Below are 57,671 nucleotides of genomic sequence, written 5' to 3'. Positions count from 1 at the left end.
GTGGGTGAGGTTGATCCCATCCGTGTGGCGGAGGGGCGCTATCTCTCGGACGAACTGACCATTCACTATGGCATGATCCCGCGTACCAATCGTGGTATCTTCTGTATTAATGAGCTACCGGACCTGGCTGAGCGTATTCAGGTGGGCCTGCTCAACATCATGGAAGAGCGCGACGTGCAGATTCGCGGCTACAAAATTCGCCTGCCCCTGGACGTCTACGTGGTGGCCAGTGCCAACCCCGAGGACTATACCAATCGTGGGCGTATCATTACGCCGTTGAAGGACCGTATCGGTTCTGAGATCCGCACGCACTATCCCCGCGGACTTGAGCATGAGATCAATATCATGGAGGCCGAGAGCACGCACTTCCCGACCGAGGGGCTTGAGATCGTTGTCCCCAAGTTTATGAAGGAAGTGATCGCTGAGGTCACACAACTGGCGCGCATCAGTAACGACATTAGCCAGCGTTCAGGTGTCAGTGTGCGCGTGTCGGTCTCAAACTTTGAGAACGTGCTGAGCAACGCTGTGCGCCGCGCCCTGCGCCTCAACGAGCGCTCGGCTGTGCCGCGTGTGAGCGACCTCTCGGCGATTCTGGCCTCGACCTGTGGCAAGATCGAGCTGGACGCGGTAGGGGATGTCAAAGAGGAGCGTGTTGTACAGAAACTCGTTAACTCGGCTATCCTCAACATCTTCGGCGAATACTTCGAGCAGCGTGACTTTGACCAACTGGTGGCGGGTTTTGAGAAGGGCCTGAATGTCCAGGTTGGAGATGATATGTCGTCCATGGAGTACGTCAACCAGCTTTCCAAAGTGGGAGGCTTGAGTAAGGCTATTGATAAGCTGAATGGACGCGGCAACCCTGCGAGCATCGCCTCCTCCATTGAGTTTATTCTCGAAGGGCTGCACCTGAATCGGCGTCTCAACAAGGATGAGGTCAGAGGCAAGGTGCGCTATCGCCGGTAACTTTTATGCGGAAACCAACGTCGCTCACGCGACTAGCGCTTCCCCCATTCGGGGACAAGCGCGCTCAGGTTTCCGGAGAGGCACTAAAGGATACGCGCTATGTTTCAACGCTTTATAAAGAATCGCTACGGCTATACCCGCTGGGATGGCTCGCAGCGTATCGATGGCCTTGATGCCGACGATATCCTCAAAGCGCTCTCCGATGACTACATGGAGAACGGCAACCTGCAACAGGCGCTTCGGCGCTTGATGCAAGATGGCGTGCGCAACGAGGATGGGCGGCAGGCCATGGGGCTGCGTGAGATCATGGAGCGCTTGCGCCAGAATCGTAGCGAGCAGCTCAATCGCTACAATATGGCCTCCGGCGTGATGGATGACTTGCGCGAAAAACTGGAAGCGATCAAGCAACTGGAGCGTGAAGGCATTCAGCGTCGCCTGGATGCACAAAATGGCGAGCCGCAACCTGGACAACAGGGTCAGCCGCAGCCTGGAGGCGAGAACCAGCAACCCTCTGGGCAGCAGCCATCCGCTCGCTCCGGCTCTGAATCTCCTTCAGCGGAGAGTCAGCAGGGGCAGGAGGGTACTTCGGGCCAGGAGGGAGCCGGTGGCGACCAACTCTCGCCTGAGCAGATGCGCAAGATGCTGGAGATGATCGCCAAGCGTAAGCAAGAGTACCTGGAGGGCCTGCCCCAGGATATTCCTGGGCAGATCAAGCAGCTCTCCGAGTATGACTTCATGGATGACCAGGCTCGCGAACAGTTCCAGGAGTTACTGGCAAGCTTGCAGCAGCAGATGATGCAGCAATACTTCCAGGGTATGCAGCAGTCGTTGCAGAACATGACCCAGGAAGATGTGGCGAATCTGCGTGAGATGATTCGCGATCTCAACAAGATGCTGCAAGAGCGCCAGCAGGGACTTGAACCCGACTTCGATTCCTTCATGCAGAAGCACGGACACTACTTCCCTGGAGTCAACTCGCTGGATGATCTCATCGAGCAGATGCAAATGCAGCAGGCGGCGATGCAGGGTATTATGGATAACCTCTCGCCCGAGCAGCGCCAGGAACTGCAACAACTCATGGATCAACTCATGGGTGATGACCGTATCCGCGTCGATATGCTCGAACTGGCGCAAAACCTGGAGGCGGTCGCTCCTATGGAGCAGGTCAGGACGCGTTTCCCTTTTAGAGGCAATGAAACCCTGCCTCTGAACGAGGCCATGCGTATGATGGGCCGACTACAGCAGATGGAGGGCCTGCAGGACCAGTTACAGGAGGCGCGGCGCCTTGATGAACTGGGAGCCATTGACAGCGACAAGGTCAAAGAACTGCTTGGCGATGACGAGTACCAATCGATAGAGCAGCTCAAGGAACTGATGAAGACCCTTGAGGAGGCGGGCTATATCGAGAAGAAAGGCAACCGCTGGGAGCTGACCGCGCGCGGTATCCGCAAGATTGGTCAGAAGGCCTTGCAGGACATCTTTAATAAGCTCAAGCGTGATGGCTTTGGCCGTCATGTCAGCCCCTTCCGCGGGGTTGGTGGCGAGCGAACTGACGAGAGCAAGACCTACCAGTTTGGCGACCCCTTCCTGCTCGACCTGCAAAAGACGCTGATGAACTCCATCAATCGCAAGGGCGCGGGAACGCCGCTCGCGCTTCAGCAGGACGACTTTGAGGTCTATCGTACGGAGTTTATGACTCAGTCTTCAACGGTGTTGATGATCGATATGAGCCTGAGCATGGTCTATAACGGTTGTCAGCAGGCGGCGAAGAAGGTTTCGGTGGCGCTGGAGAGCCTTATTCGCTCGCAGTTTCCACGCGATAACCTCTATATTGTAGGCTTCTCGTTTGTCGCACGCGAATACAAGTCCAACGAATTGATGGAGTTGAGTCGCTACGACAATGATCGTGGCACGAATATGGCGCATGGACTGATGCTGGCTCGCCAGTTGCTTGCCAGGCATCGGGGCGTCAACAAGCAGATCATCATGATTACCGATGGCGGCCCGACCGTCTGGTATGAGGAACGCTATGGTGGCTGGCAGTTCGCCTTCCCTAGCCCCTACGCGGAGCAGCAGACCCTGCTGGAGGTCCAGCGCTGCACGCGCGACGGTATTACCATCAACACCTTCATGCTCTATGACGATGATTGGATGGTGGCCTTCGTCAACCAGATGGCTGAGATCAACCGCGGTCGTACCTTCTATGCCGACAAAGATAATCTCGGTGAGTATCTGCTGGTAGATTACCTCAACAGCAAGAAGAAATTCGTCTCGTAGCGCGAATCTTAGCAAGAGAAGATGGGTTGGGCTGAGGCCAGAAACCTCAGCCCAACCCATCTTCTGTTTCCTTGAGGTGCCTCACAGCAGGTCGTGGAGCGCTTGCTTTAGCTGAGGATACGCGAACTGGAATTGCGCCTCTGTCAGACGTTGGGGGAGAAGGTGTTGGCTGTCCAATACCACTGTTGATAGCTCCCCTAACAGGATTCGCAGGGCAAAAGCTGGCAGAGGAAGCACGGAGGGTCGCTTCAAAACATGCTGTACCTCGCGAAGCAACTCTCGATTTGTCACTGCTTCCGGCGCGCATAGATTGAAGGGGCCAGAGAGTGACTGTTGTTCAAGGAGGAACTGGATGGCTCTGGCAACGTCCACTTTGTGAATCCAGGGCAGCCATTGCCGTCCATCGCCCAACCGTCTCCCGAGCAGTTGCGCAAAGTGCAAAAGCGGAGGAAAGGCACCCGCGTGTGTATCAAGCACGAGGCCTGTGCGCGCAATACAGCGCCTGGTCTGAGCAAGGGCCGTGGAGGCTTCCCACTCCTGGCAGACCTGCGCGCGGAAACCTTGACCAGGAAGGCAAGCTTCTGTGAGCAGGTCCTGCCCGCGATCTCCGTAATATCCTGATGCTGAGGCTTGTACCAACACTTTCGGCGGTCCATAGCGTTCCATTGCCTGTATGATAGCCTCTCCAGCGCGCAAACGACTCTCCAGGATATGTGCGCGATACGACCGCGTCCAGTGCCAATGCGCCGGAGTCGCGCCCGCCAGGTTGACGATAGCGCTCTCGCTGGTGATCAAATTCCCCCATCCCTGAGCAGATCTCGCATCCCAGCCAATGATTTTGATGTTTGTTAATCCCTGTTGGGAGAACATCTGAGTCGTTTGTATGGGGCGGCGGCTCAGGACGATGATCTCATATCCCTGCGTGGCCAGGAGTTGCACAAGCGAGCGCCCAATAAGGCCGCTGCCGCCAGTAATGATTACGCGCATTCCTCACCTCTCTTGCTGTCCTGTCTCGCTCTAAGTCTCCAGCCAAGCAAGCCACAGAAGCCAAAGACCAGGGCGTTCTCCAGTCCATGGATCAGAATCATTTGGGAGATGGTGATGGTCCGGGCTCCGGTCGCAACTCCCAGTGCATAGGCGGCGGCAAACAACATGGTGAAGAACACCGCCGTATATGAAAATAGGAAGAGTACTTGTGCCAAAAGGGAGGTGGTCGTAGGTACAATGAAACGCAGCCCTAGCAGCGCGATCAGGATCAGGCTCAGGGCTAAAAGGTCGGCAGGAGCAGTATCCAGGAAGTGCAGTTTTGTAACCTGGGCAAGAGTCAGCCCTATAGCCACCAGGATTGGATTGATAAGGACACCAAGAGCCGCAACTCGATAGGTCATACGAGAAAGCGTATATGCTGTCGTTTGTATAATCTGACCTGTAAGGCCCGTGATGATCAGAGCCGCCATGGCAATAAAGTGAAAGTGAACAGCCGTGAGCAAGTCGGTATGCACGCCGAAACCCAGCGGCTGAAGTCCCAAACGCGCCAACACCATCCATGTGCTGCCAATTGGCAGATAGAGGAGTGCCGCTGCCAGGCAGATATCAGGGAGCGTTCTTCTTGCCTGGAAAAGCCGGACCAGACCCAGCAGCGTGAGAAGGCCAGTAAACAGTAGCCATATGGCGGCGAATGCGGCGGCGAGTGGACCGGTAGCTAGCAGAAAGGAAACCCCACCCATAAGCGCGGCAAAGGGCTGTAAGAACAGAATCAGGGAAGAGAGCTGATAAAATTGGCGGGATTGTCTAGGGAGCGACACGAGTGGAACCGTCAACGGCGTAATGACGAAGAGAGCCAGCAAAAGCAAAAGCTCCAGTTCGTTGAGGATAATCCAACGAAACCAGGCGCCCAGCACGAGCAGTACCCAGATGCTCCCTCCAAGCACAATACTGATGATGTTCCACCTGACCAGATCAAACGTCTTAAGCGACATAATCGAACCCTTCTACGCTGAATGATGGAAGAGAATGCCTCTCAGGCTACCCAGCTTTCTTTGCAAAAGCGTGTATTCTAAAAATGAACAATGTTCACTTGTGCTAAGTGTAGCAAATGCGATATGCTACTGTCAAGGGTGCTGCGGACATGGTTCGCCTGTATCCTTGTTTGCAGGAGGGAATCATGGAATCTTCTGAGACAGGTAAGTTGACCCAGAAAGCAGCTTTAACGCGGCAGCGTATTGTTGATGCCGCGTTACACCTGTTTGCTACCAAAGGTTACGATCAGACGACCATGCGAGATATCGCGGCGGCGGCAAACTGCTCACTAGGGCTGGCATACCGGTACTTTGCTAGCAAAGAGGAGCTGGTCCTGGAGCTGTATCAGTGGCTGGCGACCCAATTGGAAGAGCAGGTGCGTTTGCTGCCTGCCGCGTCTATCGCGGACCGTTTTCGCCACCTGATGCGCGAGTTACTGGTAGTAATGGCCCCACATCGCTTGACCCTGGTGGCGCTATCTGGGGCTGCATTGAATCCGCTCTCACGCGCAGGTGTCTTTGGCGTAGAGGGGACGGAGGTTCGCCGCCGGGCGAGAGCGAGCTATCTTATCCTGGTCTCTGAGGCGAGAGATGCCCCGCGCACTTCACAGGTGGATGACCTGGCCACTCTGCTCTACGGGTTGCAGCTGGCCCTGGTACTGTTCTGGTTACAGGATCTGAGCAAGGGAACCCAGCGAACACAAGAGCTCTTGAAGTTTGTCCATGAGTTGCTGGGGCGTCTCCGTCCGTTCTTACGGCTACCCTGGGCGGCTCAACTTGTTGCCCGGTTTGTTCAAATTGTGGGGCCATTACTTGGACGGGAAGAGGATCTTGCATTGTCGCAGGGGGACCAGTATACTTTCCCAGGTGAATATGGCGAATAATCAAACAGGAATAGAAGTCTGAATCATGACAAATGTTTTTCAAGAAGGCTTGCAGAGGTTGGGGTTGAGTGGAGAGCTGGAGGCGGCGTTTTTGCGCTACCGCCAGGAGTTACTGGAGTGGAATACACGCTTCAATCTAACGGCCATCAAGGATCCGGAAGAGGTAATGACCAAACACTTCCTGGACTCGCTCTCGCTGTTAGCGATCTACTCCCAGGATGAGACCACGCTGCTTGATATTGGCACCGGACCGGGCTTTCCCGGTTTGCCGCTGAAGATGGCGCGCCCACACTGGCGTGTGACCCTGGTCGAGGCCACCAATAAGAAGGTCACCTTTCTGCGCCATATGGTTGATGTGTTGGAGCTGGAGCATGTCGAGGTCATTCATGGACGTGCCGAGGAGCTTGGGCAGAAGCCCGCCTATCGCTCGGCGTTCGACCTGGTGACGGCGCGTGCAGTCGCGGCGCTTCCAGCCTTGCTAGAGTATTGCGCGCCCTATTGTCGGGTGGGGGGAGCCATTATTTTACCAAAGAAAGGTGAGCTACAGGATGAGATGGTGCAGGGGAAGCGCGCTGCGGCCCAGGTAGGAGCTGTCCTGGAGGCAGATACGGTGGTAGATCTCCCTGGCATCAATGATGGGCGTCGTTTGCTCACCTGGCGCCAGCAGAAGCGCTGTCCCGAACAATATCCACGCAGTGGTGCCGCTATGGCTAAGCGCCCACTGGGTTAGGTCGAGACACTGTGCTTTTCAGTTGTAATATTGCAGGGTGTGATGATGGCATCATTTTAATTACCTTGAGAGGGCGGGCGCATCTCCACTGGGTAGAATCTCGATCTCGCTCATGGTCGGAACTTTGCTCGGTGGGATAGTAATTGTGCTAGTAGCGAGCACCGCGTCGCTTGGTAAGGTAACACGCTTGAAGGTTTGCCACATTGTGAAGTCATAGCCAATCTCCAGGCAACTGGCCAGGAGGATGGGCAGGCCCAGCGCGAGGAGCGGACCAACCATGAGCGCGCTCGCGGCGAGAGGACTGAGCGCCACGGCTGTACTCCGGGCCACGGTCGCAAAGCTGGCGGTGGATGTGCGCTCCTCGGGCGTTACCAGGGCGGCGGTAAATGCCTGGCGGGCTGGCACATCGATTTTTGAGAGCGACTGGCGTAGGAGCAGGCAGAGCGCGGCCAGGAAGTAGGTCGGCATACAGGCGACCAGAAGCAGAAAGACATTCGAAATGAAATGGGGCACGAGCATGGTCTTCAGCAGGCCGTGGCGTTTCGTCAGGTAGGGAGCGAAGATAAGTGAGAGGGCCGCGAACATGTTGACGCCAAAGAAGAGCATTCCAAGTGAGCCAAGCGAGGCACCGAAATGCTGGCGAAACCACAGTGAGAGCATGGTCTGCACTGCAAGTCCACCGGCGAAAGAATCGAAGGCAAACAGGGTCAGGAGCAGGATTACGACTTTGCGTATACGTGGCTTATAGAGGAGCTGGGGATGTTCGCCTTGCTTATCCAATTTCTGCGTATATTTCTGCTCAAGCGCTAGCTCGGCTTTGGGCGAGAGACGCAGGAAGAGCAGGGCTGTACAGCCAGCCAACAGCCCATAGAGCGCGAACAGGCCATGTGTACTCATGTGTTCGCTAATGCCCAGAGGCGAGAGGACGCTGCTGATACCCACAAGCAGTCCTCCCAGCGCACCGGCTAGCTGGGCCGTCAGGTTATAGTAGGTATACAGGGAGGTATAGCGTTTTGTAGAGGCCGACTGGGCCAGAATCGCTTGTTCAACGCCACTGAAGGGCGTATTATCATTGGTTGAAGGCGAGATAGTGCCACAGAAGGCGGCAATTAGTAGGAGAGGGTAATACTGGGTTGTGGCAAATACCATACCGGTGAGCATCATCAGCAAGGCTGAGAGAATGAGCAGCCGCTTGCGACCAAGGCGATCGGCATAGAACCCCATCACGCAACTAAAGGTGATTGAGCCAAGGGCCGCGACAGTGAGCAAGATGCCAACATTCAGCGGTGAAAGACCAGCATCCGTCAGGGACACACCCAACAGGACACTGGTAAAGCCGTAGCCAAAGGTGCGCAACGCGCGTGCCCAGATGACCAGGCGCGTATCTGTAATGGGTAACAGGAGGAATAGGCGATTTCTCGTTTTTTGCATATAAAATACCTTCTCGTGATCTTATATGCATTTTAGTTGGATCAAGAAGTATTATATTTCTATCATTGTGGGGGAGCCATTATTTTGCCAAGTGATTGGGTGTTGGGCCTTGCTCCCTATGCGCCAGGAGTTGTGAGAGGGAGCAGGGCCAGATTGTTAGCGGGACGTGGATTCAAGCACATCTTGTAGCTGAATGGTTCGTCCGCGCTGTGGGCTAACCGAGACCATACTGACTGGCGTCTCCAGGAGTTCTTCCAGGCGCTTGAGATAGGCTTTGGCTTCGGCGGGCAGCTCTTCATAGGTATTGATATTGGTGGTGCTGGTCTGCCAGCCAGGGATCTCTTCGTAGATGGGTTCGCAGGCGGCCAGGTCGTTGAGTGTCGCAGGAGGGGTATGGATAATTTGCCCGCGTAAGTTATAGGCGGTGCAGATTTTGATGATGGGGAACGTATCCAGGACATCGAGCTTGGTAATAATGGCTGAGTCCAGGCTGTTGAGTTGCGCAACGTAGCGCCCGGCAACGGAGTCGAACCAGCCACAGCGCCGGGCGCGCCCTGAGCGTGTGCCATACTCATGGCCGCGTTCGCGCAGAATCTGGCCGATATCGTCAAAGAGACCGGTTGGCAGCGGCCCGCTACCAATACGCGTGGTATAGGCTTTGTAGATCCCGATGATGCGATCAATAGAGCGAGGTGGTAGCCCGGCGCCAACGGTGGCGTTTGCTGCCATGGTGGAGGAGAAGGAGACGAAGGGGTAGGTGCCAAAGTCGACATCAAGGAGTGCGCCTTGCGCGCCCTCCAGTAGAATAATCTTCTGCGCTTCCAGCGCTTCCCGGAGCATCTGTTGCGTGTCGGCTATGTGGGCATAGAGGCGCTGGCCATAGGCAAAATATTCTCCGTGAATTTCTTCCAGTGAGAGGGGAGGCTGACCGTAGATCTGAGTGATCATGCGGTTCTTCTGCTGAAGAATAGTCGCAAGCTTGGCGCGGAAGGCGTCGACATCCAGCAGATCGGCCATGCGGATACCATTGCGAGCATGTTTGTCGACGTAGGCGGGTCCCATGCCACGATAGGTGTTGTCAACAACCTCGCTGCCGCGAGCCTCTTCCTCCAGGCGATCAAGCACAAAATGATAGGGCATAACCAGGTGGGCGCGCTCGCTAATGTAGAGGCGAGAAATATCTATGCCCTGGCTTTGTAGGGTCTCCATTTCCTGGATTAAGGCCTTGGGATCGACGACCACGCCATTGCCAATGATACAGGTCGCGTTGGGGTAGAGAATGCCGGAAGGCACAATCTGGAAGGAAAACTCGCCTTTCTCATGAACCACGCGGTGACCTGCATTGGTTCCTCCCTGGTAACGCACGACAAAATCGGCCTTCATCGAAAGTTCATCAATGATCTTGCCTTTGCCTTCGTCTCCCCATTGTGCTCCAATAATTGCAACTGCCACCATAGTGATGTTTCCTCTTTGCTTTCTTTGAGTCTCTCGCAAACAAAAACTGGTATGCGCAACGCTTGCCCGTGTTACCTTACATTACGCCTCCAGTGACTGTCAATAGCCATCAGGGTTGTCCCTGAATATAGCTGAGCAAGAGTTGGTCAGTAAGCTCTTCAATCGGGGCGCGGTCGTCGGTGAAGACGACTCCATTGCCTGGCTGCCCTTTTTGGACGACGGGCAGGACTTCATTGGCGACCTGTCCTAGCGTGGTAGATGGATCGACTTGAGAGAGCTGTGCTCGAAACGTCTCCATTGAGGTGGGTTGCATCGTTGCCATGACGACCGTGTTGAATGTATTTGGTACATTGAACACATACACGCTTGGGTATACCGTGCTCATAGTTGCTACAATAGATTGTACCAGACGATAGTCGGTCTGTGTATGCCCTGTGTTTAATGTGACGACTCCCTGGGGAGAGAGATGGCTGCGCACCTGGCTGAAGAACTCTTTGGTGGTAAGCTGAAAGGGAATATAGGGCTGCTGGAAGGCGTCGATGACGACTTCATCATAGGTCTCGTGCGTGGTGGCAATATAGGGCCGCCCATCTTGCACATGCACATGCAGATTGGGTTCATTCATGTCGAAATATTTACGTCCCACGTCTACGATCGCGGGGTCAATCTCAACGCCATCAATGGGGACCGGGCCATACACCTGAGTAAACTGGTGCGCGATGGTCCCGCCAGCCAGGCCAACAATGCCTACGCGATGCAATTTATCAGGCGTAAAACCCTTATTGAAGTAGGGGGCAGCGAGAAAATAGTCCCAGTACCATCCGGTCAGAACGTGCGTCTTATCGGGATAATAGACCGAGTGAATGGCCTGTCCTTCGTTGAGAATGAGCTGGCGTGTGCCATCTGGCTGCTGAACAACCTGGATATAGTTGTACAGTGACTCCTGGTGGTAGATCAGGTTAGGAATTTGCTTCAAGGGTCCCAACTGCATCAGCAGCGTCCCGATCAGGGTGGCTTGTATGATTACCGCCAGGGGGCGCCAGAGGGGACGGGGCTGCATCTGCCAGAGGCCCCAGAGCGAGGCGGCAAAGAGCAGTGCGGCAAAGATCAGGAAGGTGCGGCGCACACCAAAGGTAGGAATAAGCCAGAGCACAGGCAAGAAGGAACCCAGGATGCTGCCGCAGGTCGAGATGGCATAGAGGGAGCCACTGATGCGCCCGCTACGTTTGACATCACTGGTGACCAGGCGGATAGCAAGCGGTGAGACGAGGCCCAGCAGGGTCACAGGAATGGCAAAGAGCAAGACGGTTCCCAGGAGCGAGCCGAGGAAGGCGCTGACGGAGATATGCTCAATAGCGTCAACCGACCATGAGAGCACGCTCTGGCTGATAAAGGGAATCAAGGCCGTGGCGACCGCGGCGCTGCCGGTAATCAGGCAGAGTACGCGCTCAGAGGGATAGCGGTCAGCCACGCGCCCACCCAGGAAATACCCGGTGGTGAGATAGATCAAGATCAGCCCGATCAGGACCGCCCAGATATAGAGCGAACTGCCAAAATATGCTCCCAGGAGACGCGATGCGCACATCTCCAGCCCCAGGCTGGTCATGCCGCTGATAAAGACCAGGATGATAAAAAAGGACCTTTTCAAACTGCTGCTACCTTTTCCTTCTATGCTGCTTACTTCTTCTCCGAAAACCCTGAGCGTTTATCCCCGAATGGGGTTGAGTTTCGGAATAAGATCTTACTATGCCGCAGGTGGATTGGCGAACTGAAATGTACTGAGCATAGGAGCGAAGGCCTGGCCATTAAGGGCATCAAACAGGTCGTCCTGTGCTTGCTGTTCAATAATATAATTTTTGCCATTGTGATTGGTAGAGTAGACAACCACGCGTTCGCGCGCGGCTGGATTCTGATCTGATTGATAATAGGCTATCGCCTGGACCCAGGTCTCGCCGCCAATGGTGGTCGCGCTAATGCTCGACGGTGGCGTATACCCCGCCTTGGCACCAAAATTGGTCTGGAGATCGGCGCCAGCCATGTCACTGGCCGAAGACGTTGTAGCCTGAGCCGACTTATAAGACGTGAACTGATCTGGCGCCCCTGGATTGGTGAACTGTATGCCTGCTGCATTGGCGGCGGGAGTGACAGACCAGCCCGCGGGGTACTGGGTCGCGAAGCTAAAGGCTTTACACTGCGCATCGCACCAGGCAAAGCCCGGGTTGGGCGGCGGTGTGACCGTTACCGCAGGCGTGGGACTGGGCATCGGGCTGGGTGTAGGGGACGGTTTGGGCGTCGGGGTGGGCGCCTTTGTCGCCGTCGCTGTTACCTGTGCGCTTGGACCTGTGTGCGTGCCCTGGTTGGCAAAAACGGCTATAAGCCCAACAATACAGACAAGTACCAGTCCCGCGCAGGCCAGGGCGATAAACAGTGGTGTATTGCTGTTACCCGTGCGTGGGGGCAGCGCTGGCGTTGGATTGAACTGCGTCTGATTCCCATAGGAACCGCCACTACGCTGCTCTGAATAGCCTCCGGGACTGCTCGCCCTCCCTAAATAGGTAGAGTTTTGCTGGCGAAACTGAGATGGGTGAGAGCCTGGATAGGGCTGAGTAGGGTTTGGGGCTGCTGGCTGCCCACTTAAGAACATTGGTGTGTGGGGAACGGGCTGTTGGTACTCCTGCCCCGGAAGCGCTGACATGGCTTCCGTGGCATCGCGATAGAAGCCCGTCTGCTGCTGTTGTCCTGGAGATGGTAGCGCTCCGGTTCCAGGGGGATATGGAATGCCGGATTCAGAGGCTGAATTCGGTGTTGATGGTAGTGGTGTGGGCCGTAGACCGGACTGCGAGAGTAATCCCGAACGCAACGGTTGGGAGGGGTTTGATTCAAATGGCAGTTGTGTGTGGTAGGTATCATAGTTTGCATTTGAGGGATTGGAATTTGTCAATCTTGTCGCGCTGGACCTCACTGCTGCCCCGCACTGTCCACAATAGACCTCCTCCTGGCTTACCTCATTGCCACACCTGGAACATCTCATGATGATATCCTCGCTCCTGGAATTCTCTGAATTTGGACCGGGTATTCTTGGCGCTCATTATAGCGTATTTGCTTTCATCTGTACAATGGCATTGCTGCTAGCAACAAAACTGTGCTGGATATGCTAGACTATAGAGCAGTTCCCCCGTTCTTTGTGTAAGACGCTTTTTGTGGTCTTATTTCTGTTTGCTATCTAAATACAGCTTACTTGCAAGGTTTATGATGAAGGACGCGAAGACTGTATGATGTTATTTATTTGTTGATGAGGGAAAGATGCAATGCACACCCCATGGGGAAAAGCCCAGACAAAACAGCAGCTTGATGAGGGCGTATACTGGGTTACAACGGCGATACATGGTGGTCTCCTGATAGAGAAGGAGCGTGCCCAAGCGTTGCTCAGTACCAGGGCATGTCGTATTGGGATGCCCTGGAATGACTTTCTCGCTTTCGAGCAAGAGCATGCCATGATGGTGGTGTTTTATGAGCAGCCCCAGCTCTATCCCTGGATTGAAGAAGAGCTCAGCGTAAAGCTGGCTGAAGACGCCTTACGCCTGCGTTATCCAGACTATTTTGTAGGCGAGAAGGCCATAAAGAAGCTCTATCTGAATGAAGACGCCTCCCACTGAATGGTATTTTTGAAGGCGGCGAACGAGGCCCGGGCATGCGTGTAGCATTCTTCCGAGGTGAGCATGGCGTTCCCAACCTGTATGCGAAGGTTGGGGACCGCCAACGGGCTTGTTTTGGCGCAGTCATGATCTGGCGCTTGCACAGCATAGCCGCTTTTAAGTGCCCAGTCGAGATAGAAAATGCAATTGGTCATGGCTTGCAACGCGCTTTGAAAGTTGGTTGGACAGAGACGGTACTGGCAACTATCATTGAGATTATAAATGATGAGATCTAGTTCCTGATACAAGGACATTCGAATGTCCTCAAGCATGCCTTTCTCGGTCTTGATATAGTCAAGCACATTCCAGCGGGTCTGGAATGCGAGCCAGTAGACCATCAATTGCATAGCGTGAAACTCGTTAGGCTGCTCTTTGGCTGCATATTTCTCGTCTCGCTCCTGCTTCTCAGCCAGACCCGCAAAGAGGCCAGGTAGTGGCTCGTCTTTTCGCTTACGCACCCCCAGTCCCTTCTTAAACTCAATGATGGCGGGTCTCTGGCTTACAGATCCGCCCTGTTCCAGGCGTTGCATGCGTACCTGGTCGAACTCGCCGACCAACCCTACATGGCCTCCCCAATCTGTATGGCCCTCGAAGGTATGCCTGGTTGAGAGCAGTTTTAGCTGGAAGCGTTCCGATGTTGCCAGAACGGTGGCGCCAGTGATCGCGAGTTCGCGTTGATAGAGTAAAAGGGGATGGATGATAAGTGTATAGAAGCGCCCTTCATGCGCGCAAAGCTCTGCATAAAACATGGCCAGGCGGAGCTTGCCCGCTGCCTGTAGCGCGCTGAGCGCCTCGGTATGGAGAAAATCAACGAGTTCGGAGGGGTGGGTGAGGAGGGAGGCCTGTTGCTCTTCGGAGAGTGTGCCTTTGGGTTCATGGAGCAGGTTGATGAGTGTATGGAGAAGGGTACCAACCAGGCGGGGATCAGGTTCGCCACCTGAAAAAAGGCCTTGCTGGCGGACCATGGTAAACTGCCTAGGCTCTTTAGGCCGCCGTTTACGCCGTTGTTCGAGGGAGCAGCAAGGACACTCCAGGTAAGAGGCCAGGGTTGAGTAGCTGACGGGATTGAGAACGAAGGGATTGCGGATATGTTGGATCTTAAACAAATCCGCATAATTGAGACTTACATATTGTGGAATAGGCTGCGTTGCAGCCTGAGAAGCCGTGAGAATGCTTAGTGTATTGGTAGTGTGCTTCATGCCTCGCCCAGTAGAATCTAGAGGGACGATACCTACACTACAATATATTTCTCATATATATTGTATACATTTATTTATTCAGTTTGTCAACCATCTCAAATAGATAGTGCAAGAAAAAAATATGAGATTCTAATACATGAAATCGCGAAATTCTAGAGAAATTGTGCTGTAAAGGCTTTTGAGCGTCCGAGCTCTCTGCTTTTGTTGTGGGCCCATCGTTTTTTTGAGGTAATGATGTCCTTGACAACGATATAGCCAGGATCGCCAGGAGCTTCTTTGCTAAGCAGTTCGTTACCATGACTGGCTACCTCAGTGATAGAAGGGACCTGTTCCAGGCCTACTAATCGAGTCTCCATAGGCAAGCGTCTCCCTTTTTGCTTTTCATCCTTTATTTATGGTACGGGAGACAGCTTAAGAACGAATACTTCAAAGGCAACGTCGCACTCCATAAGGCCTCCCAGGTATTGTATACTGGAAAAACGTTTGCCTGTCATCGATGCAGGCATCTGTGTCATGCCCACATAGTATTTTGTTAGAGGGAGATCTTTATATGATCGTTGATATGCCTCTCGCGGAACTTGAGCAGTACCGTCCCGCGCTCACCGCCTCAGCCGATTTTGATGCCTTCTGGCAGGCGGCGCGGGCCGAAAGCGATGCACGGCCCCTGGATGCCCAGTTTGAAGTCCAGCCCTATGTCGTCGACCGGGTAACGGTCTATGATGTGCGTTACAACGCGTATGATGAGCGGACGCGTGTCGCGGGATGGTACATTGTGCCGAACGAAGGCTATCGCCTGGAGAAAGATGGCAAAATCCCGACGATTGTGCAGTATCATGGGTATTCTGGCGGCCGGGGACATATCGCGTCATATCTGCACTGGGCCTTACAGGGCTACGCGGTATTGACGGTCGATACGCGTGGCCAGGACGGCCAGACGCCCGATAACTACCCCTATTCTGGCGGTGGCTTCGTTGGTTTTATGACCAAGGGTCTCAGCGATCCACGTGAGTACTACTACCGGCATGCATATATCGATTGTATGCGTGCTATTGATGTTGTGCGTTCGCTCCCCGAGACTGGTGACATTATCATCACGGGTGGAAGTCAGGGGGGAGGCCTGACCCTGGCGGTGGCGGCGCTGGCTCAGAACAAAGGGATTGTCGCGGCTATGCCCGATGTGCCTTTCCTCTGCCACTTCCATCGCTCCATCGAGGTGTTCGGCGCGGGCCCCTATCACGAACTTGTGGACCTCTGGAAGCGGCGCCCCCACACGGTCGAAGCGAGTTATCAAACATTGAGCTATTTCGATGGGATGAACTTTGCGCCGCGCATCACCTGCCCGGTCCTACTCTCCATTGCTTTGCTGGATACGATCTGCCCCCCCTCAAGCGGGTTCGCCGTCTATAACCATCTTGGTGGTGAGAAAGAGCTCAAAGTCTACCCGTTTAATGGCCATGAGGGTGGGAGCGTCATTCACGATGAAGAGAAATATCGCTTTGCGCGCAAGATGTTCCAGCTCGCATAAGCATGCTTTGTTATTGGAAAATGATCTCCAGGCGTTGCAGGCCCTCGCGCTCATAGTGAAAATAGCCTAGCAGCTTCTCGTTCGCCAACTCCTGGGCCTGGTTGAAGGGTCCGCAGACAATCAGCCAGGCCCAGGGAATGCCCTGTTCAGCGTTGACGCGGCGCATGTTGTCGCTATCCGTACTGCTGGCCTGAGCATAGCCTGTTGGGTGACTGTGGTAGACCCCAATGAGTCGTCCCGGATGGCTCATCTCTACTGTTAAGAGTTCCTGAGGGTCAAACTCGAAGTAGACAGGCGAGTTTGCGGTATTGGCCAGAGGATGCGCGTGTTCTATACACCAGTTGCCCTCCTCATCCATGATCCCCAGGAGGGCACCACAGGCTTCAATATGCGCGCGCTGATACACATCTTTATGTATCTCCTCCCGAGCCTCCTGGCTGAGGATGATATGGGTATGGGAAGAACGTTGCTGCTTTTTCATGATGGTGTTGATTCTACTACTTTTCTAATAGCAAATGCTGCATAGCGAGCGCATATCCGTTTGATGAAAGCTTTGTCCTTTTAAAGGCAATAACACAGATACTATAGCATATCGACCAAGCGTTGATTGCTGCCTTGCGGGACTCGATGCTACAATGTTCGCACAGGAACCCTCAAAGGGAAAGAGAGGATAGAAAATATTTATGCCGCTTACCGAGAAAAAGCTAAGGGCTGCGATTAAGCGTATGGCTCAAGCGATGGAGGGACCGCGCCGTCAACTCCAACCCATTCTGCATGCTCCGGCTACTGGCCCAATGACGCTGCCTCCCCCTCCAGATGATGCGGCGTGGCAACCTTTAGAACTCGGCCAGGTGTGGGGACGTAAACACGCGACAACCTGGCTACAGATCTCCGTGCATGCTCCTGACTCGTGGCAAGGCCAGGCCCTCGTGCTACAGTTGCATTGGCCGCAGTCGGAGGATGATGCTCTGTTACTGCGCCTCGAAGCGACGGTCTTTCTTGATGGTCAGGCCATCGGCGCCCTTGACTGGCGCCACCGGCAATTGCTGCTGCCTGAGCAGGTGGGTGATGGGCAAGAGCACCAGCTCACGATCCAGGTCTATACCTATATCCCGCTGCTTTTTGAGGGCTTGACGTTGCATGCGCGCAACGAAACAGTATGGCAACTCTATCATACGATGCACACAGTCTTTGAAGCGGCACTGTCGCTTGACGAAAATGACCTTGTGCGCCACACCTTCATTGAACGCTTAAATCAGGTGCATACGCTGCTTGATCTTCGCGAAGGGTATGCGAGTGCGCGCTTCATTCAATCGGCTCAAGATGCCTTGAAGCTTCTCCAGGAGCAACTCGCGGACGGCTTGAACGCGGGGACGCGCCCCCATATGATTGTTACGGGACACGCGCACCTGGACCTGGCCTGGCAATGGCCGTACTGGCGCTCGCACCAGAAGATCTCCCATACGCTCGCTAATGTGCTGAGCTTGATGGAGCGCTATCCCGATTACTATTATGCCCATAGCCAGCCCCAGGCGCTGCAATGGGTCAAAGAAGACCTGCCTGAACTTTATGAGCGGGTGAAGCAGCGTATTGCGGAGGGGCGGATCGAGCTGGTGGGCGCCATGTGGGTCGAGGCCGATTGTAACCTGACTTCGGGCGAATCGCTGGTACGCCAGGTGCTGCACGGCATGCGCTTTATGGAAGCGGAATTTGGTTATGCGCCACGCTATATCTGGCTGCCGGATGTCTTTGGCTATAGCGCGGCTATGCCACAGATCATGCGCGGCTGTGATATCCCGGTCTTTATGACCACAAAGATCAGCTGGAACCAATTTAACCGTATGCCATGCGATACCTTCCGCTGGCGCGGTATCGATGGGACAGAAGTGTTGACGCACTTTGTGACCGCGCCCGACGTCTCAACGGTCAGCACCTACTATACCTATAATGGTCCCTTCCGCGCCTCGGATATCTGGGGGACCTGGAAGAATTATCGCCAGCAGCAGATCAATGATGAACTGCTCTACCTCTGTGGTTGGGGTGATGGTGGCGGTGGTCCCGAAGAGCATCAGCTTGAGCGCTCGCTTGTACTTCGTGACTTGCCAGGCTTCCCCACGGTGGAGATGGGACGCGTGGATCGCTACTTCGATAATCTCTATGAGCGTGTCTGGGAGCATCCCGAATTGCCAAATTGGGTGGGCGAGCTCTACCTGGAGTATCACCGGGGAACCTATACCTCGCAGGCACGCACCAAGCAGGGCAATCGCCGGGCTGAACTCTATCTGCGCGAGGTTGAACTGCTCAATGCCTGGGGAAGCCTCTATGGCATGCAAACGCGCCAGGAGCGCGTGAATGAGGCCTGGAAGCTGGTGCTACTGAATCAGTTCCATGATGTCCTGCCTGGCTCGTCGATTGCCGAGGTCTATGAGGACGCCTTGCGCCTCTATCAGGAGGCGCATGCGATTGCCTCCGAGGTACGCGACGAGGCTATCACATGCCTGGCCAGTTCCCTGGGCTGGAGGGCGGCACAACCAGGCTTACTGAATACGCTTCCCTGGGAGCGCACCGATCCCGTCCAGATCGCGCTGACTGCTGTCGATGCGGAGACGCTGCCAGAGGGGCAGCAGGTGGAAGACTGGGAAGGCCAGAAGTATCTCTTACTCGATACGGTTAAGGTCCCTTCAATGGGCTTTGCCACGCTTGAGGCCGCTGAAACTGGGGCATCGGAGAGCGCCTGCCGGGCTTCTGTGGATGCCAATGGCCAGATTACCCTCCAGAACGCCTACTATGAGCTGAACTTGACGACAAACGGCGAGATTGAGCGCCTCTATGATAAACTGGCTGAGCGCGATGTGCTGGCGCCGGGGCAAACGGGCAATCAGTTGATTGCGTTTGAGGATCGTCCCTTGAACTTTGATGCCTGGGATATCGATCTCTTCTATGAAGAGAAGCCTTATCCCTTGTTGGAGGCGGCGAGCGTGCGCGTGATCGAGGAGGGTCCCATCCGGGCGACGGTTGAGGTGGTGCGCCCCTTCATGGCCTCACGTGTCACCCAGCGCATCTCTCTCTGGCGTCACTCGGCGCGTATCGATTTCGTGACAGAGATTGATTGGCATGAACACCAGACCGTCCTGAAAGCCGCCTTCCCCGTAGCGATTAACAGTGCCCAGGCGACGTATGAGATTCAGTTTGGGCATATTCAGCGACCGACGCATCGCAATACTTCGTGGGATATGGCGCGCTTCGAGGTCTGCGCCCATCGCTGGATTGATCTCAGCGAGAGTGGCTATGGCGTAAGCCTGCTAAACGATAGCAAGTATGGCCATGATGTGCATGATAATGTCATGCGCCTGACGCTCTTGAAATCTGGCGTCAGTCCAGATCCAGAGGCTGACCAGGGGCTGCATCGCTTCACCTATAGCCTCTTGCCACACCAGGGAGATTGGCGCGAAGCGGGTGTGGAGCGCCGTGCGTATGAGCTAAATGTTCCGGTGCTGCTGGTGCAGGGGACGACCCAGACCACTGCTGCCAGAGCAACGCCGTCGGCTTCATTCTTGCAAACCGACTGTCCGCATATTATTGTGGAGACGGTCAAACCTGCCGAGGATGGCGATGGTCTCATTGTGCGTCTTTATGAAGCGCACAATCGGCGTGGAAAGGCCACTTTGCGCTTTGCCTCATCCATCGTCTCCGCGCAGGAGTGTAATCTGCTGGAGAAGCCACAGGGAGAGGCACAGTATGAAGGCAAGGCCCTGTCCTTCGCCGTGCGCCCCTTCGAGATTAAAACCTTCCGCGTCCATCTGGCCTCCCCCGAGGCATAGACCTGGTGGAATTTAACGACCAGGATCAGTAGTATTGTAGGGTCCATGCTGGCATGGACTCCGAGCGCAGCGACTCCCCAAAGGCTGGGGATCGGCCTGCGGGCCTCGGAGTCCATGCCAGCATGGACCCTACAGGAATTGTTTTGTGGTATAGGTGCGCAGGTCGGCGATGGTGGAGACCGTGATGGTTGGTGTAAAGCCATCGGGTGGGTTGGCATGTGCATACTTGCCTTGCTGGACGAAGACGGTCGTCAGGCGCTGGCCTAGAAAGGCCTTCGTTTCATGCAGAATCTGGGGTTTATCATCGATCATCACAAAGTGGTCCGCTGGGTAGCGCGCAATGATTTCGTCGAGGTGCCTCTGTTTATGCCCATAGATGAGGACGCGTCCCTCGACGGCCTGGGCCAGCCCGCTCTGGTGGATCTTATTATCTTGAAACACCTGGTCGCCATCTGAGACGATGACCGTTGTTCCCAGGGAGCCCAGATGGGCCAGCGTCTCCAACGTATGAGGATAGAGCCGCTCGTCAAAGGGATAGTCGTCAAATATGGCATGTGCGCGTTTATAGGTTTTGGCGTTCATCTCTGTAAGAGGTGTCTCTTCACGCAGGCGCTCCAGTGTAAGCGGGATATCAACGACGCTCTTCTCCGCGCGCACCTCTTCATAGACTTCCCAGAAACGTGTGTTGAGCTTCTCGCCGAGAAGATTTTGTAGCTGATCAAAAAGATCTTGTTTGACTCTATCATTATCAATGAGGGTATTATCGACATCTATCCAGAATGTAAGTGTAGACATAGGAATCTCTTTCGTTTCTTATAGTTGTTATGGTATTAATACGTGTATTGCACAATCGGTAATCTGCTTTTGCGCCTACGGCGCTCAGGAGGGATGGGTATGTGGCACGGCATTTGCCGTACTACATACCCATCCCTCCTCCCTCCGGTGAGCTTGCGAGCCGGGACAGAAAGGAATGGCCTTTGAGATGCTCTGTTACGATGAGCGACCAGGCTAATCACTCGCCTTTCTCTGATGTATGCAAAACTAGGTTCCAAGAAATATGGCGGAACATAGCATTTTCCAGCATTGTAGAACAGTTTTTTAGCCATAAACCAAGTCCCTATGAGAACTTGATAGGTTGAACATCGTACTTCAATCACATTATCTCACTGGCCAAATGTTACGTAAAGGGGGCAAGACATCGACTCACATGATACTTGACACACCTCGCCACGGATGGTGGAACTCCCTCACCATGCGTAGTGCGAATTGAATATTCACCTTGATAGTTTTGTGCTGCTTTTGTTAGTACGTGTGATTCCTTTGCTTGCGTTCTTCGTATTGCTGGCGTAAATCGAGCCCGACAAGCGCTTGGATCACCTCTTCATAGGTGTGCTGGGTTCGGGGAATACATGCATAGACCCCATATTCCAGCTGCGCTTTTTGCAAACGCTGCACTTCTTGGCGATCGCTTTCAACAGGTCTAAAGATTGGATAATAGCAGGGTAAAGGTTCCATATCTTTGATCTTCCTCTGTCTTATGCTTCAACGGCCACAGCTCTTTTACGAAGGAAATCAGCCATGCTACAAACGACTCTGAGTACTTTTCTTCTTCGATTTTATAGGCCACGCCGCAATTTTCCTTTCATGTATCTCAGCCGCTGTCAAGGGTGCGAATTGAGCCAAGCGGTCGTGCCATCCAAAGAAGGCAACTCCTCTTCAATGGGTAATGGAATCGCTGGGAGTGTCATCGGCTGCCCCTCGCTTTGAAAGCGGTGGCGATGAAGGTTGATTTCTTTGGACATGTGTCTCTCTCCAATTGGGAGATAGCCAGCCCGATCAACACGGGCAGACTACCTTCGCGATAGGTCCCGCTTTAGATCAGGTTGATGCGATAGCAATGGTGTCCTGTGGAGAAGACAGCGGGCACGATGTGTGCCCGCTGTCTTCTCCACAACTAGCGCAGGGATCTGAAGCCCGCGCGAACCTCTTCTGCTAAGAGTTGCGGCTGTTCCCAGGCCGCAAAGTGCCCGCCTTTGTCAAGCGCGTTGTAATGGACCAGTTTGGGAAATGCCCGCTCGGCCCAACTGCGCGGGGCCTGATAGAGCTCGTCAGGAAAGACGCTCACGGCAACCGGGATGGAGATGTTCTTGACGTCGAAAAAGCCGAACTTATTTTCCCGGTAGAGACGAGCCGCAGAAATAGCTGTGTTCGTCAACCAGAAGAGCGTGATGTTGTCGAGCACGTCGTCTCGTGTCAGGCCGCCGGGGTGTCCGGCAAAGGCACGTGCGATCAGCTCGTAACTGCGCGTGTCGTGGTCAATCATAAAGGCTGCCAGGCCGACGGGGGAATCCGCCAATCCGGTTAACGTTTGCGGGCGTGTCCCCATCATGACTGCGTAGCCGACGTGCTTATAGAAATAGTCCATCTGCTCATACGCGCGTCTTTCGTCGGCAGAGAGACCGGATGGCGGATTGCTGGACTGGAACACATCGAACGTCTTTGCAACGTCGGGTGGAAAAACGCCAGCCATGTTGGTATGAATGCCGAGCAGCTCCGGAGGCGCCTGCACAGCCATGAGTTCTGTGATAATCGCCCCCCAATCGCCGCCCTGCGCCACAAATTGCGTGTATCCAAGGCGCTTCATCAGCTCTACCCAGGCACGTGCGATGCGGTCGGGGCCCCAGCCGGTCGTGGTCGGCTTGCCTGAAAAACCGTAGCCAGGCATCGACGGGATCACCAGATGGAAAGCGTCCAATGCGCTGCCGCCATGGGCCGTGGGATTGGTCAGCGGCTCGACAATCTTGAGCTGCTCGACGACTGAGCCGGGCCATCCGTGCGTGACGATGAGCGGCAACGCATCTGCATGCTTGGAGCGAACGTGAATGAAGTGAATGTCGAGCCCATCGATCTCGGTGATGAACTGCGGCAGGGCGTTCAGCTTCGCCTCGACCTTGCGCCAGTCGTACTCCGACGCCCAGTAGCGTGCGAGTTCCTGAATCGTCGCGAGCTGCACACCCTGCGACTGGTCTGCGACGGTCTCCTTCTCGGGCCAACGCGTGGCCACGATGCGCTGGCGCAGATCGACGAGCGCTTCTTCGGGAATGTCGATGTGGAAGGGACGAATGGCAAACTGAGTCTGTGTCGTTGTATTAATTTGGGTGTCCATAAGAGTTCTCCTGTGTGTTGATACATTTCAGATGAGTCACTTGACGGGTCAGTTTCCGATCTCTCGAACGTCTCCGTTTAACGACAACCGGAGTATACTGGAATGAAAAGGGAAAATCATGGCGAGAAAGAGCTATTCTCAGGGGGCAATGACCGCTGAAAACCGACACGAAAGTGCTAGCGATCGCTGTCCACTGAAGCAAATACGCGGCGGTACAACTCATCAGGAGAACGACGCGAGAGCGACAAGGCGCAGGGATCACCTCCCTGTGTGGCGGCAAAGCGTTTTCGCAAAAGGTTGACCTGCTGGCGACAACAAGCAAAGGAGATGCAAGAAAGGAAGAACCATCATGGACAATAAAAACCATGGGCACCACAGCAACGCACCTGACCCCATCATAGGCTCACTGCTTGCGACAAAATTCCTTCCCCCGACATCTTCCCACGAGATCATTCCTCGCCCTCGTCTCCTGGCTCTGCTCAATGCTGGCCTCCACCGACGCGTCATGCTCATCTCCGCTGCTGCAGGCTCTGGAAAGACCACGCTGCTTGCCAACTGGGTTCGTTCGTTTGCGCCAGGCCATCCGCCCGTGGCCTGGGTGTCGCTTGACGCGGGCGACAATGTTCCCTTGAAGTTTTGGACCTATGTGCTGACGGCACTGGAGCAGTGCCAACCTGGACTCTCGCTGCTTCCCTTTGCTGCCCTGCAAGTTGCTTTCCTGGACGATACCCCGCAACCTTCCTGGCAAGCAATGCTCACAGAGCTGATCAATGGCGTTGCCCGGCAAAGCGAACCCCTGGTGCTGGTGCTGGATAATTATGAGGAGATTACGGAGCCAGCGATCCATGCCCTGCTTGCCTCGTTGCTCAAGCGCCTACCCCCCACCCTGTGTGTGGTGCTGGTGACACGGACTGACCCTCCTTTTTCTCTTGTTCGGCTACGCGCTCAGGCACAGATCCTGGAATTACGCACCGAGCAGTTGCGTGCAACCAGAGAGGAAATGACCGCTTTTCTCCACAACGTGATGGATCTTCGACTATCCGAGCAGAACATCCAGGACGTGGACACACGCCTCCAGGGCTGGTGGGCGGGCCTGCAAATGGCAGCGCTCGCCTTCAAGGCAAAGGCACCTCCAAAAGGTCTGCTGCAAGCGCCCCTGGGAACCCAGCCCGTCCTTTTCGAGTACCTGGTGCAGGAAGTGCTGAACCGCCAACCAGAGCAGGTGCAGAGCTTTCTCTTGCGCACGTCCATCCTCCCCTACCTGTGTAACTCCCTGTGTAATGCGGTCCTGAAGCAGCAAGATAGTCAGTGCTTCCTGGAGGAATTAGAGCGGTCCAATCTCTTTCTCAATCCCCTGGATGAGGAGCACCAATGGTATGCCTACCACCCCCTCTGGGCCTCGGCCTTGCGTTATCAGTTGGAGCAGACTGCTCCCACCGAGGTGCCGCTGCTACATCTGCGAGCCAGTCAGTGGTATTGGTATGGGGCCCGTCCGATGCCCAGCGAAGCGATCCAGCACGCGTTGCAGGCGCACGAGTGGTCCTGGGCCGCGTGGCTTCTGGAACAGATCCCCAGTCAGCACATCTGGGGTCGCTGCAAAGACCCGTTGCTCCTATCCTGGATTGAGCAGCTTCCCAGCGAGGTCGTGCGTGAGCGCCCTCGTTTATGCCTGGCCTCGGCCCAGAGCCTGTTCTGGAGCGCTCCGCCAGTGGTCACCGAACGCTGGGTGCGCGATGCCAGAAACGCCTGGACACATGTCCATCAGCGGGAAGCACAGACCGGCAGCGTGCGAGGCAGACACGAACCAGAAGCACCAACCTCTCTGTTGGGGGAAATCGCAGCATTACAGGCTACAATTGCGGGTCTCTGTCATGGGGATGCAGGAGCAACGCATGCTTTCTGTCAGGACGCGCTGACCCATCTGGAGGAGCACCAATGGGCAGCACAGCTTCAGGTGACATTTGCCCAGGCTCGGGCGAGCTTCTCTCAGGGGGATTTCGAGCGTGCGATGCAGTACGTGCAGACAGGATGGGGACGGAGCAAAGCGGAGGGAGATCATGTGCTCGAGAATCTCTACTTGTGCGAGGCAACACAGGAGCTAACGATGGCGGGGAAACTGCACCAGGCATGGCAATGGAGCCAGCAGGCGATCAACGCGCTCCAAACCCTGGAGGGGCACCAGTCGGCTCTGCTCTGCTGGCCCTATACGCTCCAGGCCGGAATCTTGCACGAGTGGGACAGGTTAGAAGAAGCCCAACACCTGGCCGAACAGGCGATCCAGCTGGGCGAACAGACCGAAATCCTGGCGTTTTTACCCCTCACATATACAGTGTTGTTGCGAATTGCCCTCTCGCAAGGGAGATGGGAGGAGGCCCAAAAAGTCTCTCAACAGCTGGAATACGTTTGGCGAATCATTTCTTCGCCGTATCGCGCAGCGCTCTGGGATTGTGTCGATCAGATGCGTTTCTGGCTGGCAGGTAGCGAGCTGGAACAGGCACGACGCTGGGTGAGTGATCTGGAGCGGGAAGCGCCGCTGGCCTCCCCTCTGGCGCAGGAGCGCCAGAGCGTTGCATTCGTCCGCCTGCTGCTGGCCGAATCCCAACCAGAGCATGCCTTGCACCTGCTTCTCCCCCTCGTAAAACGGGCAACGGCCGCGCAGCGGTGGTACCATGTGCTGGAAATGTGGCTCTTGCAGGCGCAGGCGTATCACCTGCAGCAGCACCAGCAAGAAGCCCTGGCGCGGCTTTCTCAGGCTGTGCATCTGGGCGCAGCAGAAGGCTACATCCGTCGCTTTGTGGACGAAGGACCACTCATGGCTGGTTTGCTCTCCCAACTTAGAGAACATGGGCCCCAGGAGAAAGATCTCCCGTATCTGGAGAGGCTGGTGCGTGCGTCCAGCCAGCAGCCGGAGACCCAACCACCCCGTCTGGAAAGCGAGCCATCCCCGATATTGCTGGAGCCGTTAAGCGCGCGGGAACAGGACGTGTTACGCCTGCTCGCACGTGGTGCCTCGAACCGGAAGATTGCGGAAACATTGGTGCTTGCCATCGACACGGTGAAGCATCATGTCAGCAATATCCTCACCAAACTCGACGTTACCAATCGCACCCAGGCGGTGGCACAAGCGCGGATGCTTGGCCTTCTTGCCAATGGGAACTGAAGTTCTTCCGACTCAAGCGCGTTCAGCATCCTTCTTGTCATCCAGGATATCGCGCGATACACTGAAGAACAAGGGGAACGCAATCAAGCGATCAAGGCACGCTCTCTTTCGCTACAAAACGCCATGGTTTTTGGAACTATTCTACTACGAAAATGTAATAATGTGGTGTGTAGATGACAGCTTTTGGCGCGCGAAATTGTTTTCATAAGAGCTGGTTGCTGCTATGATAAGCTGAGCATAGGAATCTGCACGAGGTTTGGAAGCATGAAGGTCATCTTTCGCAGTAAAGATTTTGCCAGCATTGATGGTGCTGGCCTGGGTTTTAACCATCGTCGCCCGATGACCGCGCCCTGGCACTACCAGGGACGTGTGCAGCATAGGAACTGGCAAGGCGCCTATGAATGTCATTGGGAGGAGAGCCAGAAATCGGCATTGTCCTCCCAGGAACTTCTCTGGACGGTGCGCGGCGATGCGCGCCTCTTCGGGCTGGCGGCTGCCTTGAAATCAAAGGGTCTTGTTGTAGATGTAGAGCAGGATGAGTAACGCCTATGAGCAATGTACGTAGTATGTATGCAAGAGAAGAGGCCCCAAAGCGTGTTCTCTTGCTTATGTCTCCCTCAACTTATCGCGCTGGTGCGTTTTTGAGCGCTGCGCAACAGTTACAACTGGAGGTAGTTGTAGGGATCGATCTTCCTGAATCGCTGGCGGACTACTGGCATGTGCCGCTGGGGATTGATTTCTCCGATACTCCAACATCGGTGCGTACCATTACGGACTATGCGCGGGAGCACCCTATCACCGCCATACTCTCAGTGGATGATAGCGCCAGCGAGCTGGCCGCTCAAGCTTGTGCCTCCCTGGGGCTTCCTCATAACTCGCCCGGTGCGGCAGAAGCCGCGCGTGATAAACTCTTGATGCGACGCCTGATGTCGGAGGGGGGCGCACCCTGCCCGGTGTTCCGCGATTTTAGTTTGCAGGAAGCACCAGAAGAGATCGCGCAACGCGTAAGTTATCCCTGCGTATTGAAGCCACGTCGCCTCTCCGGCAGTCGCGGGGTGATACGTGCCAATAATCCAGCGGAGTTTCTCCAGGCCTTTTATCGCCTGAAGCGGATCGTCCTGAGCGAGGGATATGCAGAGGAAGAGACGACCTTCCTGGTGGAGGACTTTATTCCAGGGGTCGAGGTCGCGCTTGAAGGTATCCTGACGCATGGGGCGCTCAAAGTCCTGACACTCTTTGATAAGCCAGATCCCCTGGATGGCCCTTTCTTCGAGGAGACGATCTATACCACGCCCTCGCGTCTCTCTCAGGAGGTACAGCAAGCCATCGCAGACTGTGTCTCGACGGCTGCATCTTCATTGGGGCTGCGCCATGGGCCGGTGCATGCCGAGCTTCGCGTCAATGAATCCGGACCCTGGATGCTCGAAATTGCTGGCCGCTCGATAGGGGGCCTCTGTTCTACCATCCTTGAGTTCGGTTCAGGCATGTGCCTTGAAGAGCTGATTTTGCGGCATGCTATCGGTGAAGAAATTCAAATGCTTGAACGTGACACGCACGCGACTGGCGTGATGATGATTCCCATTCCCTCCGCGGGTATCCTCAAAGGGGTGATAGGCGTGGAAGAAGCGGCTGCTGTTCCCTTGATTACAGGCGTCGAGATCACGGCAAAGGTGCATCATCCCCTGGTGCCATTGCCAGAGGGGGCCAGTTACCTGGGGTTTATCTTTGCGCGCGGTGAAACTCCAGTCCAGGTGGAGGAGGCACTGCGGCAGGCGCATCGCTGCCTCCATTTTGAGATCCGCCGAGAGATACCAGTGCTCAGTATGCGCTAGAACGCAAGCAATTAGCGGTAGCGCAGGAAGGTGCGACGCTGCTAAAGCACGCGTCTACATACGACGCACATATTTTTTGGCGAAAAGATACCACTTATTGCTGACTTTATGATACTATAAGCCCAAGCAAAAAAGACTGATTAGTTGTCGTGTGTCCAGCTACCGTGCCTTTCTTCCTAGATTTGTAATATATCTGGCTGCCTTTGCGATATATTTCTAGTAGGAAGAATGTTTTACGGAGGATTGTTATATTTCCTGCGTTAAAGGGATATTTTTTGTACGATTTTTGTAGTATCGACCGCATTGCTATAAGTATAACCCACGCTCGTTGCGCGCTTATCTCTGGTAAGCATACACACTTCTTTGGCTTTCTCGCGTGTTGCTCTATGTATATAAGTCCTTTATAAAGCAGGTTGTAACTACTCAGTTCCTCTCTTTGCGAGGTGTTCTCAGCGTCTGCGACGCTTCGCAGGGGTTAGAGGGTGCGGTGCCAGCCTGGCACCGCACCCTCTAACCCCTGCGGGCCACGGAGTGGCGAGAAGTCCGGAGTAGATACAGCAGATCAATTGTATAGAATTCGCCAATCGACCTAAAGATACCATCTTTCAGGAGTGTGTTGGACTTTCTTGTGGATCTATGCGATACTCAGCGTTAAGCATGTCGGTTGTTATTGGAGGTTTCCATGTCCTCGTCGGTATTTAATATACAAGGACGTCAATGTCCACGCTGCGGCGCGGCATCGCCTATGAATGAGGGGCGTTGTCGAAATTGCGGATTGCTCTTTGAATCGGGACCTGCGATGGGAAATCAAGGGAACGGTGGATCACCATTTGGAAATAATTTTGCTCCTTCAATGCCAGGACTCAACCAGGGGGGGGCCCGGGTTGGGATCAACCGACAAATACCCCTGCTTCAGCGCCAGATAATCGTTCTCAGTGGGGGCAATTTGCGGCTCCTCAATGGGGTCAATCAGCCCCGGCGCAGGAACCAGCGAATAGAAATGCGCCATGGGGAGCACCTGCTAACGCTGCGCCTGGTTCAGGCACACAATGGAACCAGGCGCAGCCTCAAACAGGTTCTGGAATGCAGTGGAACCAACCCCAGGTGCCAATGGGTTCTGGACAGTGGAACCAGCCCCAAACGCCCGCTGGTTCAGGCACACAATGGGATCAGCCCCAAACATCAATGGGTTCTGGACAGTGGAACCAGCCCCAAACGCCAATGGGCTCCGGACAATGGGGACAGCCCCAGGCACCTACTGGATCAGGCATGCAGTGGGGACAGCCTCAGACTCCTAACGCTAGCACTGGGACCCAGTGGGGACAGAATGGCATGGAGAGCGCTTCTCCTTTCGCTGGGAATCAAGGCAGTGAGCGGACTACCGGGAACTCGATTCCTTTCTCGCCCGCCCTTGATCCCTTTGCGCTCTCGGAGCAGAAGAAACGTCCCCGCTGGGGTATGATTATTAGCGCAGTTGTGCTGGTATTGGTTGTGATTATCGCAAGTGTTGGCGGTGTATTCATTTTCTCACATGGGGGCAATGCCGGTACAAACAAGAGTACCGCGACAGTCAATGCGCTCAAACCATTACCCACCCCGACCGGTAAGTCATTGTTTGCCGACACGTTCGCAAATAACAACAATGGTTGGCACCTGGAAAAGGACGCCAAAGGCGCGTTTTCGGCTGCCATAAGCAACGGCGCGCTTACCCTGAACGACAACGATAATAAGCTCTTCACCGAGACACTACCCGATAGTAAGTCATATGGTGACTTCCAGTTGTTTGTGAATGCAACACTTAGCAAAGGCGATCCGAATCCACAGTCGGGCGGTGGTGGCTATGGTGTGGTTATTCGCGCCGCAGCGGCGCAAAACGGCTCATTGGCGACCTTCTATCGCCTTGAGTTGTATGGCGATGGCACCTATACCATTTTCAAGGGCCAGTCTGACGCGGCTAAGACGACGGTACTTGAGGCTCAAACGCTTGTGCCTAATGCCGCGAATCCAGCTATTCAGCCGATGGGCAAGACCAATCAAATTGTTGTGAAGGCCAAAGGGTCCACGATGACCTTCATTGTGAATGGACAGACCATTAAGACGATCTCTGATACCAGCTACTTAAGTGGTTCTGTCGCGTTCTTTGTCTCGAATCTGCCCAAGACAAAACCAGGGGCTGAGGCACAATTTACAAATCTCGCAATCTTTCCTCCTCAATAGGAGGCGAGACGCAGAATAAAGAGGAGGGGCGCGATTCTTTCGCGCCCCTCCTCTTTATTCTGCGGTGAGATACTGAGCATAGAGTTGCGGATCAACATTGCCACCACTCACGACGCAGCAGACGCGTTTCCCCTCAAAGCGCCCTGGCTCGCTTAGGAGTGCTCCCAGGGAGAGTGCACCTGTGGGTTCCACCTTCAGATTTAGGTAACGGAAGCTATGGCGGAGTCCTACCAGGATCGCTGTATCTGGTATCTCAAGGATGTCACTCATGCCCTGGCGCAAGATTTCCCAGTTAAGTTGGCCCAGGCTCAGTGTGCGTGCTCCATCGGCCACAGTCGTTGGTTCATCTGTATTGCTTATAAGCGTACCCTGACGTAGTGAGCGTGCGGCATCATTGCCCAAAAAGGGTTCAGCCCCCAGAATCTCCGTTTCTTTCTGCAAATAGTCCCGAGCAATCACCAGGCCAGAACTCAGTCCGCCGCCGCCAACTGGTACCAGGATAACATCGGGATCAAGGGCCGCAAAGATCTCCATCCCGAGCGTCGAGTTGCCTGCGACGACGCGGTAGTCATCATAGGCGGGGGCCTGGAATGCCTCTGGATGTTGTTGCATTAACTGGGCCACACGCTTGGCCCGGCTGACCTGGCGCACATCCACAAGGTCAACTGTCCCGCCATAGGCGCGTACAGCCTCAATCTTCACCTGAGCTGAAGTTGTCGGCATAACAACGGTACAGGTTTTTCCAAGCAACTTGCTTGCATAGGCGACCGCCTGGCCAAAATTGCCTGACGAGGCCGTAATCACATGCTGATGAGGAATACTGGCGAGCAGGTTATAGGCTGCACGAAACTTAAAGCTGCCCGTGTACTGAAAGGTTTCGCTCACAATTGTCACTTCGCAGCGAAGTTGCTGCGAGAGCGTGGGATCGGCCAAAAAGAGGGTGGGGCGTAGAGCAGGAGGGAGGCGTTCCCAGACCTCGCCAAGATAGGCGCCCGTAAGTTGTGGCGCATGAGTATAGGTTAGCATAAGCATAACTCCCAAATAAAAGTATTCCTCTGTATTGTATCATATATGCATTTCTTATAGTCTTAAAAGGCTGCGGTATGAATACTAAGTAGGGTATGCTGAGCGTCACAGGTGCAAAGAAGCAAAAGGAATATCTTGCAAGCTCTTGCTTTTTAAGCAAATTTTGTACATAATGGACATTAGCCATGCAAAAAAAACTTTTTCTCGCTGAGGTATATTGGACCTAGATACTAACAAACGTTTGTTAGAGATATCGTGAAGGGAGCCATCCATGATTGTCACGTCTGAGTATACTTCACTGCTGCGTGTGCGTTTAAGCACCCATGATGCCCATTACGGGGGACAGCTGGTAAATGGAGCGCACATGCTATCTTTGTTTGGCGATGCTGCGACGGAACTGGCCATCCTCTGTGATGGTGACGAGGGATTATTGGTAAGTTATGAGCATGTGGAATTTCTCGCGCCGCTCTATGCAGGAGATTTCGTAGAGGTGAAAGGGCGTGTCTCACATATTGGCAACACGTCTCGACGCCTGGAATTTGAGGCGTATAAAGTGATCGCGGCACGCCCCGACGTCGGCGCCTCAGCGGCAGATGTGCTCACGGAACCACTATTAGTAGGGAGAGCGGTAGGCACGACCGTCGTCAAAACAGAGAAGCAGAGGATATCTCATCATGTTGCCCAGGAGAAATACTGATTCTTATAGTCGTGAAAATATCATGTAATCTCCCAAAGCTTCTAGTAGAAAATTGACGCAGATTCCCCTTGATCTCTCTGAATGAGACATTGCACGTCATTACATCATTATATTATTGGGTAAACACATCATTATATCTTTACATTATCGGGTAAAAAATGATAGCTGCAGAAACCGCATACCAGCCAATATCTGATGTGTCCGCTGCTCAGTTAGTGACCCAATGTATTCACCTAACTGTGTTTTATCTACTGTCGATACTTTCGAAACTTCCACGACACTTTGCTTAGGCAAATTTGCTTCACCTACTTCGAGTAACACATTACCAGGGGTATTTGCGCGCTTTCTATTCGATGTCAATGCGCAAGCGACTACAGTAGTGATACGGCTATGGTTCAAGATATTCTCTTGAATTACTACATGAGGATGGCGAATGCCCGGTTCTGACCCACTCAGATTTTCTAACTGTACCCAGTATATATTACCTTGGTTGATGATCATTCGCCCTTCGCCGATTGGTGTTTCGGGTCTCGCATCTTGGCCAGACGCTTTTGATGGTTCGTTCAGACCGGGCTGATCTTGATCCATCATATTCATTTCATCTAGTGGAGTTTGACTTTGGTAGTTCCTGATGAAATGCTCAATGGCAATCCCAAATAAATGATTTCGGGAAATTTTGAGGGATTGCGCCAGGATTTCAGCTTGATTGCAAAGCGTTTTTGGGAGAGAGAGAGACGTTTTTATTGTTGCAACCATGGGGCAATACCTTTCTGATCGAGTAGTTACTACACCGAAATGATGGGTGGCGAATAGGGGATCCCAACATTTTTGCCTTCCATTTTCCCCGCATAGGAAGTGACAGTTCTCGCAGAAATAACAGGCCCTCGACCAATTGCTTGATACTTTTCTTTTGGGAGAGACCACACAAAGAGAAGGATCTGGATAGAAACGCCCTGTTGAAACGCTTCATCCAGATCCTTGAATAATCCTTGAGCTAGAGCATTTGTTTGTGTCTACAGTTCAACCCAGACAGCACCCTTTTGTGAGCTCTCCACCGCTTTCACGATGAAGTTCAGGCCACGCAGGCCATCATAGACGTTGGGGTAGCCACCCTGTGTCTGCTCACCTGACTCGACCCGGCGGATGTCGGCGATTGCCAGGCGGTAGATGTTGGCGAAGGCTTCGTAGAAGCCCTCGGGATGTCCGCCAGGAAGGCGCGAGAGTGCTTTGGACTCATCACTCATATACCCCTGGTTGGTACGCAGGATCTGCTGCGGTTGACCATGCGGCTTGAAGATGAGCGTATTCGGCTCCTGCTGGTGCCATTCCAGGCCCGCTTTTGTGCCATAGACGCGAAGCGTCAGGTTATTTTCCTCACCAGCCGCGATCTGCGAGCAGGTCAGGAAGCCCTTGCCACCATTCTCCAGGCGTAGGAGCATGTTGGCATCATCGTCGAGGGCACGTCCCTCCACAAAGGTGGTCAGGTCGGCACAGAGCGAGGTGATCTTTAACCCGGTGACGAACTCTAGCAGGTTCTCGGCATGCGTTCCAATATCACCGACGCTACCCGCAATACCCGATTTCGTTGGATCCGTGCGCCAGGAAGCCTGCTTGTTCCCCTCTTTTTCGAGTGCGTCGAGCAGCCAGTCCTGGACATACTCAACGAGCACCTTGCGCACCTCACCTAGCGCCCCCTGGCGTACCAGGTCACGCGCGTGACGCACGGTAGGATACCCGGTATAGTTATGGGTGAGAGCGAAGACCAGTTGCTTCCCCTCTACTAAGGAGACGAGCTGCTGCGCCTCCTCCAGGCTAAAGGTCATGGGTTTATCGCAGACGACGTGAATGCCTTGTTCAAGGAAGGCTTTTACCACGGGAAAGTGCATATGGTTCGGCGTGGCTACAATCGCGAAATCGATGCCGTCGGCGCGCTGCGCCTCTGCGCGTGCCATCTCTTCATAGCTATCGTATGAGCGTTGCAGGTACCAGCTTGCCGCGGAGGCACGGGCGCGCTCAGGATTAGTCGACATCGCGCCCGCGATGACCTCGGCCTGTCCGTCAAGCTCGGCGGCGATACGATGGACCGCGCCGATGAAGGACCCCTGGCCCCCGCCAACGATACCGGCTCGTAGCCTGCGATTGGCAACCTCTCTAGCCATCGTTTCTCTCTCCTTCTACCTACTACTTATCCGAAATCCTGAGCGCTGGGCGCTCGTCACGAGAGTGGCGTTGGATTTCGGAATAAGAACCTAGTCAAGACCCAGGATACGACGATTGGTCGCGTCATCGGCCGCGCCACCAGCGAAGTCATCGAAGGCCCTGGTGGGAGTATCGATCAGCATGCTCTTGATGAACTCCGCGCCCTCGCGTGCCCCCTGTTCAGAGTCCTTAATGCAGCACTCCCATTCAAGCACAGCCCAACTGGAGTAGCCAATCTGTGTGAGCTGGGAGAAGACGCGCTTGAAGTCAACCTGCCCATCCCCCAGGCTGCGGAAGCGACCAGGGCGATCCTGCCAGTCCTGGTAACCACCGTAGACACCCGAGCGGGGCGAGGAATTAAACTCGGCGTCTTTGACATGGAAGGCCTTGATATGGTCCTTGTAGTACTCAATATAGCCAACGTAATCGAGTTGCTGGAGCACGAAGTGTGAGGGATCATACAGGATATGCACACGGGAATGATTCCCCGTCGCGGCCAGGAAGCGCTCGAAGGTGACGCCGTCATGGAGATCCTCGCCGGGATGGATTTCATAGGCGAGATCAATGCCATACTCATCGGCGACATTGAGGATCGGCTCCCAAAGCTTTGCCAGCTCTTTAAAGCCTAGCTCCACCAGGCCCTGGGGACGCTGTGGCCAGGGATACATGGTATGCCAGAGCAACGCGCCGGAGAAGGTTGGCAGGACATCCAGGCCCAGGTTGCGCGAGGCCTTGATGGCTTTGATCATCTGCCCGGTTGCCCACTTCTGACGCTCCTTTGGATTGTTATGCAGCTCGGCAGGGGCAAAGGCATCAAACATGATATCGAAGGCAGGGTGAACTGCGACCAGTTGCCCAATTAAGTGGGTCGCCAGCTCGGTAATCGCTAAGCCATTGGTCTGACCCTTGAGGTCCTCACAATATTGCTTTGACTCGGCGGCTTTGTCCAGGTCAATAAAATGCGCATCCCAGGCTGGAATCTGGACGCCTGCGTAGCCCAGGCCCTTTGCCCACTGGCTGATGTTTGCCAGGGTATTATAAGGTGCCGTATCCTGGGCAAACTGGGCAAGAAATATCGCAGGTCCTTTGATCTGTGACATTGATCATTTCCCTCCATTGGTTACTATCTTCTTATCCGAAAATCTGAGCGCGCTTGTCCCCGAATGGGGGAAGAGCTAGTCACCCCCATTCAGGGGGCAGGCGCGAGTGATGTTGGGTTTCGGAATAAGAACTCTACAATGATGGATAGAATGGATAGCCTTTATTACCAGAGCTTGGGTCCAACTGGCAAGGGCAGAGGACGCTCACACTGGCTGCTGAGCTCAATGTGTTTCCCCTCATTAGAGGAGTCATGAATGGCTTGCATGATATCAAGCACGTGATAGGCCAGTTCGCCGCTCGCGCGATGCGGGAAGCTACCAGACTGGAGCGCATGCGCCATGTCGGCAATACCGATGCCCCGGGAGTTCACAGTATTGCCATGCGTTAGCTCGACGTCTCTCCACTCATTATCGTCAAAGCGGCGTATGCGAACGGGGCCACCGAATGTATTTGGATCAGGAACGCTCAGTGTCCCCTCTGTCCCATAGATTTCAATCAGGGGCAGGCGATGCGACCAGACATCAAAGCTGGTAATAATCGTGCCAATCGCGCCGCTGGCAAAGTCCAGCGTTCCCGTCACATGGGTAGGCGTATTAACAGTGATCGTCTGTCCATAGAAGGGCTTGCTGGTAATCTTGCGCTCTGGGAAGGTGATACGAGTGGAGCCAGTGACGCGGCGCACGGGTCCCATCATGGCAATGAGCGCGGTCAGGTAGTATGGACCCATATCAAACATGGGACCACCACCCAGTTGATAATAAAAATCTGGATTGGGATGCCAGTTCTCCGGACCATGGCCCAGCATAAAGGCAGTGGACGCGATAGGCGCACCGATAGCTCCATCATCAATCAGTTTAATACATGTTTGAAGCCCCCCACCCAAGAAGGTATCTGGAGCGCACCCCACAAGCAACTTCTTCTCGCGTGCCTCTTCTAACAGCGCCGCCGCCTCTGTGCGGTTGATGCCTAACGGCTTTTCGCTATAGGTCGATTTCCCTGCCGCGATGGCCGCCCGTGCAATCTCCGCATGGACTTTGGGAATCGTCAGGTTGAGTACAATATCGATCTCTGGATCTGCCAGTAATTCCTCGACCGTATAGACCTTGGGCACATGGTATTTCGCAGCCTGGGCCTGGGCACGTTCAAGATCGATATCTGCGCATGCAGTGATGTTTAAAATATCAAATTTCTCTGGCGCCTCAAGATAGATAGAACTAATCGCGCCACAACCAATAATGCCTACGTTTACTTTTCCCAAGAACGGACCTCCGTCATGTATGTTACAGTCATACGCGTATCTTCGGCTTGATACGAGTGAACAAGGTGGGCTCTTCATGCCCCGTGGCATATGAGAACTTCTCCCCCTTTGCCTTTTAAGTCTACAACATAGCCTTGCTTGATGGAAGGGGGAAAACTTCTCAGCCTGGTCTCAGACTTCTCTTAGTCAGGTATCAGTGTGCAGTGATATACTACTGTCAATAACCCCCGCATACATGCAAGGGCTTGCCCACATCCTAGGACTGGGCTTCAGGGCTGATTGACAGCAGCCCACTACCCCGAAAGGCAGTATAGCGGTTGCGAATGTTTACCGCCGCGTTTCTGTCAGCATGGTCGGTGTGACCACAGTGAGGACAGGAGAAGGCATGACGCTTGCGCACACCACGCAAGCCACAACGAGAGCAATTCTTACTCGTGTAGGCAGGGTTCACCTGTGTGACCGTCAGCCCACATTCCTGGGCTTTATTCTCCACACAGGTACGAATGAGACGCCGTTGCCACAGCGACATTCGACGTCGAGGTGCCTTGCCTTTGAGCTTGCCCTTCTCTGGTTTGGGCAGATGCAAGTCCTCAAAGACGAGCACGGCCTTCTCAGGGGTAAAGGTGATCAGTTGTTTCGCTGTTTGCTGTGCAAAGGTGCGTGTGCGGTTGTGTTGTGTGCGACCTAACCGTTTGAGAAGACGCCGAAGACTGCGTGTATCTTTCTTCTCTGCCTTACGGGTCGCGTGTTTACGCTGGAGACGAGCGCGCGTCTTGGCGGTACGTCGGTTTTTGACTTTGATGTCTTTCCCACTCACAAAGAGGGTGTGCCCATCGGGGTCAACGGCGACAAGGGCATTTGTCTCATTCAGATCAATGCCGACCGGGAGAATGCCTTGAGGTTCTGGGGCGTCGAGGGTAAGCGTGACACGCCCAATGAGCTTGCCGTTGCGCTTGAGAATGGTGAGGCTGTCAATCTCAGTGGCGTTCTTCAACGTTGTCTCAAAATCTCGAGGAATGGAATAGGTGAGGTGTTTGCGCCCTGCGACAGTCCAGATGGAGAGGGTGCCACCCTTGCGAAAGTCAGCATCACGCCCACGTTTGCCGACCAGGAACAGAGCACGCGCTTTCTTGAAGAGGAAGGGGCGCTGAGCAGGTTTCTTGTTGGACTTGGCAGAAGCATATGCAGCGGAGACAAGGCGAATAGCGGAGATCGTCATTTGTGCCGAGAGCGAACCCTTCACCTGGTGGTAACAAGCCCGTTGCAACGCGAGAGCACCAAGAGGTTTCCCACCATTGAAGCATGGTTCAGAGAGGGCATGTTGCACCTCCCGAAACACCTCGATGGTGCGCTCAACATCGCTGTCAGGCTCTATCATAATGGGAACGGTTCGTTGTATCAGCATGCACGCATTTTACCACTAAACTGGTGTAGTGTCCAATTTTCTATGTGGCATTGGTGGCAATTTTCCCTACGGTTCAAGCCGAGGGCACCCTTGCCGCAATTCTAGCGGCGATACCCCTTTACAAATTGGAGAAGAGAAGGCAGCAATGAAAGCACATTTACTGGTTGTTGATGATGACCCACGCATTACCGACTTATTGCGACGAATTCTGGCCTATGAAGGATACAGTGTTGCCGTTGCTACCAGTGGTGATGATGCGCTCAAGAGAACATTAGAGCGCGCGCCAGATCTTATCGTCTTAGATGTCATGCTTCCAGGACTCAATGGTCTGGAGGTCGTACAGCGTTTACGCGTAGCAGGAGATAATGTGCCTATCTTACTGCTTACGGCACGCGATACCGTCGCGGACCGTGTGAAGGGGTTTGAGATTGGCGCTGATGACTATGTCGTCAAACCGTTTGCCCCCGAGGAACTGGTGGCGCGTATCAAGGCCTTGCTGAGAAGAAATCAGGTTGAGCGACACGAGATCTTGCACTATGCCGATGTGCAGCTTGATACAGGAACACGTGTCGCTCATCGTGGACCCCGTGAAATAGAGCTCTCACCTACGGAATATGAGCTTCTGGCGCTCTTCTTGCGTCGTCCACGCCAGGTATTGACAAGGGATGTCATCATGGATCGTGTCTGGGGGCTGGACTTCGAGGGGTCATCCAATGTGCTTGAGGTCTATATCGGTTACCTGCGAAACATGCTTGAAGCAGATGGCGAGGCGCGCCTGATTCACACCATTCGTGGTATTGGCTATGTCTTTAGAGAATAATAACCCATCGCTACGCCAGAAGCAGCAGAGTGAGGACACTATCTCTCCTTTTTCCAACAAGCGTCCTCGGCTGTTACGCCTGCGCTTGATTACCTGGTATGGAGGACTGGTCGCGGTTTCACTCCTCTTTTTTGGTGTGCTCGTTTTCCTGTTAACCTCACAGTCGCTCTCCGATAGCGTGGATGCATCGCTACGCGCCGAGGCAGGAACTGCCCAGGCCAACATTCGTGCCGAACTCCTGCGCCATCAACGTTTGCATGCAGACAGCGATTGGCCCACTCCCCTCTCGTTGAGTGTGATCGATACCCATAGTCTCTCTAAAGATACGCTAGGGATCACCGTCAAGGTCTTCGACCAGGCGCATCACTTACAATATGCCTCGAAGAACGAGCCTCTTAATATCACGCCTACAGCAGCGATGTATCAGCGCGCCCTGCAAAATGCAGACGATCCCCAACCATATACGGTATCTGGCCCGAATAAGGAACCTCTGCGCATTTTGGTTGAGTCAATTCATAAACCCCAGGCCACCCCAGGGGGCCAGCCGGGCCCCGTGATTGGCATGCTCCTGGTGGCCAGGTCGCTCAGTCCAGAGGAGGCCACCAAAACCCAATTGCTCTTTCTCCTCTGTACCACGGGAGCGCTGGTGCTGATCACTGCGCTAGGCATCGGCTGGGGGATTACGACCAATGTTTTGCACCCGCTGTCCGATATGGTGAAGACCGCGCGTGATATTGCGAATGAGTCCCGTGGCGTGCATGTGGGCAACTTGCACCAGCGGGTCCAACGTCCGAAGGGGCATGATGAAATGGTCGAGGTCGTAGATACCTTTAATGAGATGCTGGCAGCCTTGGAGAAGGCTGCCACGGCCCAACATCGCTTTATTGCAGACGCTTCACACGAGTTGCGTGCCCCACTAACGACCATCCAGGGAAACCTGGCCTTTCTCCAGCGGCATAGCGATGAGCTGCCCGCCGAGGAGCGCAAAACAATGCTCCTGGATGCGCATAGCGAAACCCTGCGTCTCGCGCGCCTTGTCGACGAACTGCTCCTGCTGGCCCGCGCCGACGTAAGCGCCGATACCATCGTCCCGCCTCCTCCTATTGAGCAGGAACAGAAACTGGCGGTGACAGCTCCACGCGGAAACCCCCGTGAGCAACCAGTCGAGCTGGATCATTCCCTCTTGCAACTGGTTCGCCAACTGCGTGGACGACTGGCTATGGATCAGTCGAGTTTCCAGCTCAAAGTGAGCCATATCGAGCCTGTGCGCGTCTATGGCAATGAAGAGAATCTCCGCCGCATCATGCTGATCCTGCTTGATAACGCGCTCAAATATGCACCTGCCAAGGAAAATGGGCATGGTGGTATCATTACCGTCTCGTTAGAGCGAAAAGGCCAGGAAGCCCTTCTCCAGGTAAGAGATAACGGAATCGGTATTGAAGCTGGCGATCTCCCCCATATCTTCGAGCGCTTCTATCGCGCGGATCGCGCCCGCTCTCGGGAGGGCACTGGCTTAGGCCTGGCGATAGCACACACCCTGGTAGAGCAGCTGAATGGGCGCATTACCGCTGAGAGCCAGCCCGGAGAAGGCAGCACATTCTATGTCTGGCTCCCACTCGCTGTGTAGATCCAAGCTTCTTACCTGCGATTCAGCCTCCTCACAGGCCCACCTTATGCCCATATGTTACGTTGTTTTTGGGTAGTGAGTGTGGTGGATGCTGGCTGCCGCAGGCGCGAGAAGTCACGCACAAAACTATATATGGGTTAATTAGGGAGAGGGAGAGAAGCATGTTCTTTACACAGGGAATCTGGCCATGGGTGTTGTTTAACGCCTTTGTTGTGGTGCTTTTGGCATTAGATCTAGGTGTCTTTCATCGTCACTCACACACAGTCTCAACCAGAGAGGCATTGATCTGGAGCGCGGTCTGGATTGGCCTGGCTCTGGCTTTCAACCTGGGTATCTACATCTTTCAGGGGCCAGACCTCGCCTTGCAATTTTTGACTGGCTATCTCATCGAGAAGTCGTTGAGCGTCGATAACATATTCGTCTTCGTCCTACTGTTTACCTACTTTGCCGTTGCTCCCAGGCATCAACATCGTATTCTCTTCTGGGGCGTGTTAGGAGCACTCATAATGCGCGGCCTGCTGATCGGCGTTGGCACAGTGTTGTTAGAGACATTCCACTGGATCATCTACCTCTTTGGTGCCTTCCTGGTCTTTACGGGTATTCGTATGGGCCTACAGAAATATGAGGCGGTGCATCCGGAGCGTAATCCCGTGCTTAAGCTTCTGCGACGCATTCTCCCCGTCTCACAGGACTATGATGAAGGCCGCTTCTTTACCCGCCACAATGGACGGCTTCTCGCGACACCATTGCTGCTTGTGCTTATTGTGGTAGAGACAACCGACCTCGTTTTCGCGGTTGATTCCATCCCCGCCATTTTCGCGGTTACCAATGACCCGTTTATTGTCTATACCTCAAACGTCTTTGCTATTCTGGGCCTACGTTCGCTCTACTTCGTTTTTGCCAACGTGATTCATAAGTTTTATTACCTGAAAGCAGGGCTGGCCGTCATTTTGACCTATGTCGGCGTGAAGATGCTGCTAGCGGACATCTTCCATATTCCAACCGCGCTCTCGCTTTTAGTTATCGCCATCGTTCTGGTCCTGGCCATTGTGGCCTCGGTGCTCCGTGTGCGCAAGAGTGGAGGAGAGACTGGAAACAAGCAAAAAGAACACACTGCTTCTCGGTAAGCAAAACAAAAAGGTGCTCGGGTCTTACCCCCGAGCACTTTTTTGTTTGTATCTACTTATGCGTATTCCCAGTTGATCTCGCGCAGCAGACGCTGGAGCGCCTGGGAGGCCTGGCGAAAACGATCTGCCCCGCTGAAACCCTGGAACTGGCCCGCGGCCGCCAGGTGTGGTTCAAGCGAGAGAAAGCCATCATACCTATCGCTACGCAGCCGCTGCAGGATGTCTGGCCAGCGGGCCTCTCCCTCGCCAGCGACCACGAGCGTTCCCTGGGCGTTCACATCCTTCACATGCACGTATTCCAGCCAGGGCTTGATCGCATCATAGGCCTGGGGATATGGCACCTGCTGACACTCAAGGTAGTTCGCGGGATCAAAGACCGCGCGCAGGCGTGGATGATTGACGCTTTGCAGGAGATCAACGTTGCGCGCAATTGTATCTCCATAAATCATCTTCTCATTCTCATGCACCAGTGTGATACCAGCTTTGGCTGCTTTTTCAGTGAGCGCTGCCAGCCGTTGGAGCACATCTGCTCTATAGGCATCGATTCCAGGCTCGTCTTGTTGATCCTGGTGGAGGGCCTCGCCTAGAGTAGGCGGATAAAAGGAAAAGATACGTACATAGGGTGATCCCAGGTATTCTGCCACATACAGAGCACGTTCAAAGCGCTGCATGTGCTCAACAAAATCGCTGGTAATCGGAACTTTTCCAATCGGCGAGCCAATCGCCGCGACCCCAATACCAGCTGTTTCAAGTGCTTGCTTGACCTCCTGGAGCTGCTGATCGCTCAGGTCGAGCACATTGCTGTTCCAGGCCCCGCGCAAATCAATGAAGTGGATGTGCTCTTCCTGGAGAACCGCGATCTGCTCTCCCAGGTCGGGCGAGATTTCATCGGCAAAGGCTGAGAGACGAATCATGAGAAGGAGACCTCCTTTTTGGTACGCGCCGATTCATAAATACCCAGAATAATTTCCACGGGATGGCGCGCGGCATACCCATCAATAGCAGGCGTCCGATCTTCGCGGATGGCGTTGATAAAGTCCGCGATCTGCGCGGCATGGGTTGAGGTCTGGATATTTGTAGGATCGGAGGCCCCGGCGCCATTATCCTCTGGCTCCGGATTGCTTGATCCCGCGCTCCCATAGGCACCAACCTCTTCCTTTTCATCGCGAGCCAGGCGTAAGAAGCGCAGCTTGTCATTCTCAATGACGGCCGAACCCCGGTCGCCAAACACTTCGATACGCGTGGTTACACCAGGATAGGCACCCGTGGTCGCGTTAATAGTACCTAGCGCGCCATTGGCGAAGCGCAAAATAGCCACGGCAACGTCCTCGGTCTCCATCGTGTGTACCAGGGTATCGGTATAGGCCTGCAGACTCTTGACCGGCCCCATAAACCATTGAAGGAGATCGATAGAGTGAATAGACTGATTCATCAAGACCCCACCCCCATCCAACTCCCAGGTGCCGCGCCAGGCGCCACTATCATAATAGGCTTGTGAGCGCCACCAGGGAATCGCCGCATTGCCAAGCACTAGACGTCCAAACGCGCCCTCCTCGACCAGTTGATGCACCTGCTGAGACGCGGCATCAAAGCGATGCTGGCTAATAACCGTCAGCTTGCGTCCGGTTTCGCGCTGGACTGCTAGCATTTCCTGAATACGCTCAAGTTGTATCTCCATGGGCTTTTCTACTACCACATGTTTTCCAGCCCGCATAGCCTCGCAGGCGGGCTGTCCGTGTTGCCCACTAGGTGTACAAATACACACTGCGTCGATGGGTGCCTCTGCCAGCATCTGCTGGTACTCGGCATAGGGGGTCGCCCCATATTTTGCTCCGAGCTTCTCCGCACTCGCGACAATGGTGTCCGCGACCGCTACTAACTGCGCGTCGGGCAAGGAGGCAATGGCTTCTGCATGCATCTGTCCAATCACACCGCAGCCAATAATGCCGAACCGCAAGCGTTCCATGAGTTCTCATCTCCTCTTCCAAAAACACAATAATGACCCTCATTCCCCAATGAGGGAACGTTCAGGCTTGATAACTGGCGATCTTCTTCTCATTCCGCGCCGCCACCTGTCCGTTACGGGTAGCATATCACAATTGTCGCCCGGACTTCATCGTTCACTCGCTCTCAATCGTGTATATATACAAGAAAGGGTGTGGCAATGCGCTCGGAGTGAAACGAAAATTGTGCAGTTTGCATTCTCTGAGAATTGCTCTATAGTAAAGAGCGCAATGCACCTATCCATAGGGAATAGCACGATAGTTGGTTGCTAGAAAAGACAGAGAAACAGTCTATGCTTCCATTCCCTCTCATCATCTTACGCCTCTGCGTGGCCTTGCTCCTGGGAGCCACTATCGGCTGGGAGCGCGAGAATCGAGGTCAGGCTGCCGGGATGCGCACGAATGCCCTGGTTGGGCTGGGTTGTGCCTTCTTTACCATTATTTCTGGCTATGGCTTTTATGATCAGCTGAATAGACAACATATCCAGCTAGACCCAACGCGTATCGCCTCCTACGTGGTCGCGGGCATCGGTTTTCTGGGTGGCGGCGCGATTTATATTAGTAAGGATCATCAACATGTCAAAGGGCTGACATCTGCCGCCGCAATCTGGGTAGTCGCCGCGATTGGCATGGCCTGTGGTGTGGGTATGCTCTGGGAAGCCCTTGTGGCAACCGTTATTGCCTTATTTGTCTTGATTGCGCTGCGCTACCTGGAGCGAACGCATCTTTTGGGCCTGGCACCCTTAACCTACGCCATCGATATGACGTTCTCCGCCCAGACCGATACCTCCAATCTGGCAAATGCTATTCATGCTATCTGTGCTCAACAGAAGATAGAGCTGAAGATGCTCCATCTTCAGCAGCAACAAGCAGGCCAGCAGATACACCTGGAATGCATTGCACCAGGGACGTTGCATATGACAACGGCGTTGGATCAATTGCGGGCTATTCCTCACGTCCAGGAGGTAACCATGATTCTGGATCGAGCTGAGAAGCATGCACCCACGTAGACAAGCACCTCTGTTCTCTGCTCTACTTTTGGGGTAGGAGCATCACGAAGAGGGAGGAAGACGAACGCAGTATGGAAGAACAGGCGCTTTCAACACTCGTTACCAGCAATCATATCCTCACTCTTCGGCCTTTCCTAGCGGCTTTTGTCATTTTTTGCTGGTGAGTTCTTGCAGTTTGGCCTTATCGCCAAAGAAGACGTTGAGATCAACAAAGCCGGGGACGCCGGGAATATGCCCGCGACTACTATACTGCCAGAAGGTCCAACCATTCTTCTGGCTCCACTGGGCTGGCATAAGGATATCGCGTATCCAGATGGCATATTTCGTAAAGTTGCCTTTGATATACTCGTCGTAGCGAGTGTGATCGGTATAGATAATGGGCTTGACCCCGTAGTAGGCCTCTATACGGTCCAGAAAGACCTTGATTTCCTTCAGCATAATCGCGTGATCTGGGCCAGATACCTCCAGGTCCAGTACAGGTGGAAGCATATCTGCCTCTTTAGGCACCATGCTGATATAGTTATCAGCCTGCTCAGCACCAGTTCGATACTCGGTATAGTAGTGATAGGCACCTCGAAGGATGCCGTATGTCCTGGCGCCTTGCCAGTTGGCTTGAAAGAATGGGTCTTTATAATATTTGCCCTCGGTCGCCTTCATAAACACAAATGTATAGGTGCCAGTCTGTGACACGAGTTTCCAGTCAATCTTTTGCTGATAGCTTGAGACATCTAAGCCCCGCACCTGGTAACTGGACGCGAAGAGAGCGTTTGGCCAGAGCAGACCCGTATAGAGTAAGAGACCCAGCGAAAGTAGGCAGAGAAATGGGAGGATGAGAAGAAGGATGATGCGTTGGCGGTACTTCAAGATGTTCTTCACAGCCGACCTCCAATGATTGCATATATTATGCATCATACCATACGACCGCTATACTCTACACGCATCTTCTGGGTCAGGTAGCCATAGCGCTCGCGCACGGCTTATTGCCAGGAAAGTAACTCCACTGAAGCCTGGATGTGCGCGGGGAAAAACTGTCGTGCCCCCAACCCTGCCTGGCCTCAATCGTAATGCTTAGCCTGTGCCCAGAGTACCGCGAATGGTACCTTCGCCTTCGGCTGCCGCAAGATCAGGATAGGAGCATGATTCTCAAAGTCCACACAATCATCGCAGGAAGTCCTGGCGGCCAGCGTCACCGAGTTGAACCCCTGTGCAGCGTCCTGGGGAGAAATATTGATCGTGATGACGACCTGGCCGGTACACCCTTGCGGTCCCCAGAGATAGAAGGCGTTGTGTCCGCTGATCGGTGGTGGCAGATGATAGCGCCCACCGAATTGCACGAGCGCACCAGCCTCACCATAATTGGAGGTAAAGATGCAGGCAACCCGCTGCTCATCCATTGGTAGGCTGTGATATACCTGAGCAATCAACGCGATCTGTTCCTCCCAGCCAAAGCGATCCGCCAGGGCTTGTGGCAAGCCGTCGATATCACCTGCATCCTGCTGCGACCCTGCATTGCCACCCTTGCCATAAATATGTCCATACACGGCGGGTGGCAACACTGGCATCACCGCGGGGGCCAGCAACACGGCACTCACGACCAGCAGCACAGGATAGGCCGCGATCCACCTGGGCCAGCGCACCCGCCACTGACCGAGCAGCACCGCGCCAGCAGCATACAAAGGTGGATAGGCTGGTGCCAGAAAATAGGTTTTCCCCTGAATCGCGCTGAAGAGAACGAAGAGGATGAGATACGCCCACCCGAAGACCCGAAAGCGCGCACCACGTGCGGAGAAGAAGTACCACAGTCCTGCCCCCACAAGAGCACCGAGAGGGGATTCATGCCGAGGATCTGGTTGATCAGGAAATCGAGGGGCGACCCACCTGCACTGTGATTTTGGGAATAGCCCGCCCAATACTGCACCGATGCCCAGCCATTCGTGGCATTCCAGATCAGGAATGGCAAGACGAGAGCGAAGGCAATCAGGCCCCCAAACACCGTCCAGCGAGTGAACAGCAGGCTGCGTTGTCGGGTTAGCAGCAATCCGAGGATCAGCGCGAACCCCCAGAAGAGGATGGTCTCCTTCGTCAATAATCCCAGGCCAGCCACCAGGCCGAACGCGAGGAAGTCGCGGGGACGTTCATCGCGCAGCAGGACGATGAGGATGGTGGCAGAAGCCGACCACCAGAATGCATCGAAGACATCATAGGTGTAGATTGAGCCGTTTGCCATCAGGACGAGGGCCGTCGCCGATCCCAGGGCAGCGAGTCCCTGGACCCATCTCGTGCCGCCGAGGAGCCGGGCCATCAGTCCGGTCAGGACGATCGTCCCGGCACAGACCAGAGCCGAGATCACATGGATGGCCCAGAGGGCATTGTTGGTGAGCAAGCGGGGAATCAGTGTGATCCAGGGAACTAGCGGCGGGACATCCACATAGCCAAAGGCGGGATGTTGGCTCATTGCCAGAACATAGAGTTCATCCCGGAAATACCCGTAATTGTCGCCGACCAGGATATGGGCCAGAAACGAGATGCCAGCGATGATCAGCACGGCGGGAGCGAGGTTGACGCGGCGAAGGAGGGTGGTGATGCTGGCACGTAGGGATGAAGCAGCGCGCATGGCAACCACTTTTGCCGATTGAGAACCGCCTCTCAGTGTGAGTCCCATGAGAAAAGATCCTTTCGCGAAAAAGACATCAAGCAACTGTGTAAATCCACCTCACAGGCTCTCTCCTTCAACCACGTCCCAGCTCGTCTTTCCTCTGGCCCATCGAGGCTCGGTATGTGAGGTCTGGGTTTTGCGTAAAGAGTTCGCCCAGAGCAAAAACGCCGCCGAGATAGAGCTGATAGAACTCTTGCAAGTGGGGAATCTGCCCGACAGTGGAAGCGTTTGACAATCTCCTGGTCGCGTGATGATTGTACCATTTTCTTCACCTTCCTTACCAATGTACTTCTGCCGGAAAAGAGCCTTGACTACATATGCCAGCCTCACATAAAAGGTAAATATCAAGGATCTATTTGGTCGCTTCAGAGTAATATGAAAAAGATTATGACGACAGGCTTAGAATGTGAGATGACGATATCGCGAAGAGTGTGATCGATCAGGAATATGTTGTGTTTGATAGAGGTGCTACTGAGTATACAGGCAGTATGTATAGAGGTAGATGAATGATTTAGTTGGAGGGGTATGCTTGCTATGTAAGGGTATGCAATAGATGACCTGCCTATCACTCATGTACTGTGACTGTTTGCCTCACTTTCCGCGAATGCCAGAAAGAGAGAAGATCTCCCGCCTCCTCTCTCTTTCTGGTATTTTTTGAGTACTTGGCTGTAATGGATGGCTATGGTATGATCGACGTGAATTTCTCAGAGTCTTTTCTTGGAGGAAGGGATCGCGTTGTGTATTTAAAACGCCTGGAAATGCTTGGCTTCAAGAGTTTTGCCTCGCGTACGGTTCTGGAGTTTAGTCCAGGGATTACGGCGGTGGTGGGACCCAATGGGTCGGGCAAGTCAAACGTCGCCGACGCGATGCGCTGGGTGCTTGGCGAGCAGAATATGCGCCAGCTTCGTGGAAAGAAGAGCGACGACATTATTTTTGTGGGTGGACAGGGGAAGGCGGCGCTGGGTATGGCCGAGGTATCATTAACCATTGATAACAGCACGGGCTGGGTGCCCTCAGATTATAGCGAGATTACGGTCACGCGCCGTTCGTTTCGTTCGGGCGAGAACGAGTATTTAATTAATAAACAGAAGGTACGTCTCAAGGATGTCCTCTTACTGCTGGCCCAGGCCCGCATCGGACACGATTCCTATACCGTTATCGGCCAGGGCCTGATCGATGCCGCGCTGAGCCTGCGTGCCGAGGAGCGGCGTGGGCTCTTTGAGAATGCGGCAGGCATTCGCCCCTTTCAGGTGCAGCGCACCGACGCCGATAATCGTCTCAAGCAGACGGAGATGAACCTGGACCGCGTGCGCGACATCGTCAGCGAGATCGAGCCGCGCCTGGGGCCGCTGGAGATCCAGGCGAAGCGCGCCGTCGAGTATAAGCAGGTCAGTGCCGAGCTGCAAGAGGTGCTGTTGGCCTGGTATACCTTGCAGTGGCGGCGCCTGCGCGTCAACAGCGAGCGCACGGAGCATCTAGAACAGGAGCAGGCGCGCAAGGTACGTGAGCTGGAGCAGGCCTTGCAGTTCGTTGTTGACCAGGGCATGGGTTATCGCGCCACGCGCCAGCAGACCCAGGCCCGCATTGCGGAACTGCGCCGGGCCTGGAACGAGGCCAACGAGGTCGTCCAGCGTAGTGAGCGAGACCTGGCGGTCAATGAGGAACGTATCGGGGGCCTGGAGCGCCAGCGCGGCGATATGCAGCGCGAGGAGCGCCGCCTGCGTGAGCGCCTGATCACCCTGCAAAAGCAGCTTATCGACCTTGAGGAGCAGTGCGACCTGGCTGACGAGGCGGTTGACGAGGGTTCGGCGAAACTGGCCGACCTGGAGATGAAGGTCTCGCGTGCGCAGAAGGAGTATGAGCTGGATGAGCGCCGTCTGCGGGCCGCGCAGAACGACCTCGTCCAGGTCCAGGCACGCCTGGGCTCCAGCCAGACCGAGCTAGGACGCTTACAGAAGCAAGTGGGCGAGCGCAACCGGACCCTGGCTGCCCGGCGCAATACGATCGCCGAGGCCCAGCAGACGCTGCGTACTCTTGAAGGAAAGCTCGTCGAGGAGCGGGCGCGTCTGCAGGCCATACGCGACGAAGAGCAGCAGGTCCAGCAGCAGAAGCAGGGCATCGCCAAATTCATCGCCGAGGGGCAGCAGGAGATGGAGCGGCTCAAAGGCTTGATCGCGGACGCCGAGCGCAAGCGCCGCACGATCTCCGACCGCCTGAACATGCTCAAGAACTGGCGTCAGAGCCTGAGTGGCTATAGCGATGGCGTCCGCGCCCTCCTGCGCGCCCCCGCTGGCAAGCTCAATGGTATGCTTGGCCCGGTGCCGCAACTGGGCGTTGTCCCCGAGGGGATGGAGCAGGCCCTGGAGGCCGCTTTGGGACCCTATATGCAGGCCGTTGTGGTCGAGACATTAGATAATGCCCTGGGGTGCCAGCAGTACCTACAAAGCTCGAATAGTGGTAAGGCCATGATCGTCTGGTTGGAGCGCGATGGTGAAGACGAGGGAGGCCTGGAGGTCAGCGGCATCCAGGGCCAGGTTGAAGAGGCTGTTTTGCAGCGCTTTTTGGCGCAGAAGCCCGAGTTGCAATCGCGCGTCAAGGGCTTCGCTGCGAAACTGGTCCAGTGTGAGGCACGCTACCAGCCCCTCTTTGTGCGTTTGCTGCGTGGCGTCGTCATAGCGCAGGACCTCGATGCCGCGCGCGAACTCCTGGACTGGGCGCTGCCCCTGAGTCTCTCCTCCGTCAGTGACCTTCCTTTCACCTCCATTGTCACGCTGAAGGGCGATGTCCTGCACGTGGATGGCTGGCTCTCCGGTGGCGCGGGCAAGGGCGGCGCGCAGCAAGGGCTACTTGCCTATGAGCGCGAATTGCGCGAGCTTCCCCAGCAACTCGATGAGCAGAAGGAGCAGCTCGATGCCCTTAATGCCTCGCTCAGCGAGGTACAGCGCGCCCAGGAGGGGCGACGTGTCGAGCAGAACGTCCTCGATAAGCAGCTCCAGAAGCTCTCAGCTCGCGCTAATGAGCAGAATAAGATTGTGACGAACACACAGCGCGATCAGGAGCGCTCGCAGACCGAGATCAGGCTCTCAGCCTCCATTGAGCAGCAGCTCGCCGCCGAGGTCGCGGGCCTGGAGCAAGAGGTCGTCGCGGGCCAGGAACGTGTTCAATCGCATGAGAAGAAGCAACGTGAGATGTCTGGCCTGGTGGAGGAGTTGCAGTACGAGATGGAGGAGCGGGCCACCTCCTATCGTCGCCAGCAGGATGAGCTAGGCCGGGCGCGCACAGCCCTCGCGGTCAAGCGCCAGGAGGCCAAGGCCCTGCGCCAGCAGCTCGCGCAGCAGAACACGCAGGCCCAGGATCTCAAGGCGCAGATTGGTCAGCAGGTGGCGCGCGCCAAAGAGCTTGAGCAACGCCAGCAGCAGTTGCGCGAGAGCACCGAGGGCCAGCGCCAGCAGTTGGAGCAGGCACGTATCCAGGCCAAGGCGCAGCAGACGCAGCTACATGAGGTCGAGGGACAACTGGCCCAGGTTGAGCAACAGATCGCCAGTATCGAGCAGCAGCGCAATCGTATGCAGCGCGAGATGAGTGAGCAAGAGGGCGTCTATCGTAAGGCTCTGCTCGACAGCCAGAAGGCGCGTGACGCCATCGAGACCCTGCTCGAACAGTTGCGTGACGAGATGGGCATCGAAGATCCCCAGGAACTGGCGCGGCAGGCTGAGCGCATCGAGAGTATTGAGAGCGAGCCTACGCCAGGCACCAACGGGAGCCATCCCGCCGCGCCAGAGGCAGATGGGAGTCTCACCGAAGAGGAGGAGGCGCACCTGCGCAAGCTACGGCGGCGCGTAGACGCTCTGCGCAGCCGTCTCAAAGCCATGGGCGGCTGTGACGAGAACGCTCCCCAGCTCTACGAGGAGACGAAGACGCGCTACGAGTTCCTGACCTCGCAGATCACGGACCTCGACCAGGCCGCGCTCCAGCTCCGCGCTATCATCGATCAGCTTGACGCCACCATGGCCCGGCAGTTTGAGGCCACCTTCCAGGCCGTCAATGCCCGCTTCCGCGAGCACTTTACCACCCTCTTCAACGGTGGTAGCGCCCGCCTGGAGTTGATCAGTGCCAAGGGCAGCGAAGAGGAGGGCACTAGCTCGGCCTCGCCCACGAGCATGCCCGCTGGTGTCGAGGTAATTGTCCAGCCACCTGGAAAGAAGGTGCAGGACCTCTCGTTGCTCTCGGGTGGTGAGCGTGCGCTGGTCTCGGCGGCGCTGCTCTTCTCCCTCCTGGAGATCAATCCGCCGCCCTTCTGTCTCCTCGACGAGGTTGACGCTGCGCTCGACGAATCCAATGTCGCGCGCTTCTGCGACATTCTCAGACAACTGGCGCAGAAGACGCAGTTTATCGTCATCACGCACAACCGCGTCACTATGACCGCTGCCCAGGTCATCTACGGCGTCTCCATGCGCGACAGCGTCTCGCGCATGCTCTCGATCCGCCTCGAAGAGGCCGTCGCCGTCCACGAACGCTGAGAGCTCCCCGCGCTACAGCAGCGGGGGTTCCAGGGGTTCGTTCCACGCTTCCAGTCTTGCGTGCCGAAGCAGAAAGGCTGGCTCTTGTGTTGGTTCCCCTGGACTTTCGGGCAGACGCGCTCTGGCTCGGGCCAGGCCCAAGCTTCGGGGCAGAGCCTGCCCCTCTTTCGCGCGTTGGAGGGTGCGCTCATGTGCTGCCAACAGGCGCGCTTCCGCACCTTCCCAATACCTCTGGTATTGGGCACACGAGGGAATGGGATCTGCTGGATCAAGGTAGGCGGCAAGAAATGCGGAGTAGAGGTCGCGTTGCACGGGACCCACGCCACAGGCACACTGATGCCACCGCTGAGAGAGGGGCTTTTTTGCCTTCTTACCACAGCCATGACACCATTGGCTGAGCGCTGTTTTGCGTGTGGGGACCTCGATCAGGGTGCCGCCCGTGCTTGCAACGGTGCGTCTCAATATGTCTACAAACATCCCTGGGGCTCGCAGTCCCACACTCTTGCCAAACTGCAGAGACCGGGAGAACACAAGTTCTTAAGGCATGCTTTTTTCTGTTCTCTTCTCTCAGGCAGGGTGGCGATTCATCTCCGGCATCAATGATCGGGACTTTCTCGCCACTATATCTGTAAACAGATCGCCCACACCTGGAGTATCCCGGTTTACATTGAATGATACGCGTTGACCCCACGCCCATGCAGGCAGTGCTTCTAAAGGGCGCACCTACCTGGTCCACCTGCCGGGCGTGGGCAACTACGAAAGATACAGGTTAGTTTGTTTGCCCTATATTTTTGTGTCCCAGGCGTGCGATGTCTTCACTGATGGCATACCAGCGCTGCCAGCGTCTCAAGACACCCTGAACCCATTCGTTTGTTGTGTCTTTTGCCAGGAGCGAGAAGAACCACGCAAGCCGCCAGGCCACGCTGAAACGTACAGCCTCTAATAGGGCTTTGTGTTCATATGTTGAGAGCCGTCGCCAGCGAGAATAGCCCTGAACCACGGCTGTGATGCGCTGAGGGTCGGGCTGGTACTGAGGGTAAGCCTGGTGTTCGAGTTTATCCCGTTGATCAAAGTGGCAGTGCAGGAGCAATGAGCCGAAATCAAGAATCGGTAGCCCCAGGCCCGCGCATTCCCAGTCAATCAGAGTTGCCAGTCCCTCTTGCGTCTGGACACCATTTTCGGTCCAGCAATCTCCATGGATAAGCGTTTGTGGAAGGAGTGAGTCACGCTGGAAATAATCAAAGGTGTGCTGGCATGCGTTATAAAGGGCTTGCATCTCCTGGGGAACATAGGGAGCGGCGGATCTCAGGCGGTGTGACCCTTCCTGTAGGCGAGTACGCGACCACCAGGAAAGTGCAAACTTACTATCCATTGAAGATTGTTCAGGGAGGGAAAGTGTGTGCAAATGGCCAAGCGCTGCTCCCAGCGCTGCCATCTTTTCTGGACTTGTATCTCTGGCATCGCCCTCCACAAAGGTCGTCATAAACATATGCCACTTTTGATGGTTTCCAATAAGCTCTCCTGTAAGAGGGGAAATGATCGTTGGGGCAGGATAGCCCTGGTTCGTCGCAGAAGATAACGTATGAGCAGTTCCTTGTAGCCATTCAAGGAGGGATTGAGAGCCACTTATAAAGTGAAAGGCGTCGGTCAGGCTGTGCTCCTCATGATAGGCGCGCATCACCCAGGACGGTCCCGTTGTGAAATCGACGCGATATAGCTGCTTTCCCTCTGGATTATGCTTGCATAATGCAGTGAGGGCAAGGGGCGACCGTCCATATATCCGGGTGATGGCGGTCTGAAAAAAAGCAACTTCATTCATTGAAATGTCCCATCTGACGTTCTAGGTGTTAGAAATGGTAAGTTTTAGCCCTTACCTTAATCCATAATGCTCCCTCTTTCATGTTACAATACAAGAGTTCGAGACCGCTGCAATCGGTCTCGAAGAAACGCGAAGGAGATTTTTCCATGTCTTTTGAGTTAGACCCGAACAGGACAGCATTGGTTGTCATTGATATAATGAAACGAGTGTTCTCCTGGGAAAGCCAGCCCCATCCTATCCAGGAAGTAGTGAGCCAAACAACGCGTTTGGTCAATGCATTTCGACAGGCAGAAAGTTTTGTCGTTCTTGTGCGTGTTGCTTCAGTTGATGGTAAAGATTTTTTAGATCCGATTACTGATCCTCTACCCAGCACACTGCTTCCCCATGCACTGGCTGAAGAACCGGAGGACTGGTCAGATATTCTTCCAGCGCTGGGATCTCACCCATTGGACCATCTGGTGACGAAACATCAATGGGGAGCATTCTTTGGTACCGACCTGGATCTTCAGCTCCGTCGTCGGAATATCGACACGATTGTCCTCTGTGGTATCTCGACTAATATTGGTGTTGAGACCACCGCTCGTGAAGCCTATCAACATGGCTACAACCAGGTATTTGCAACCGATGCTATGAATGCGTATTCAGAAGAAGAACATAGACATACTTGTACCTATATCTTGCCGAGAATGGGTCGCATCCGCTCAACTGACGAAATTGTAGCAGCAGTATCTGGCAAACCAGAGGCGTCACACGACCAGGCCTGAACTGGTGAAGGCCTGGTCATGTGAGCCGGGTCCTATCAACGTACGCCTCTATGCTGGATTTCACCAGAGGTATGGGGAATCCTCCAATCACCAGGCAACAATGGCGTAGGGTGCGTACGTCAGTAGCGCCCTTCTACAGCTCCTGTAACGCTTTAACCAGTGTGTCGATCTCATCTTCGGTGTTGTAGAAGCCGGTGGAGATACGCAGGGACCGGGTTTCGGGGATGTTGCGGATCAAGATGTTGCGCTCGCGCAGGGCAGTGACGATCTCTTCGTCGGACTTGCCTTCGATAGTGAAGGAGAGGAGACCGCTGGCGCCGGGCGTGGGTGTGAGCAGGGTCAGGCCGGGGACGCATTGCAGGGCCTGGCTGGCGTAGCTGTTGAGCTGGCTGATGCGCTCGAACATCCACTGATGCCCGACTTCACGCTCAAACCACTCCAGGGAGGCGTTCTGGCCCGCGATAGCTGCTGTCTGCCTGCCACCCACCTCGAAGCGCTGCGCACTCTCGATCAAGGCCCAATCGCCGTGGAAGTTCTTGGCCGACCAGTAGCCGACGTAGGTCGAGGTGATATGCTTGAGCGCCTCACGGCTGGCGAAGAGCCCGCCCGTGCCCTCGGGGCCGCAGAGCCACTTCTGCATGGGAATGGCGTAGAAATCGACCTCAAGTCCTTTCATATCCAGGGAAATGGCGCCGGCAGACTGCGCGCCATCGATGAGCACGGGAATATTGTGCTCGTGTCCCAGGCGATTGACGGCGCGTACATCGAGTACCGCACCCGTAGTCCAGGTCACATGTGAGATAAGGATCAGGCGTGTGTGCTCGTTGATGAGCGGTGCGATAGCCTCGTCGACCGGGCGGTCGGCGCGCAGGCCCAGTTCGGCGAAGCGAATGGTAATGCCATAGCGGTCGCGGAGCTGGTAGAGTGGGGCCAGGGCGCTCATATGCTCGTGATCGGTGGTGATGACCTCGTCGCCCGCCTTCCAGTTAATGCCATTGGCGACGATGTTGAGGCCCTCACCAGTGTTATCGGTCAGAGCGATCTCTTCTTCATCGGCATTGAGCAGGCGCGCGATATTCTGGCGCGCCCGCTTATAGGTGTTGCCCGTATTCTCAAAGCTTTTAGTTCCAATACGTCCCTCCCGCAACTCGCGCTCAAAGTGGTCCTGAACGGCCTGGATACACAAAGTGGGCAGGGGACCAAAGGTGCCAGTATTGAGATAAATATTGCTTGATGTCGCGGGCAACTGCTCGCGGATGCGCTGGATGTGAGATAGGTCTGCCAACGTTTTCGCTCCTTGGATAGATAATGCGATATGCACATACTGTACGTGACTCTCGCGCCTGCGGCGCTCGCCCTGGTATGGAGTAGCCGCGTACGCAAGGAGCGAGCCCGCTCCTTGCGTACGCGGCTACTCCATAATCAAACATTTGCATGCATTGATACTTCAGTATATCGCATAGTCACAGGTTTTAAAATACTTATTCCCTTAGATCCGCCTTGCAAGCCTGATGAGTCTATATCAATCCGTTTCTTTATTAGCCAAGGGAAGGCAGCCCGACAGCGCTGGGTTATCTCCCCTTGGCTCTGTTCTCCTTCTACTTTTGCCCGATATAGAGGAAGTGCCCTGTCAGACCCAGTCCTTCGGGGGTACGGCCAGTCTCTTCGATTCGCATATGTTCTCCAGGAGATGTTTCTCATGTCTCAATTCATGAAAGCGGGCGATCCAGTATGGATTTGTCCAATGTGACCTGGCCCAAACAATTTCAACAACTCGCTCAGCCCTTACGCAATGCCCTGAGATCTGTTGCGCTTCGCATTGATCATATTGGCTCAACCTCGATCCCTGAACTTGCCGCCAAACCAGTTATTGATATTCAGATCTCTGTTGCAAACCTCGAGCCGCTTGACACCTATCGATTACCCTTGGAGCGCCTTGGCTACATCTTTCGCGCTGACAACCCAATTCGAACACAGCGCTATTTCCGTGAAACTCCAGGTAATCCGCGAGTGCATATCCATGTGGTGCGAGCGGGAAGTTTTGGTGAACAGTTCGCACTCCTCTTTCGCGATTACATGCGAGTGCACCCGAATGTGGCTACTCAATATGCCGAGTTGAAAATCGGGTTGGCACAGCGCTATCAACTTGCGGAGGAACGTCCGCTCTACACTGAGGCCAAAAGGCCATTTATTTGGAAGGTTATTGCTCAAGCCGATGATTGGGCACAGTCTACTGGGTGGTTCCCCGGTCCTTCCGATGCCTAAATTTTTTGTCGATAATGAGGGGTAATCTGTGTCCCTCTCTCTGCTTCTATGATGATGATGTATCCTTTGCGAGGTACTGTTCGTTCTGCCCCAAAGGGGTGAAGAAGAACGTGAAGGCAATGCCAAGGATTAGCAGGCCAACCACTGCGTAGATCAGAGCAACCTGACCAGTTTGTGCAATGACGAAGCCGCCAAGCAAGGCTCCCAGTGATGCCGTTGACCAGGTCAAGACTCTAGTCACGGTAATAACACGACCAAGCAACCGAGGAGGCACCATTGCCTGCGTCAGGCTGTATGCATGGATCAGAAAGAGAATATCTGCACCGCCACGCAATGTCCATAACAGCAGTAATGCCCAATACGAGTGTGTCAGAGCCGTGAGAGCTGTCAATCCTCCCTCTATCATGAGTGCTCCCAGGGCAATCGCTCCGAGGGACCAGCGCTTATGAAAGTGCTTTGCTGTTAACGAGAGAATAACCGTCCCAAGGCTTCCGCTTGCGTACAACAGTCCAATCTGGAAATCGCTTGCAGCAAACCATTGCTTGGCAAAGAGCACCAATTGCGCACTTGATGTTGGGAGGATGAAGTTGACCAGAAGAAGCAGGAGTGTGATCCAGGATAAGATTGGATGTTTCAACACGTAGCGCAGACCCTCGATTATGTCCTGGCGTAGACTTGTTGGAGGTTTCTGCTCACTAGGATTGCTCTGAAAACTGGTGCGGATGAGCAAAAGAGAACCGGCAGAGAGAAGGAACGATGCAGCATCAATGCAGAAGAGTAGAGGAAGAGGAACAACAACAATCAATAGACCCCCCAAAAGCGGTCCGATAACTTTGGCTGTCGAGTATCCAGCTTGAATGCGTCCATTGGCTGTTACGAAATCCTCCTGATGAACAAGACTCGGGATTGCGGCAAAATTCGCTGCATCAAAGCAGATGCTCATGGTAGATTGGAGAAACGCGACGACATAGATCCACCAAACGGAGAGGAATCCCAGGAGA

The 57,671-nt window shown here is 54.7% G+C and carries 48 protein-coding genes and 1 pseudogene (2 of these 49 running past the window's edge); 19 read left to right on the top strand and 30 right to left on the bottom strand.

The annotated features are described in order from the left end of the window. Both JMJ04_RS42005 and JMJ04_RS42000 read left to right on the top strand, forming a co-directional pair. On the top strand, positions 1–963 hold the 3' portion of the coding sequence (locus JMJ04_RS42005) for a sigma 54-interacting transcriptional regulator (protein ID WP_201376368.1). Its footprint begins 441 nt before the window's first position; only the last 963 of its 1,404 coding nucleotides appear in the window; its start codon lies beyond the left edge, outside the window; its stop codon occupies positions 961–963. A 99-nt stretch (positions 964–1,062) separates the two neighbouring features. Beyond that, positions 1,063–3,240 (top strand): VWA domain-containing protein, encoded by a 2,178-nt coding sequence (locus JMJ04_RS42000; RefSeq protein WP_201376367.1) that lies wholly within the window; start codon positions 1,063–1,065, stop codon positions 3,238–3,240. Between the two features lie 81 nt (positions 3,241–3,321). On the opposite strand, the gene JMJ04_RS41995 is transcribed toward JMJ04_RS42000, so the two are convergent. Both JMJ04_RS41995 and JMJ04_RS41990 read right to left on the bottom strand, forming a co-directional pair. Further along, positions 3,322–4,227, bottom strand: a complete 906-nt coding sequence (locus JMJ04_RS41995; protein ID WP_201376366.1) for a TIGR01777 family oxidoreductase — start codon at positions 4,225–4,227, stop codon at positions 3,322–3,324. Then, positions 4,218–5,219 carry a YndJ family transporter gene (locus JMJ04_RS41990; protein ID WP_201376365.1) on the bottom strand — a complete coding sequence of 334 codons (1,002 nt, stop codon included), beginning with the start codon at positions 5,217–5,219 and terminating at the stop codon, positions 4,218–4,220. The genes JMJ04_RS41995 and JMJ04_RS41990 overlap by 10 nt, the downstream gene beginning before the upstream one ends. A gap of 185 nt (positions 5,220–5,404) precedes the next feature. Between JMJ04_RS41990 and JMJ04_RS41985 the strand changes: the two genes are divergently transcribed. Continuing rightward, complete coding sequence (locus tag JMJ04_RS41985; protein WP_201376364.1) at positions 5,405–6,142, top strand: TetR/AcrR family transcriptional regulator; 738 nt, start codon at positions 5,405–5,407, stop codon at positions 6,140–6,142. Between the two features lie 25 nt (positions 6,143–6,167). Next, the gene (gene rsmG, locus JMJ04_RS41980; RefSeq protein WP_201376363.1) at positions 6,168–6,872 is read left to right on the top strand and encodes a 16S rRNA (guanine(527)-N(7))-methyltransferase RsmG; all 705 of its coding nucleotides are present in this window, start codon (positions 6,168–6,170) and stop codon (positions 6,870–6,872) included. 60 nt (positions 6,873–6,932) lie between these two features. Here rsmG and JMJ04_RS41975 read toward each other — a convergent pair whose 3' ends face one another. From JMJ04_RS41975 to JMJ04_RS41960, 4 genes are all read right to left on the bottom strand, one after another. Beyond that, positions 6,933–8,303 (bottom strand): MFS transporter, encoded by a 1,371-nt coding sequence (locus JMJ04_RS41975; protein WP_201376362.1) that lies wholly within the window; start codon positions 8,301–8,303, stop codon positions 6,933–6,935. Between the two features lie 156 nt (positions 8,304–8,459). Then, positions 8,460–9,758 (bottom strand): adenylosuccinate synthase, encoded by a 1,299-nt coding sequence (locus tag JMJ04_RS41970; RefSeq protein WP_201376361.1) that lies wholly within the window; start codon positions 9,756–9,758, stop codon positions 8,460–8,462. 109 nt (positions 9,759–9,867) lie between these two features. Continuing rightward, positions 9,868–11,406, bottom strand: coding sequence for a spermidine synthase (locus tag JMJ04_RS41965; protein ID WP_201376360.1), 1,539 nt, complete (start codon positions 11,404–11,406; stop codon positions 9,868–9,870). 96 nt (positions 11,407–11,502) lie between these two features. After that, complete coding sequence (locus JMJ04_RS41960; RefSeq protein ID WP_201376359.1) at positions 11,503–12,789, bottom strand: zinc ribbon domain-containing protein; 1,287 nt, start codon at positions 12,787–12,789, stop codon at positions 11,503–11,505. 277 nt (positions 12,790–13,066) lie between these two features. Between JMJ04_RS41960 and JMJ04_RS41955 the strand changes: the two genes are divergently transcribed. Beyond that, on the top strand, positions 13,067–13,414 hold the full coding sequence (locus JMJ04_RS41955) for a DUF7007 domain-containing protein (protein ID WP_201376358.1): 348 nt from the start codon (positions 13,067–13,069) through the stop codon (positions 13,412–13,414). Here JMJ04_RS41955 and JMJ04_RS41950 read toward each other — a convergent pair. After that, complete coding sequence (locus tag JMJ04_RS41950) at positions 13,387–14,652, bottom strand: PD-(D/E)XK nuclease family protein (RefSeq protein ID WP_201376357.1); 1,266 nt, start codon at positions 14,650–14,652, stop codon at positions 13,387–13,389. The two genes, JMJ04_RS41955 and JMJ04_RS41950, sit on opposite strands and share 28 nt — an antisense overlap. Before the next feature lie 152 nt (positions 14,653–14,804). Further along, positions 14,805–15,008, bottom strand: a complete 204-nt coding sequence (locus JMJ04_RS41945; RefSeq protein WP_201376356.1) for a hypothetical protein — start codon at positions 15,006–15,008, stop codon at positions 14,805–14,807. A 194-nt stretch (positions 15,009–15,202) separates the two neighbouring features. Between JMJ04_RS41945 and JMJ04_RS41940 the strand changes: the two genes are divergently transcribed. Further along, positions 15,203–16,177, top strand: a complete 975-nt coding sequence (locus tag JMJ04_RS41940; protein ID WP_201376355.1) for an acetylxylan esterase — start codon at positions 15,203–15,205, stop codon at positions 16,175–16,177. A 10-nt stretch (positions 16,178–16,187) separates the two neighbouring features. Here JMJ04_RS41940 and JMJ04_RS41935 read toward each other — a convergent pair whose 3' ends face one another. Next, positions 16,188–16,658 carry a M67 family metallopeptidase gene (locus JMJ04_RS41935; protein ID WP_201376354.1) on the bottom strand — a complete coding sequence of 157 codons (471 nt, stop codon included), beginning with the start codon at positions 16,656–16,658 and terminating at the stop codon, positions 16,188–16,190. A gap of 202 nt (positions 16,659–16,860) precedes the next feature. Here JMJ04_RS41935 and JMJ04_RS41930 point away from each other — a divergent pair, with 202 nt between their 5' ends. Next, entirely contained in the window at positions 16,861–19,998 is a 3,138-nt protein-coding gene (locus JMJ04_RS41930) for an alpha-mannosidase (protein ID WP_201376353.1), read from the top strand. Positions 19,999–20,127: 129 nt separating this feature from the next. Here the strand turns inward: JMJ04_RS41930 and JMJ04_RS41925 are convergent, their stop codons facing one another. The 4 genes from JMJ04_RS41925 to JMJ04_RS41910 form a co-directional block, all read right to left on the bottom strand. After that, the gene (locus JMJ04_RS41925) at positions 20,128–20,793 is read right to left on the bottom strand and encodes an HAD family hydrolase (RefSeq protein WP_201376352.1); all 666 of its coding nucleotides are present in this window, start codon (positions 20,791–20,793) and stop codon (positions 20,128–20,130) included. 507 nt (positions 20,794–21,300) lie between these two features. Beyond that, the gene (locus tag JMJ04_RS41920) at positions 21,301–21,513 is read right to left on the bottom strand and encodes a hypothetical protein (RefSeq protein ID WP_201376351.1); all 213 of its coding nucleotides are present in this window, start codon (positions 21,511–21,513) and stop codon (positions 21,301–21,303) included. A 146-nt stretch (positions 21,514–21,659) separates the two neighbouring features. Then, a complete protein-coding gene (locus tag JMJ04_RS41915; RefSeq protein ID WP_201376350.1) occupies positions 21,660–21,800 on the bottom strand; it encodes a hypothetical protein in 141 nt (46 codons plus the stop codon). Between the two features lie 152 nt (positions 21,801–21,952). Continuing rightward, on the bottom strand, positions 21,953–23,164 hold the full coding sequence (locus tag JMJ04_RS41910; protein WP_201376349.1) for an epoxide hydrolase family protein: 1,212 nt from the start codon (positions 23,162–23,164) through the stop codon (positions 21,953–21,955). Between the two features lie 349 nt (positions 23,165–23,513). On the opposite strand from JMJ04_RS41910, the gene JMJ04_RS41905 reads away from it, so the two are divergent. From JMJ04_RS41905 to JMJ04_RS41895, 3 genes are all read left to right on the top strand, one after another. Further along, on the top strand, positions 23,514–26,324 hold the full coding sequence (locus tag JMJ04_RS41905; RefSeq protein WP_201376348.1) for a winged helix-turn-helix domain-containing protein: 2,811 nt from the start codon (positions 23,514–23,516) through the stop codon (positions 26,322–26,324). 264 nt (positions 26,325–26,588) lie between these two features. Beyond that, the gene (locus tag JMJ04_RS41900; RefSeq protein ID WP_201376347.1) at positions 26,589–26,867 is read left to right on the top strand and encodes a hypothetical protein; all 279 of its coding nucleotides are present in this window, start codon (positions 26,589–26,591) and stop codon (positions 26,865–26,867) included. A 5-nt stretch (positions 26,868–26,872) separates the two neighbouring features. Then, entirely contained in the window at positions 26,873–28,156 is a 1,284-nt protein-coding gene (locus JMJ04_RS41895; RefSeq protein WP_201376346.1) for an ATP-grasp domain-containing protein, read from the top strand. Between the two features lie 850 nt (positions 28,157–29,006). On the opposite strand, the gene JMJ04_RS41890 is transcribed toward JMJ04_RS41895, so the two are convergent. Next, on the bottom strand, positions 29,007–29,165 hold the full coding sequence (locus JMJ04_RS41890; RefSeq protein WP_201376345.1) for a hypothetical protein: 159 nt from the start codon (positions 29,163–29,165) through the stop codon (positions 29,007–29,009). Positions 29,166–29,239: 74 nt separating this feature from the next. Between JMJ04_RS41890 and JMJ04_RS41885 the strand changes: the two genes are divergently transcribed. Then, on the top strand, positions 29,240–30,373 hold the full coding sequence (locus JMJ04_RS41885) for a 3-keto-alpha-glucoside-1,2-lyase-like domain-containing protein (protein WP_201376344.1): 1,134 nt from the start codon (positions 29,240–29,242) through the stop codon (positions 30,371–30,373). A gap of 54 nt (positions 30,374–30,427) precedes the next feature. Here the strand turns inward: JMJ04_RS41885 and JMJ04_RS41880 are convergent, their stop codons facing one another. After that, positions 30,428–31,399, bottom strand: coding sequence for a threonine ammonia-lyase (locus tag JMJ04_RS41880; RefSeq protein ID WP_201376343.1), 972 nt, complete (start codon positions 31,397–31,399; stop codon positions 30,428–30,430). Between the two features lie 271 nt (positions 31,400–31,670). On the opposite strand from JMJ04_RS41880, the gene kal reads away from it, so the two are divergent. Further along, a complete protein-coding gene (gene kal, locus JMJ04_RS41875) occupies positions 31,671–32,096 on the top strand; it encodes a 3-aminobutyryl-CoA ammonia lyase (RefSeq protein WP_201376342.1) in 426 nt (141 codons plus the stop codon). A 144-nt stretch (positions 32,097–32,240) separates the two neighbouring features. On the opposite strand, the gene JMJ04_RS41870 is transcribed toward kal, so the two are convergent. From JMJ04_RS41870 to JMJ04_RS41850, 5 genes are all read right to left on the bottom strand, one after another. Continuing rightward, positions 32,241–32,852, bottom strand: coding sequence for a type II toxin-antitoxin system PemK/MazF family toxin (locus JMJ04_RS41870; RefSeq protein WP_201376341.1), 612 nt, complete (start codon positions 32,850–32,852; stop codon positions 32,241–32,243). Positions 32,853–33,109: 257 nt separating this feature from the next. Beyond that, a complete protein-coding gene (locus JMJ04_RS41865; RefSeq protein WP_201376340.1) occupies positions 33,110–34,255 on the bottom strand; it encodes a Gfo/Idh/MocA family protein in 1,146 nt (381 codons plus the stop codon). A gap of 90 nt (positions 34,256–34,345) precedes the next feature. Further along, positions 34,346–35,395: a sugar phosphate isomerase/epimerase family protein gene (locus JMJ04_RS41860; protein WP_201376339.1), complete on the bottom strand. Its 1,050-nt coding sequence runs from the start codon at positions 35,393–35,395 to the stop codon at positions 34,346–34,348. A gap of 164 nt (positions 35,396–35,559) precedes the next feature. Further along, positions 35,560–36,654: a Gfo/Idh/MocA family protein gene (locus JMJ04_RS41855; RefSeq protein ID WP_201376338.1), complete on the bottom strand. Its 1,095-nt coding sequence runs from the start codon at positions 36,652–36,654 to the stop codon at positions 35,560–35,562. 256 nt (positions 36,655–36,910) lie between these two features. Then, positions 36,911–38,059: an RNA-guided endonuclease InsQ/TnpB family protein gene (locus JMJ04_RS41850; RefSeq protein ID WP_201376337.1), complete on the bottom strand. Its 1,149-nt coding sequence runs from the start codon at positions 38,057–38,059 to the stop codon at positions 36,911–36,913. Between the two features lie 145 nt (positions 38,060–38,204). Here JMJ04_RS41850 and JMJ04_RS41845 point away from each other — a divergent pair, with 145 nt between their 5' ends. The 3 genes from JMJ04_RS41845 (at position 38,205) to JMJ04_RS41835 (ending at position 41,633) form a co-directional block, all read left to right on the top strand. Continuing rightward, entirely contained in the window at positions 38,205–38,879 is a 675-nt protein-coding gene (locus tag JMJ04_RS41845) for a response regulator transcription factor (RefSeq protein ID WP_007923223.1), read from the top strand. Next, the gene (locus JMJ04_RS41840) at positions 38,863–40,506 is read left to right on the top strand and encodes a sensor histidine kinase (protein ID WP_201376336.1); all 1,644 of its coding nucleotides are present in this window, start codon (positions 38,863–38,865) and stop codon (positions 40,504–40,506) included. Before JMJ04_RS41845 ends, JMJ04_RS41840 begins: the two co-directional genes overlap by 17 nt. A gap of 161 nt (positions 40,507–40,667) precedes the next feature. Next, positions 40,668–41,633: a TerC family protein gene (locus JMJ04_RS41835; RefSeq protein WP_201376335.1), complete on the top strand. Its 966-nt coding sequence runs from the start codon at positions 40,668–40,670 to the stop codon at positions 41,631–41,633. A 56-nt stretch (positions 41,634–41,689) separates the two neighbouring features. Here the strand turns inward: JMJ04_RS41835 and JMJ04_RS41830 are convergent, their stop codons facing one another. Beyond that, a complete protein-coding gene (locus JMJ04_RS41830; RefSeq protein WP_201376334.1) occupies positions 41,690–42,547 on the bottom strand; it encodes a sugar phosphate isomerase/epimerase family protein in 858 nt (285 codons plus the stop codon). Next, the gene (locus JMJ04_RS41825; RefSeq protein WP_201376333.1) at positions 42,544–43,599 is read right to left on the bottom strand and encodes a Gfo/Idh/MocA family protein; all 1,056 of its coding nucleotides are present in this window, start codon (positions 43,597–43,599) and stop codon (positions 42,544–42,546) included. Before JMJ04_RS41825 ends, JMJ04_RS41830 begins: the two co-directional genes overlap by 4 nt. Before the next feature lie 330 nt (positions 43,600–43,929). Here JMJ04_RS41825 and JMJ04_RS41820 point away from each other — a divergent pair, with 330 nt between their 5' ends. Next, positions 43,930–44,646 carry an MgtC/SapB family protein gene (locus JMJ04_RS41820; RefSeq protein ID WP_201376332.1) on the top strand — a complete coding sequence of 239 codons (717 nt, stop codon included), beginning with the start codon at positions 43,930–43,932 and terminating at the stop codon, positions 44,644–44,646. A 147-nt stretch (positions 44,647–44,793) separates the two neighbouring features. On the opposite strand, the gene JMJ04_RS41815 is transcribed toward JMJ04_RS41820, so the two are convergent. The 4 genes from JMJ04_RS41815 to JMJ04_RS41800 form a co-directional block, all read right to left on the bottom strand. Beyond that, the gene (locus JMJ04_RS41815) at positions 44,794–45,522 is read right to left on the bottom strand and encodes a GH25 family lysozyme (RefSeq protein WP_201376331.1); all 729 of its coding nucleotides are present in this window, start codon (positions 45,520–45,522) and stop codon (positions 44,794–44,796) included. A 179-nt stretch (positions 45,523–45,701) separates the two neighbouring features. Continuing rightward, on the bottom strand, positions 45,702–46,304 hold the full coding sequence (locus tag JMJ04_RS41810; protein ID WP_201376330.1) for a hypothetical protein: 603 nt from the start codon (positions 46,302–46,304) through the stop codon (positions 45,702–45,704). Next, entirely contained in the window at positions 46,235–47,308 is a 1,074-nt protein-coding gene (locus JMJ04_RS41805) for an ArnT family glycosyltransferase (protein ID WP_201376329.1), read from the bottom strand. Before JMJ04_RS41805 ends, JMJ04_RS41810 begins: the two co-directional genes overlap by 70 nt. 67 nt (positions 47,309–47,375) lie before the next feature. After that, the gene (locus JMJ04_RS41800; RefSeq protein ID WP_201376328.1) at positions 47,376–47,537 is read right to left on the bottom strand and encodes a hypothetical protein; all 162 of its coding nucleotides are present in this window, start codon (positions 47,535–47,537) and stop codon (positions 47,376–47,378) included. Positions 47,538–48,039: 502 nt separating this feature from the next. Here JMJ04_RS41800 and smc point away from each other — a divergent pair. Beyond that, positions 48,040–51,822 carry a chromosome segregation protein SMC gene (gene smc / locus JMJ04_RS41795; RefSeq protein WP_201376327.1) on the top strand — a complete coding sequence of 1,261 codons (3,783 nt, stop codon included), beginning with the start codon at positions 48,040–48,042 and terminating at the stop codon, positions 51,820–51,822. A gap of 12 nt (positions 51,823–51,834) precedes the next feature. Here smc and JMJ04_RS41790 read toward each other — a convergent pair. Together JMJ04_RS41790 and JMJ04_RS41785 are read right to left on the bottom strand one after the other, a co-directional pair. Beyond that, positions 51,835–52,335 (bottom strand): annotated as a pseudogene (locus JMJ04_RS41790) (zinc ribbon domain-containing protein); the annotation flags it as partial. 256 nt (positions 52,336–52,591) lie between these two features. Next, the gene (locus JMJ04_RS41785; protein WP_201376326.1) at positions 52,592–53,641 is read right to left on the bottom strand and encodes a phosphotransferase; all 1,050 of its coding nucleotides are present in this window, start codon (positions 53,639–53,641) and stop codon (positions 52,592–52,594) included. Positions 53,642–53,787: 146 nt separating this feature from the next. Between JMJ04_RS41785 and JMJ04_RS41780 the strand changes: the two genes are divergently transcribed. Further along, positions 53,788–54,405: a hydrolase gene (locus JMJ04_RS41780; RefSeq protein ID WP_201376325.1), complete on the top strand. Its 618-nt coding sequence runs from the start codon at positions 53,788–53,790 to the stop codon at positions 54,403–54,405. Positions 54,406–54,538: 133 nt separating this feature from the next. Here the strand turns inward: JMJ04_RS41780 and JMJ04_RS41775 are convergent, their stop codons facing one another. Continuing rightward, positions 54,539–55,690 carry an aminotransferase class V-fold PLP-dependent enzyme gene (locus tag JMJ04_RS41775; RefSeq protein ID WP_201376324.1) on the bottom strand — a complete coding sequence of 384 codons (1,152 nt, stop codon included), beginning with the start codon at positions 55,688–55,690 and terminating at the stop codon, positions 54,539–54,541. 446 nt (positions 55,691–56,136) lie between these two features. On the opposite strand from JMJ04_RS41775, the gene JMJ04_RS41770 reads away from it, so the two are divergent. After that, positions 56,137–56,670, top strand: coding sequence for a GrpB family protein (locus JMJ04_RS41770; RefSeq protein ID WP_201376323.1), 534 nt, complete (start codon positions 56,137–56,139; stop codon positions 56,668–56,670). Positions 56,671–56,716: 46 nt separating this feature from the next. On the opposite strand, the gene JMJ04_RS41765 is transcribed toward JMJ04_RS41770, so the two are convergent. Then, on the bottom strand, positions 56,717–57,671 hold the 3' portion of the coding sequence (locus JMJ04_RS41765; protein ID WP_201376322.1) for an MFS transporter. 302 nt of this gene lie beyond the right edge of the window; 955 of the gene's 1,257 nt are visible here — the last part of the coding sequence; the start codon falls outside the window, past its right edge; the stop codon is at positions 56,717–56,719.

It is taken from the genome of Ktedonobacter robiniae (assembly GCF_016587375.1).
GTDB classification, from domain to species: domain Bacteria; phylum Chloroflexota; class Ktedonobacteria; order Ktedonobacterales; family Ktedonobacteraceae; genus Ktedonobacter; species Ktedonobacter robiniae.
This window is presented reverse-complemented; position numbering and strand designations above follow the sequence as displayed.

Bases quoted from the DNA above. Each gene is read 5' to 3' on its own strand.
- JMJ04_RS41995 (WP_201376366.1), bottom strand. From the start codon at position 4,227: ATGCGCGTAATCATTACTGGCGGCAGCGGCCTTATTGGGCGCTCGCTT.
- JMJ04_RS41890 (WP_201376345.1), bottom strand. From the start codon at position 29,165: ATGGCGCATTTCTATTCGCTGGTTCCTGCGCCGGGGCTGATTGACCCC.
- JMJ04_RS41870 (WP_201376341.1), bottom strand. From the start codon at position 32,852: ATGGTTGCAACAATAAAAACGTCTCTCTCTCTCCCAAAAACGCTTTGC.
- JMJ04_RS41940 (WP_201376355.1), top strand. From the start codon at position 15,203: ATGATCGTTGATATGCCTCTCGCGGAACTTGAGCAGTACCGTCCCGCG.
- JMJ04_RS41905 (WP_201376348.1), top strand. From the start codon at position 23,514: ATGGACAATAAAAACCATGGGCACCACAGCAACGCACCTGACCCCATC.
- JMJ04_RS42000 (WP_201376367.1), top strand. From the start codon at position 1,063: ATGTTTCAACGCTTTATAAAGAATCGCTACGGCTATACCCGCTGGGAT.
- JMJ04_RS41975 (WP_201376362.1), bottom strand. From the start codon at position 8,303: ATGCAAAAAACGAGAAATCGCCTATTCCTCCTGTTACCCATTACAGAT.
- JMJ04_RS41925 (WP_201376352.1), bottom strand. From the start codon at position 20,793: ATGTCTACACTTACATTCTGGATAGATGTCGATAATACCCTCATTGAT.
- JMJ04_RS41840 (WP_201376336.1), top strand. From the start codon at position 38,863: ATGTCTTTAGAGAATAATAACCCATCGCTACGCCAGAAGCAGCAGAGT.
- JMJ04_RS41900 (WP_201376347.1), top strand. From the start codon at position 26,589: ATGAAGGTCATCTTTCGCAGTAAAGATTTTGCCAGCATTGATGGTGCT.
- JMJ04_RS41960 (WP_201376359.1), bottom strand. From the start codon at position 12,789: ATGAGATGTTCCAGGTGTGGCAATGAGGTAAGCCAGGAGGAGGTCTAT.
- JMJ04_RS41865 (WP_201376340.1), bottom strand. From the start codon at position 34,255: ATGGCTAGAGAGGTTGCCAATCGCAGGCTACGAGCCGGTATCGTTGGC.
- JMJ04_RS41990 (WP_201376365.1), bottom strand. From the start codon at position 5,219: ATGTCGCTTAAGACGTTTGATCTGGTCAGGTGGAACATCATCAGTATT.
- JMJ04_RS41850 (WP_201376337.1), bottom strand. From the start codon at position 38,059: ATGCTGATACAACGAACCGTTCCCATTATGATAGAGCCTGACAGCGAT.
- JMJ04_RS41935 (WP_201376354.1), bottom strand. From the start codon at position 16,658: ATGAAAAAGCAGCAACGTTCTTCCCATACCCATATCATCCTCAGCCAG.
- JMJ04_RS41845 (WP_007923223.1), top strand. From the start codon at position 38,205: ATGAAAGCACATTTACTGGTTGTTGATGATGACCCACGCATTACCGAC.
- JMJ04_RS41770 (WP_201376323.1), top strand. From the start codon at position 56,137: ATGGATTTGTCCAATGTGACCTGGCCCAAACAATTTCAACAACTCGCT.
- JMJ04_RS41915 (WP_201376350.1), bottom strand. From the start codon at position 21,800: ATGTCCAAAGAAATCAACCTTCATCGCCACCGCTTTCAAAGCGAGGGG.
- rsmG (WP_201376363.1), top strand. From the start codon at position 6,168: ATGACAAATGTTTTTCAAGAAGGCTTGCAGAGGTTGGGGTTGAGTGGA.
- JMJ04_RS41895 (WP_201376346.1), top strand. From the start codon at position 26,873: ATGAGCAATGTACGTAGTATGTATGCAAGAGAAGAGGCCCCAAAGCGT.
- JMJ04_RS41910 (WP_201376349.1), bottom strand. From the start codon at position 23,164: ATGGACACCCAAATTAATACAACGACACAGACTCAGTTTGCCATTCGT.
- JMJ04_RS41785 (WP_201376326.1), bottom strand. From the start codon at position 53,641: ATGAATGAAGTTGCTTTTTTTCAGACCGCCATCACCCGGATATATGGA.
- JMJ04_RS41950 (WP_201376357.1), bottom strand. From the start codon at position 14,652: ATGAAGCACACTACCAATACACTAAGCATTCTCACGGCTTCTCAGGCT.
- JMJ04_RS41780 (WP_201376325.1), top strand. From the start codon at position 53,788: ATGTCTTTTGAGTTAGACCCGAACAGGACAGCATTGGTTGTCATTGAT.
- JMJ04_RS41835 (WP_201376335.1), top strand. From the start codon at position 40,668: ATGTTCTTTACACAGGGAATCTGGCCATGGGTGTTGTTTAACGCCTTT.
- JMJ04_RS41945 (WP_201376356.1), bottom strand. From the start codon at position 15,008: ATGGAGACTCGATTAGTAGGCCTGGAACAGGTCCCTTCTATCACTGAG.
- JMJ04_RS41825 (WP_201376333.1), bottom strand. From the start codon at position 43,599: ATGGAACGCTTGCGGTTCGGCATTATTGGCTGCGGTGTGATTGGACAG.
- JMJ04_RS41970 (WP_201376361.1), bottom strand. From the start codon at position 9,758: ATGGTGGCAGTTGCAATTATTGGAGCACAATGGGGAGACGAAGGCAAA.
- JMJ04_RS41955 (WP_201376358.1), top strand. From the start codon at position 13,067: ATGCACACCCCATGGGGAAAAGCCCAGACAAAACAGCAGCTTGATGAG.
- JMJ04_RS41880 (WP_201376343.1), bottom strand. From the start codon at position 31,399: ATGCTAACCTATACTCATGCGCCACAACTTACGGGCGCCTATCTTGGC.
- JMJ04_RS41830 (WP_201376334.1), bottom strand. From the start codon at position 42,547: ATGATTCGTCTCTCAGCCTTTGCCGATGAAATCTCGCCCGACCTGGGA.
- JMJ04_RS41885 (WP_201376344.1), top strand. From the start codon at position 29,240: ATGCAGTGGAACCAACCCCAGGTGCCAATGGGTTCTGGACAGTGGAAC.
- JMJ04_RS41920 (WP_201376351.1), bottom strand. From the start codon at position 21,513: ATGGAACCTTTACCCTGCTATTATCCAATCTTTAGACCTGTTGAAAGC.
- JMJ04_RS41805 (WP_201376329.1), bottom strand. From the start codon at position 47,308: ATGGGACTCACACTGAGAGGCGGTTCTCAATCGGCAAAAGTGGTTGCC.
- JMJ04_RS41930 (WP_201376353.1), top strand. From the start codon at position 16,861: ATGCCGCTTACCGAGAAAAAGCTAAGGGCTGCGATTAAGCGTATGGCT.
- JMJ04_RS41985 (WP_201376364.1), top strand. From the start codon at position 5,405: ATGGAATCTTCTGAGACAGGTAAGTTGACCCAGAAAGCAGCTTTAACG.
- JMJ04_RS41860 (WP_201376339.1), bottom strand. From the start codon at position 35,395: ATGTCACAGATCAAAGGACCTGCGATATTTCTTGCCCAGTTTGCCCAG.
- JMJ04_RS41820 (WP_201376332.1), top strand. From the start codon at position 43,930: ATGCTTCCATTCCCTCTCATCATCTTACGCCTCTGCGTGGCCTTGCTC.
- kal (WP_201376342.1), top strand. From the start codon at position 31,671: ATGATTGTCACGTCTGAGTATACTTCACTGCTGCGTGTGCGTTTAAGC.